A 51,452-nucleotide genomic window follows, 5' to 3' on the forward strand; every position below is an offset into this window, starting at 1 on the left:
GTTCTCAAGGAACGGACGCTTCCTTCGTACTCACCCTCTCGGGCTTTCCTCCGGGCGCTTCCCTTCGGTATTTCGTGTTCCCGACTCTATCAGACTCTTCCGTGTCCGATTCCCCGTCGGGGCGGGGTTTGTCTTTCCGGCTGTTGGGCCGTTCCGACGTCCCGAACTCTAGCGGATTTCCCCGGCCGATTCATAATCGAGTCTTCCGGTCCGACCGGAAATAGAATTCGGCATGCCGAATTCACCCCGGGCGGGAGATCGTGCTGAGTTGGGTGCCGCAGAATCTGCGGCGGACGGTTGCTGCAGAACCGTTCCGGCTCCGTGGCAACTCGAAGGACCTTACGGCTCTGCCGGTCCCGCGTCAACTTGGGCGTCAACCCGGCGCCGTCCAGGGGCGGTAGCGTTCCTCCGTGACCTTGATCCTCGAACCCGACACCGCCGTCGCGCACGCCTGGTGGTGGCGTACCGGAGACGGCCCCATAGATCCGGCCGACCTGGCCCTGCTCAGCAAGGACGAGCGCGACCGCGCCGCGCGGTTCGTGCACGTGGGCGCGAAGGTGGGTTACGTCGCCGGACGTGCCGCGAGCCGGCGGATCCTCTCGGAGCTCCTCGATGTGCCGCCCGCAGAGATAGGCCTCGGCCGCAGGCCATGCCCGGGGTGCGGTGATCCGCTGCACGGGCCGCCCGCCGTGCTGCACCCTCAGTCCCCTCTGTGGATCAGCATTTCGCACACCGACGGCTGCGGCATGCTCGCCGTGGCCCGCGTCCCGGTGGGGGTGGACGTGGAAGTCGTACGTGAATTCCCGATCGAGGAGCTCGCGCCGTCCACGCTGACCGCGTCCGAGCGCCACGTCGTGCTCGGCACCCCCGAAGGGGATGCCCGCACTCAGGCCTTCCTGCGCTGCTGGACGCGTAAGGAAGCCGTGCTCAAGGCGGTCGGCGTCGGGATCACCACCGACCTGACCTCCGTCGAGACCCGGCCGGAGAGCTCCGGCCCGGCCGTCGTGGCCGCCGGGGTGCCCGGCACTCCCGAGTCCTGGGCCGTGACCGACCTCGCCGTGCCCAGCACCTGGGCCGCGGCCATCTCCGTACCCGAGGAAGGACACGGCGGCCACCTCGAAGTCCGCCTCCACGAGCACGCCTGAGCGTCGCCACCGCCGGGCCCCGCCGCCTCAGGAGGACCTCCTGACGCAGGGGTTCTGGTGCTGAACTGTCCTGTTTCATCCGGCGAGTTCATCCGACCAGCACGCCATCACTTGATAGGCGTTGAGGCATGGAAAACGACCCGTTGCCCGGCGCCTTCCATGGCTGACCTTCCCGTACCGGCATCCGCATCAGGCCGGCCGTCCCGCACGTCAACTGCCCTGCCCCACGAGGAGAGCACCATGACCCTGCAGACACTGCCGACCAGCGACAAGGCCACCACGGAAGCCGCCATCGCGGACCTCAGAAGCTCCATCGACGTGCTCGACGCCGAGATCCTCGCCCTCCTGGAGCGCCGCCGCGAACTGTCCGAGGCCGTTCAGGAGGTCCGGATCGCGGCGGGCGGGCGGCGTACCGAGTTCAGCCGCGAGAACGTGATCATCAAGCGGTACGCCGACCGGTTCGGGCGACCGGGCGGCGCCATCGCGATGAAGCTCCTCGAAATCTGCCGGGGCACCATCAAAGTGAGCCGGTAGAGGAACCAGCAGAGGAAGGCGAAGGGGCCGGGACGGACTCGGTGTCCGTCCCGGCCCCTTCCGGGTTTCTGCCCTACTTCTCGGTCAGCCGCAGCGAGATGCTGTTGATGCAGTACCGCTGGTCCGTCGGGGTCGGGTAGCCCTCGCCCTCGAAGACGTGGCCCAGGTGGGAGCCGCAGCGGGCGCAGCGGACCTCGGTGCGGACCATTCCGTGCGTGCGGTCCTCGATCAGTTCGACCGCGTCGGTGTCCTTCGGGTCGAAGAAGCTCGGCCAGCCGCAGTGCGACTCGAACTTCTCGCCGGAGGTGAAGAGCTCGGCCCCGCAGGCGCGGCAGGAGTACACGCCCTCCGTCTTGGTGTCGGTGTACTCACCGACGAAGGCGGGCTCCGTGCCGGCCTGGCGCAGCACCTGGTACTCGGCGGGCGTCAGCTCCGCGCGCCACTGCTGGTCCGGCTTCTCGACGTCGTACGACATGGGGTGCTCCTCGGTCGGATCAGTTCGACAGGCGGGCCAGGATGGCCGGGCCGAGGTCCGTCACGTCGCCCGCGCCCATGGTGAGAACGAGATCGCCGGGGGCTGCCATTCCCGCGACGACGTCGGGGACGGCCGACTTGTCGTGGACGGCGGTGACCGTGGCGCCGGCCGCCTTGGCCGCGTCGATGATCAGCGCGCTGGTGACGCCGGGGACCGGGTCCTCGCGGGCCGGGTAGATGTCGAGGACGACGGAGAGGTCGGCCAGCGCCAGGGCCTCGCCCATCTCCTTGCCGAGCTCCTGGGTGCGCGAGAACAGGTGGGGCTGGAAGACGACCAGGAGGCGGGAGTCGGCTGCCGCGCCCCGCATTGCCTCCAGGTCCGCGGTCATCTCGGTGGGGTGGTGCGCGTACGAGTCGATGACCTGGACGCCCTTGGCCTCGCCCTTGAGCTGGAGGCGGCGCTTGACGCCGGTGTACTTGCCGAGCGCGGAGGCCAGGTTGTGCGCCGGGATGCCGAGCGCGACGCCGGCGGCGAGCGCGGCGACCGCGTTGTGCGCGTAGTGGCGGCCGGGGACCGAGACGGTGAAGGTCAGGAACTTGCCGTTCAGGAGGACGGTCACCTCGGAGGTGAGGCCGCGCGGGGTGACCTTGTGGACGCGTACGTCCGCCGTCTCCGACTCGCCGTACGTGACGACCTTCAGCGAGGACAGGTCGCGGACGCGCTGGGTGAGCTCCACCGCGCCGGGCTGGTCGGCGGCGATCACCAGGGTGCCGCCGGGCCTGACCTTGCCGACGAAGGTCTCGAAGGAGTCGTAGATCTCGTCCATCGAGGCGTAGTTGGCGTGGTGGTCGAGCTCGACGTTGAGGACGATGGCGACCTCGGGGTCGTACTTCTGGAAGCTGCGGTCGCTCTCGTCGGCCTCGGCCACGAAGATGTCGCCCTCGCCGTGCCGAGCGTTGGTGCCGGGCCCTTCGAGGTCGCCGCCGATGGCGTACGAGGGGTCCAGGCCCAGCTCGGTCAGGGCGACGGCCAGCATCGAGGTGGTGGTCGTCTTGCCGTGGGTGCCGGCCACGGCGATGGCGCGCAGGCCGCCCATGAGCGAGGCGAGCGCGTCGGAGCGGTGCACGACGGGCACGGACAGCTCGGCGGCGCGGGCCAGCTCGGGGTTGTCGGCGCGGATGGCGCTGGAGACGACCACGCAGGTGGCGTCGTCAGCGAGGTGCTTGGCCGCGTGGCCGATGTGCACGGTGGCGCCGAGCGCCCGGAGCGCCTCTGCAGTGGCGGACTCCTTCGCGTCGCTGCCCGCGACCTCGGCGCCGCGCTGGGCCAGGATCTTCGCGATGCCCGACATGCCGGCACCGCCGATGCCGATGAAGTGCGGCCGTTCCATGGCGGTGGGAATGGCGGATGCCATGCGGTTCTCTCCCGGGGTGCGACGTACAGAAGGAGCCCCCACCCTAATTCCTGCGGGGGCTCCGGCCGCGACACGGCTCCGGACGGGGCGTGCGGGGCTACTCGCTGTGGGCGAAGAGCTTCAGGACGGGGACGCCGACCTTGTGGCGGGCCCTCGATGCCCAGTCCCGATGGAAGAACTCCTCCACGTAGTGCGGGGCGGTCAGGACGATCACCTCGTCGGCGTTCACCTCGTCGACCACGCCCTTCAGCTTGTCCAGGGGGTGGTCGTCGACGATGTGGCCCACGGCCGTACTGCCGGCGTCCCGCAGCGACTGCACCGAGTGCTGGAGCGCCAGTTCGGCGGGGCCCTGCGCGGCCGGGCCCTCCGGTTCCTCACCTTCGTGAACGGCTTCGTCGAGTTCGCCGAGCGCCACGTCGTCGATCGCGCGCAGCAGCCGGTCCTGGTCGCCCCTGGGCTGCATGAGCACGACGAAGGAAGTCGGCTCGTCCCCGTGCAGAGTGGTGACGAATTCCACGTCGACGGAGGTCAGGGGCTTCTCGATCATCAATACGCTCGTGAACACGACAGGCGCCCTTCTGTTCTCTCCATGGCCGCCGCCACCACGAAGTGGCGGGTACGGCCCCTGCGGAAACCATCCTTCCCCGTGCCCGCACGGGGTCTGCGTGAGTAAGTGTGCCCAGCGTGAGCTAACCGGAACGGCAAATTCCGCCGATTGTCAGATCCGACGGTAACGCGTGTAGAGGAACCCGGCGTCCTCCAGGACGGACGTCGGCGCGAACCGCTGGGGAACCTTCACCGCGGGTCCGCCGGCGATGCGCTGCGCGTCGCCCGCGGTCAGTGTCGGGGACACCGTCAGGCACAGCTCGTCGAGCACCCCGGCGGCCACGAACTGGCCGAGCAGCCGCGGCCCGCCCTCGGTGAGGAGCCGCAGCAGGCCCCGGTCGGCAAGGGCCCGCACCGCCCATTCGGGCTCGACGCCGGGGCCGTCGCCCGCGACCACCACCTCGGCGCCCGCCCGCTCGGCCGTCCGGACCCGGTCGGGGTCGGCGGCCGCCCCGGTCAGGATCAGGGTCGGGACAAGGGGCGAGGTGAAGAGGGGGAGGGAGAAGTCGAGGTCGAGGCTGGCGGTGACGACGGCGATCACGGGGGCGGGGCCCTGCCCGGCCGCCTTGCGGCGCTCGGCGAACCCGGCCCGCGCCCGGGCCGGCCGGTACCCCTCCAGGCGTACCGTTTCCGCACCCACCACCACCGCGTCCGCGAGGGCCCGCAGGGTGCCGAAGATCCGCATGTCGGTGTCCGAGGACAGCGGCTGGGAGCGGCCTTCGTGCTGGCCCGCGCCGTCCAGCGAGGACACCATGTTGGCCCGCAGCCAGGGGCCGTCCGTACGGGGATAGGCGTAGGCGTCGGCCAGCCGGTCGAGCGACCACTCTGCGCTTTCTGCCTGCTCGGCGCCCTCGGCGCCCGGTGTCTGGTCGGTCACAGGGAACAGTTGTCGCATGCCGTGCAGTCTGGCACGGCCCTTACAGTTAGGAACTGTGTCGACCAGCCCCATAACCGAAGCGGCCCCGGTGTCGCTCTGCGCCCGCGCGCCGCATGTCCCCGCCGATCGTCTGGTCGCCGAGATGGTGCCGCCGCCGCGGTTCGACTCGGTCCGCTTCGAGACGTACGTACCGGACCCGAACCAGCCGAGCCAGAGCGAGGCGGTCACCGTCCTCTCCTCCTTCGCCGCGGGGCTCGGCGGAGCGCATGCCGTCGGTGCCAGGCGCCGGTGGTTCGCGAAGAAGCCGGCCGTCGCGACGGGGCCGCGCGGGGTGTACCTCGACGGCGGTTACGGCGTCGGCAAGACCCATCTGCTCGCCTCGCTGTGGCACGCCACTCCGGCCGAGCCCGCGCTCAAGGCGTTCGGCACCTTCGTCGAGCTGACGAACCTGGTGGGCGCCCTCGGCTTCCAGCAGACCGTGCAGACGCTGAGCGGCCACCGGCTGCTCTGCATCGACGAGTTCGAGCTCGACGACCCGGGCGACACCGTGCTCGTGTCCTCGCTGCTCCGCAAGCTCGTCGAAAACGGCGTGGCGCTCGCCGCGACCTCCAACACGCTGCCCGGCAAGCTCGGCGAGGGGCGGTTCGCGGCGGTCGACTTCCTGCGCGAGATCCAGGGCCTCTCGGCGCACTTCCGCCCGCTCAGGATCGACGGCGAGGACTACCGTCACCGGGGGCTGCCCGAGGCTCCGGCCCCGTACTCCGACGAGCAGGTCACCAAGGCGGCGTACGCCACCGAGGGCGCGGCGCTCGACGACTTCCCGCAGTTGCTCGACCACCTCTCGCGCGTCCACCCCAGCCGGTACGGCGCGCTGACGGACGGGGTGCGCGCGGTCTGCCTGACCGATGTGCGCCCGGTGCCCGACCAGTCGACCGCGCTGCGGCTCGTGGTGCTCGCCGACCGGTTGTACGACCGCGAGGTGCCGGTGCTCGCCTCGGGCGTGCCCTTCGACCGGCTGTTCAGTGACGAGATGCTGAACGGCGGCTACCGCAAGAAGTACTTCCGGGCGATCTCCCGCCTGACCGCGCTCGCCCGCGACGCGAAGGGCCTTGTGGCGCAGTAGGTTTGGGGCCGAGGGGGCCGAAGCTGCATCCGTCCGTGGCTCCCTCGGCCACAGAAGGGAATCACCATGGCCACCACGCGCACGGCGCACACGGTCTGGGAAGGCGAGCTCATCAAGGGCTCCGGCACCGTCACGTTCGACTCCTCGGGCATCGCGTCCCAGGCCGTCTCCTGGCCGTCCCGCGCCGAGCAGGCCAACGGCAAGACCAGCCCGGAGGAGCTCATCGCGGGCGCCCACTCCAGCTGCTTCTCGATGGCGCTTTCGCACGGTCTGACGGGCGCGGGCACCCCGCCCACCCGCCTGGAGACCAAGGCCGACGTCACCTTCCAGCCCGGCGAGGGCATCACCGGCATCCACCTGACCGTGCGCGGCGAGGTCCCCGGCCTCGACGCGGACGCCTTCCAGGCGGCCGCCGAGGACGCCAAGAAGAACTGCCCGGTGAGCCAGGCCCTTTCGGGGACCACCATCACGCTCACCGCCGAGCTGGCCTGAGGCTGCCGCCGGCGGTCATGCCGGACGCCGTTCCCTCGCCTCTCGCGGTCGAGGGAACGGACCGGGCCCGAGGGGGCGACTTCATCGGGCCTGGGGGAGGGACGAGCTCAAGGAAACCGCCCGGACGGGTGAACGTCTCGTCGGGGTTCAGGACGTGCCGCTCATCAGGCCCGAGATGTCGACCGTCTCGGCGGCGGGCGGGGTGGCGGTCGGCACCGGCCGGTCGAAGCCGTCGAACCGCACGGTCGCGTCGGGCGCCGCGCTGCCCTTGGCGACGGTGATCCGCACCGGGTAGGACTTGCCGGTCGCCGCGACGTCGAGCGTGTAGGTGCGGCCCTGCTCGGTGGCCGTGACGGGGATGACCGCGATGCCGTCGACCGTGGTCGGCCTGCCCTTGGTGAGGCCGGTGGCCGGCATCTTGGCGGAGGTGTCGAGGTACTTCTGGAAGGTGTCGAGGTCGCACACGCCGGTCGTGTCCCGAAGGACCGGGTCGTTGGTGGTGCCCTTGAGGTACCGGTTGCCGACGAGCGAGGCCAGCGCGCTGCCGCCGCCCGGGACCTCGTTCTTCCAGAACGCGGCGTCCGGCTTCATCCAGACGTCCGCGCCCCGCTTCACTATCTCGACCGAGCCCTGCGGGCCGAGGCTCACCGAACCGCGGCAGTTCCCGGACCGGTCGAGCGTGAGGTCGAACGAGGTCGGGGAGCCGGGCGTGGCCAGGTCGCCCGTGGCCATGACGTGCAGGGATTTCGCGCCGAGCAGGGCTTCGTGGGAGCGCTGGGAGATCTGCTGGGCGGTGAGCGAGCCGGTGTCGTCCGCGTGGGCGACGGCCGCGCCCGCGAGGGAGAGGAGAGCGGCCGAGCAGAGAGCGGCCGAGCAGAGTGCCGCCGAGCAGGTGGCCGTACGGAATCCGGACACGTCGCCTCCCTGGGGCCTTGAACCGCGCCTTGCCCCCGGAGGGGCCGGTTCGGGCGTGTGATCCGTATGCAACGAGCGTAGTCCGCCGGGGCGGATCGGTCGCGTTGCGAGGCTGGGGGCCGGGATTCCCGGCGGTGCCCGGACTCCCGCTGTGCGGCATTGGCCGGAATCTCCGGGGCGGCGGGAGCGGCGCAAACAAATACGCCGATACGATCGGATACGTTCCGTTTATGACCATTACTGCACGAAAACTGCTCGCGATTGCCCTGCTCGGTGCCTCGCTCGCAGGCTGCGGCTCCGATCCCGCCACGGCCCCGCGCAAGGACAAGTCCGCTCCCTCCGCCCCGGCGCCCGCGGCCGCCCCCGGGACCGTGAGCGCTCCCACCATGGCGCCCGGCCCCGGCGGGATCACCCCGGTCTTCGACCGTGCGCCCAAGAACCCCCGGGGCGAGAAGGTCGTCGCGCTGACCTTCGACGCCGACATGACGGCCGACCAGGGGCCGCGCGCGGCGGGCGGCGAGCACTTCGACAACCCCGCGCTGATCGCCGATCTGAAGCGCATGAAGGTGCCGGCCACGGTGTTCATGACCGGGCGGTGGGCCAAGGAGTACCCGGCCGAGGCCCGCGCCATCGGGACCGACCCCAACTTCGAGATCGGCAACCACTCCTACAGCCACTACGCGTTCAAGGCCGACTGCTACGGGCTTCCCGTCGTCCCGAAGGACCGCACGCGAGCCGACGTGGAGAAGGCGACGGCCCAGTTCAAGAAGGCCGGGGTGCAGAACGCCGTGCCGTACTTCCGCTTCCCCGGCGGCTGCTACGACGACGAGGTGCTGCGCACGCTCGCCCCGCTGAAGATGACCGCCGTCCAGTGGGACGTGGTGAGCGGGGACGCCTTCGCCAAGGACGCGAACGCGGTGGCCGAACAGGTCCTGGCCGGGGTCCAGCCGGGCTCGCTGGTGGTCATGCACTGCACGCGCAGCGCGGCGCCGGTCACCGACGCGGCCCTCCAGCGCATCGTGCCGGAGCTGCGCAAGCGCGGCTACCGCTTCGTGAAGGTCTCCGACCTGATCCGAAGCGCCGCACAGCACTGAGAACCTCGCGGCACCGAGCCGCCGGTCAGCCGGAGCAGGCCATGCGCTGGGCCTCCTGCCACTCGCAGACCGGGCACAGCGTGCTGCCCTTGGTCGACTCCGGGTACTCGGTCGGCCTGCGGCACAGCACGCACTCGGCGAAGGGGCCACCGTCCACCGGAGCGGGTGCGGCGGCCTTCACGGGCGCGCCTTCGCAGTACGTCGTGTCGTCGCGCGTCTCGTCCATGCCGTCGAGCCTAATCGGGTACGGGGGCGGGCTCAGCGGCGTCGCGAGCTGAGCGCGCAGACCCCGGCCGCTGCCGCCCCAGCGAGCACGATCGCGGCGGCCAGCGGCAGCACCGCCAGGTGTACGGCTCCGGTCCGCGAGCCGCTGACCAGGCCGAACACCGCGTACCGCGCGGGTGAGGGCGCGAGCACCAGGGCGAGCAGCGCGGCCAGTGCGGTGAGCGAGAGGGACCAGCCCCTGCCGTGCAACAACGGACGGCTGCCCAGGGCGCCGACCACCGCGCCGGTCAGCACGCAGACCGCGGCGGCCAGCAGTCCCGCCGCCGTCGCGGCACCCAGCGGCACCGCGACCTTGTGGTCCCCGCTCGCGGGATCGCTCACGGCGGCAACGTACGCCGTGCCGACCAGACCGAGCAGGGTCGCCGAGCCCGTCGCCGCCAGCAGGGACGCGAGGTGCACCCGGGCCGGGCCGGCCGCCGCGGCGGCGCAGGTGCGGGCCGCCTCCGGCTCCTGGGTGACGCAGATCCGCACGAGCCAGGCCGCGACCGGCAGCAGCCCGGCGGCCGCGTACCCCATGGAGTCGAGCACCGGCTCTCCTGCCTGCACCCCGATGCCCATGAAGGCGGCGTACACCAGGACCGGACCCAGCCAGCGCTGGGAACGCAGGAGCAGCGCGCTCTGGTAGCGGACGAGCGGGATCACTGGCTGCGCACTCCTTGGATGTGCCAGGGCGGACGGGCCGCGAGCAGGGCGCGCAGCAGGTCGTCGGAGTGGGCGGCGGCCACCCGCAGGGTGCGGGATCCGTCGGGGGCCACCAACTCCTCGGGAGCACCGGGCAGTTGGGCCGGGAGCGGGGCGGTTCCGACCACGTCGATGAGGAGCGTCGGGCCCACATGGTTGCGACCCACATGGCCTCCACTCACATGGCTCCGGCCCACGCTGTTCAGCGGCACGGGTGTGAGGGCCGCGCCCGTCACCGCGTACCGCGCGTCCTCCTCGCCGGACAGCCGCTTCGGGTCGTGGTCGACGAAGACGACCGTCGCGCCCGCCGCCACGCGTTCGTGCACCGCGCCGTCGAGTTCGGCGCGGGCCTCGGTGTCGAGGCCGGTCCATGCCTCGTCCAGGACGAGCAGTTCGGGGTCGGCGAGCAGGGCTTGGGCCACGGCGACCTTCTGGCTGGTGCCCTTGGAGAGTTCGGCGAGCGGGGTGCCCGCGTGCGCGGCCGCGCCGAACCGCTCAAGCCACCGCGCCGCCCGCTCCCCCGCCGTCCGGCGCGGCAGGCCGTGGATGCGACCGAGGTGCGTCAGATAGCCGACGGCCGTGAACGGCAGGGCCGCCGGGAAGCGTTCGGGTACGTACGCGGTGCGCGGGCGGCCGGTGACGCGGCCCTCGGTCGGCGCGTCGATGCCGGCGAGGAGCCTCAACAGGGTTGATTTTCCCGTGCCGTTGACGCCTTCGACCCGGACCAGGGCGCCTGCGGGCAGGTCCAGGTCGATGCCGCGCAGGACCCAGGGGCCGCCGATGGAGTACCGGCGGCCCACACCTCGCAGTGCGCGTGCGGTGCTCAGTGCTGCTGCGCCTTCTGCGGCGTCGCCTCGCTCGGCCGGACGATGACGTAACCCTCGCCCTGGAGCATCAGCTGGACGGCCTCGCCGGAGCCGCCGCGCAGCATCGAGCCGATGGACTGCGAACGGTGCAGGGAGGTCTGGAGGTTCGCGCTCCAGCCGACCACCGCGTCGGTGTCGACGTACACCGGCAGCTGCGGGGAGACCGGGATGACCAGCGGGTTGCCCTCGCAGACCAGGCCGAGGCGGCCGTAGCCGCTGAAGACGCTGTTGAAGAGGCCGCCGCCGGCGATGCCGGAGCCCTTGACCGTCTTGATCTCGTAACTGAGCGAGGAGTCGAAGCACAGCACGTTGCGACCGTTGATCGTGAGGGCGTCGCCCTGCTCGATGTCGACGATGAAGCAGTTCTGCGCCTCGTGCGCGAACCAGGCCTCGCCCTGGCCGCTGACCGCCATCAGGGGCAGGCCCTCGCCGGTCACCGCGCGCTTGAGCATGCCGCCGATGCCCTGGCCGCGGCGCTCGAACTGGAGGGTGCCGCGGTAAGCGATCATCGCGCCCTGGCGCGCGAGCATCTCGCCATTGACGGCGTACTTGATCGACTTGGCGTTCTCCAGCGTCATTCCGGCGGCGGTCGCCGGCTGGGCCATGTTCTCTTTGGCAAAAAGGTCGCTCTTCATGCGCGCATCCTGTCCCGGAACGATTCATTCCGCCAAGAATCACCGGTTCGGCGGCTGGCAGACTGGTGGAGTGAGCACTCAGGACACCCCTTCCGCCAGCCCCTTCCACGACGAATCCCCGCGCGACGAGGCGCCGCAGTTCGTGCTGCCGCTCGTCGTGCGCATCGAGAAGGCCGATCCCCCGGCGCGTACCGACGCCCTTGAGACGGCGGCCCGCGCGGTGCTCGTGATGCTCTCCGACGAGCGGTCCCTGGGCGAGGGCGACGACGAGGGCGAGTGGGCGCGGGTCATGCGCGACTGGCAGGACGCCCGGATCCGCAAGGTGGTGCGGCGGGCCCGCGGCGCGGAGTGGCGCAAGGCCTCGGCGCTGGACGGCATCACGGTGACCGGGAAGGCGGCGGAGGTGCGCGTCTTCCCGCCGGTCCCGCTGGACGGCTGGCCCAAGGAGCTGGCCAAGCTCCAGGTGTCGGGGACGGACCTGGACGACCCGGCGGATCCCGGCGCCCCCGACCCGCTCGCGCCGGTCCTCTGGCTCAACCCGGACCTCGGCATGTCCGCCGGCAAGGCCATGGCGCAGGCCGGGCACGGCGCCCAACTCGCCTGGTGGGAGCTGTCGGACGCGGACCGCAAGGCCTGGCGCGAGGCGGGCTTCGCCCTCTCGGTGCGCACCGCGAACCCGGCCGCGTGGCGCGAACTGACCCTCAGCGGGCTCCCGGTGGTCCGCGACGCGGGGTTCACGGAGATCGCCCCCGGCTCGTGCACGGTCGTCGCGGACCACCCGGCCCTGCGAGCGGGCTGAGGCACGCCTCCGGCGGGGCCCCGCTCGCTGCATTCCCCCTTCCACTCCCCTGAACGCAACACCCGCCCCATACGTACCTCCCGGTACCGCCGAGTAGCGCTCGCGCTCTCAACTGGCCGTCCCGGGAGGCATCTTGTCGCGTGGAATAGTTCGTTCCGGTCGTTTTGCCCTGCGTCGCGTCAATGGCACGGGGCTGCTCATCGCGGTGCTCGTGGCCACGCTCGGCGCGCTCGCCTTTCCCGTCTGGTCGTACGCCGACCGGGCCGGGACCCCGCAGGCCAACCTCAACTCCTCGTCCACGCCGACCCCTTGGGGCCCACTGTCCGCGACCGACCGGGAGTTCGTCACCAAGGTGCGGCTCGCCGGGCTCTGGGAGGGGCCGGCCGGGCAGCAGGCGCAGCAGCGGGCGCCGAGCGCGGCGATCAAGGCGGCTGGGGACCATCTCGTCATGGGGCACGCGGCCCTCGACCAGCACGACCGCGACGTCGCGGCCAAGCTCGGCATCGAGCTGCCGAGCCAGCCCAACGCCCAGCAGCAGGGGTGGCTGCGCCAGCTGACGGCGGACACCGGCATCGCCTACGAGCGGGACTTCGCGAACCTCCTGCGCGCCGCCCACGGCAAGGTGTTCGCACTGGTCGCCCAGGTCCGCGCGACCACCCGCAACTCGCTCGTACGGGACCTGGCGACGGACGCCAACAACACGGTGCTCGACCACATGACGATGCTGGAGGCCACCGGCCTGGTCGACTTCGACGCGCTGGCCACCCCGAGCTGAGCACAGGGACCGGCAACCTCAAATCAAGCTCTGAACGTGCCCCGCGCGGGATTCACCGACGGGGCGCCGGGCCATGACCTGTCCATGAAGCATGTGGGCATCGGCATCGGCTGGCGGCCTGAGATCGCTCGGGCGGTGGAGGGTTTCGACGGCATCGACTGGGTCGAGGCGGTCGCGGAGAACTTCTGCCCCGGCCACCTCCCCGACTCGCTGGTACGGCTGCGCGAGCGCGGCGTCACCGTCGTGCCGCACGGGGTCTCGCTCGGCCTCGGCGGCGCCGAGCCGCCGGACGCGGGCCGCCTCGCGGATCTGGCGGCCCGGGCCGAGGCGCTCGGCGCCCCGCTCGTCACCGAGCACATCGCGTTCGTCCGGGCGGGCGGCGCGCTGACCGCCTCGCCGCACCTGGAGGCGGGCCACCTCCTGCCGGTGCCGCGCACCCGGGACGCCCTGCGCGTCCTGTGCGAGAACGTCCGCATCGCGCAGGACGCACTGCCCGTGCCGCTCGCCCTGGAGAACATCGCGGCCCTGATCGACTGGCCCGACGAGGAGTTGACGGAGGGTCAGTTCCTGGCGGAGCTCGTCGAGCGCACGGGCGTCGGACTGCTCATCGACGTGGCCAACCTCCACACGAACCGGGTGAACCGCGGCGAGGACCCCGCGAAGGTCCTCGCCGAGCTGCCCCTGGAGGCGATCGCGTACGTCCATGTCGCGGGCGGCGTCGAGCGCGACGGGGTGTGGCACGACACCCACGCCCACCCCGTGTCCCGGCCGGTCCTCGACATCCTCGCCGAACTGGCCTCGCAGGTGGCCTTGCCGGGCGTGCTCCTGGAGCGGGACGAGGCGTTTCCGCCGGCGACGGAGCTGGCCGGTGAGCTCGACGCGATCCGGGCCGCCCTGCGGGCTCCGGAACCGCCAAGCGTGCCCTCCGCCCCCATGGAGCCCAGGACCCACAGCGCTCCCGCGGACATCGGCCGCTCGCGCGAGCGGCTCGCTCTCGTCCAGACGGCCCTGCTCTCCTCGCTCACCGCGGGCACGCCCGCGCCCGCCGGGTTCGACGGGCCGCGCCTTGGCGTGCAGGCCCGGGCGCTCGCGGCCAAGCGGGCCGATGTGGTGACCAAGGTGGCGCCCGAGCTGCCGCGGATCCTCGGGGACGGATACCGGGAGGCGTTCGCGGCGTACGCCAAGTCCCGTCCCATGCGGGGTGGTTACCGCCAGGACGCCCTCGACTTCGCCCGTTTCCTGCTCGACGCGGGGCGGCCCGCCGACGCGAACGCCCGCCGCGCGCTCGCGCGCTGGTGGAAGGAGCGGGCCGGCGCCAGGCCACCGGGCCGGGCGGCGCGGCTGCTCCGCACGCTCACCCGAGCGGCCTGAGCCGGGGCGCCTCGGGCGGCACCGCCGCACCCTCGGGCAACACCGCGCAACCGGTCAACGTACCTCGTACGTACGGGAGTTGAGCGGAACTCCCGTACCACGTGACGACCCCCACACCATCCGGCCACCTATTTCACGAAACCACCTCCGGGATCAGCGGAACCCGCACTACCGTGCGGCACCGCACCAGGAGGCATCCATGCGTCGCTTGTTGTCCGGTACCGGGCTCGTCGTCATCGCGCTTGCCGCGACCCTGCTCGCGCTGCTCTTCCCCGTCTGGTCGTACGCCGACCGCTCCGGCACGCCGCTCGCCGATCTCAACGCCGGTACGGTGGCGACCCGCTGGGGCCCGCTGTCCGCCGCCGACCGGGACTTCGTGGTCCGGGTGCGGCTGGCCGGGCTCTGGGAGGGGCCGGCCGGCCAGCAGGCCATCGAGCGGGACCCCAGCGCCGCGGTCAAGGCGGCCGGGCAGCATCTCGTCGACGGGCACGCCTTCCTCGACGCCCGGGTCCGCGAGGTCGCCGCCGACCTAGGCATGGAGCTGCCGGACCAGCCCAACGCCCAGCAGCAGGGCTGGCTGCGCCAGTTGACGGCGGACACCGGCATCACGTACGAGCGGGACTTCGCGAACCTCCTGCGCGCCGCCCACGGCAAGGTGTTCGCGCTGGTCGCGCAGATCCGGGCCAACACCCGCAACTCGCTGGTGCGCGGGCTCGCCGACGACGCGAACACGACCGTCCTGGACCACATCAAGATGCTGGAGGCGACCGGGTTCGTCGACTTCGACGCGCTCGCGCGGGGCGCCGCGACCGCGAGCCCCACCGGGCCGCCGCCACCCACGCCCGGGGCCACCTTGACGAGCCCGGTCCCCCTCACGCCCCCGCCCTCCGACAGCGCTTCGCCGTCGTTCCCGCTGCCGCCGGCCGCCTCGCGCCCGAAGGACGAGGCGTCACCGGAGCCCGCCTCCCACACTCCGTAACGAAGCGATAACCCGACGTCCAAATTGTGGACAGGCTGTGGCGGCGAAGCGTCAACTTCACATACAACTCGGCCATGTTCTGGGTCCTCTTCCTTCTGCCGGCAATCGTCGCGGCCGGGTTGTCCTGTGGCCGCCTGTGTCTCGCGGCCGTCGCCGCGGCCCGCCCCCAACCGAGGCCGGACGGGGAGCGGGGCCTGTCCTGTTACGAGGCCGCGTTCCTGGCGGGCGGCCCCTACCGGGTCGCCGACCTCACCCTCGTCTCCATGCACCGCGCCCGCCGACTGCTGCTCGCGCACACCGGCTGGGCCACCGTCGTCGACCCCGAGGGCCGCGACGAACTGGAGCGGTCCGTCCTCACCGCGATCGGGTCGGGCGGCCAGGAGCGGATAGCGGTGATACGGGCGGGCGCGGCCGCGGCCGACGCGGTGCGCTCGCTCGCCGACCGGCTCGCCGGGGCCGGCCTCGCCGTCCCGGACGCCGTGCGGTCCGGGGTCAGCTCCTCGGTGCGGGCGGTGCGCAGCGCCACCCTGCTGATCTCCGTGCTCGCCGTCAGTGCGCTGCTCATGCCGGGCGAAGGCGACACCGGGCGGGGCGAGATCGCCGCCTGGTTCGCACTCCCCCTCGTCCTCACGCTCGGCTGCCTCGCCATCGCCCGGGTGGAGATCCATCCGTACACCCGCTGGGCCTCACCCGACGGCCAGCGGCTGCTCGGCGGGCTCGACCCGGCGGGCGATCCGCTCACCGCGGTCGCGGTGCGCGGCCTGCGGGCGGTGGACGATCCCCAACTGCGCAGCGCCCTGACGAGCGGCCGCTTCGCGCATCGGGGTCAATGACCGCACCCCGCACGGCCCCGCTGCTTTACTTCACCCCGTGTGAAGTAGTCCCTTTTGATCTGTATGTACTTCTTTAGTACCGCAGCATGAAAGGGATGCACCGGCGATGAGAGCTGTAGCGCTGTACGGAACCCTGGGTTCCCTCGTCCTTTCCGCCCTCGTCGCCGCGCCCGCGGGCAGCGCCGACCCGCTGACCGCCGAGGCCCGGGGCGTGGCCGTGGCCGCCCAGCGCGCGGCCGCGGCCCCGATGCACTTCGGCCGCTGCCCGCAGGCCGAGTCGCTGCCCGCCTCGGTCCAGTGCGGCACCGTCGAGGTCCCGCTCGACTACGCCCAGCCGACGGGGCGTCAGATCGCCCTCACCGTCAGCCGGGTCAGGGCCAAGGGCGCCGGGCGGCAGGGCGCCCTGGTGTTCAACCCGGGCGGGCCCGGCGCCTCCAGCATGTACTTCCCGATGGTCGCCCAACTCGCCGGCTGGAAACGCATCGCCGGGGCGTACGACCTGGTCGGCTACGCCCCGCGCGGGGTGGCCCGCTCGGCGCCGCTGTCCTGCCAGGACCCGGCCGACTTCGCCAAGGCCCCGACCGAGTCGCCCTCGTACCCCTCGGAGTCGTACAAGAAGGAGCGGATCGCACAGGCCCAGGCGTACGCACAGGGCTGTGCGCGCAACGCCGGGGACGCGCTGCGCTTCTACACCAGCATCAACAACGCGCGTGACCTGGACGTGCTGCGGGCCGCGCTCGGCGAGAAGAAGCTGACCTTCATGGGCGCCTCGTACGGCACCTACTTCGGGGCGGTGTACGCGACGCTGTTCCCCTCGCACATCCGCCGGATGGTCTTCGACTCGGTGGTCGACCCGGATCCCCAGCAGATCTGGTACCGCAACAACCTCGACCAGTCGCTGGCCTTCGAGAGCCGCTGGAAGGACTTCCGCACCTGGGTCGCCAAGCACGACGCGGTCTACCACCTGGGCGGCACAGCCGCCGAAGTGCTGGAGAGCTACGAGAAGGTGCGGGCCGCGCTGACTCGCGAACCGGCCGGCGGCAAGGTGGGGCCCGCGCAGTTGCAGGCGGCGATCCTCAAGGCCGGGTACTACGACGACTACTGGTCGAGCCGGGCGACCGCCCTGTCGGAGTACCTCAAGGGCAATCCGAAGCCGCTGATCGAACAGGCCGCGCCCAAGCCGGAGTCGGCGCACGACGACGAGAACGGCAACGCCGTGTACACGGCAGTGGAGTGCAACGACGCCGCGTGGCCGACGGACTTCGCCACGTGGGACCGCGACAACAGCAAGCTCGCCACGCTCGCGCCGTTCGAGACGTGGGACAACGCGTGGATGAACCTGCCGTGCGCCTACTGGCCCGCCCCGCAGCAGAAGGCGGTGGACGTACGGGCCGAGGAAGGGGCGCTGCCGCCGACGCTGATCCTGGCGGCCGAGCGGGACGCGGCGACGCCGTACCACGGGGCGCTGGAACTCCAGCAGCGGCTGCCGGGCTCCGTACTCGTCACGGAGAAGGACGCCGGCACGCACGGCATCGCGGGCGGCGCCAACGGGTGCGTGAACGGCTATGTGGAGGACTATCTGCTGAACGGTCGGACGCCGGTGCGGCGCGCATCGTGCGCGCCGCACCCGGAGCCGAACCCGGTGTCGCTGGACGAGCGGACAGCCGGCAGGCCGGGGCATGTGTTGCCCGCTCTCTGATCTTCCGGGTCAGGGGTGACCGGGGTCCGCTCGCGTGGCGCGGCCCCCGGTCACCTGGTCTTGCTAGGCCAGTGAGGCCACGAGGTCGGCCACGCTCTTGCGGCGCCCGGTGTAGAACGGCACCTCTTCGCGGACGTGCATGCGGGCCTCGGAGGCGCGCAGGTGACGCATCAGGTCGACGATGCGGTGCAGCTCGTCGGCCTCGAAGGCGAGCAGCCACTCGTAGTCGCCGAGCGAGAACGAGGCGACCGTGTTGGCCCGCACGTCCGGGAAGCCGCGGGCCATCTTGCCGTGGTCGGCGAGCATGCGGCGGCGGTCCTCGTCGGGCAGCAGGTACCAGTCGTAGCTGCGCACGAACGGGTACACCGACACGTAGTCGCGGGCGTGCTCGTCGGCGAGGAACGCCGGGATGTGCGCCTTGTTGAACTCGGCGGGCCGGTGCAGCGCCATGTTCGACCACACCGGTTCGAGCGCGCGGCCCAGCTTGGTGCGGCGGAACAGGTTGTACGCGCTCTGGAGCTCGTCGGAGGTCTCCGCGTGCCACCAGATCATGACGTCGGCGTCCGCGCGCAGACCCGACAGGTCGTAGGTGCCGCGGACGGTGATGTCCTTGGCGGCGAGCTGGTCGAACAGCTCCTGGACCTCGTCGGCGTAACCCGACCGGTCCTCAGGGAGTACGTCGCGCAGCTTGAAGACAGACCACAGGGTGTAGCGGATGACCTCGTTGAGGTCCTTCGCCTTCTTCCCCGCGTTGGGAATCTTTTCCGGAGCAGCACTCATGTGGCTATTGTCCCGCGTCACTCTGGGTGTTCCGCGCCAGGGTCGACGTGGCGATGATCTCGTCCGCGGCGCGCCGGGCGCTCGCGACGCACGCGGGGATGCCGACACCGTCGTACGCGGCGCCGCAGACGCGCAGTCCGGGCAGCTTGGCGACCTCGGCCCGGATGCGGGCGACCTTGGCCAGATGGCCCACCGGGTACTGCGGAAGCCCGCCGATCCAGCGGGTCACCTCGGTCGCGACGGGCCGGGCGGACAGGCCGACGGCCTCGCCGAGGTCGCCGAGCGAGACGTCCACGAGATCGGGGTCGTCCCAGTCCAGGTGCTGCTCCTCGCCGTAGCGCCCGATCGAGGTACGCAGCACGAACAGGTCCGAGCCGCGCTCCTTCACCCACTGCCACTTGTACGAGGAGAAGGTGGAGGCCTTGATGGTGCGGCCGTCCACCGGCGGCACCAGGAACCCGGAGCGCTCCTCCAACCCGGCCAGATCGGCGCGCCGGAACGCGAGCGTGACCAGGACCATCGAGGCGTACTCGACCTCGGAGAGCTCGGCGGCCGCGACCGGCGACTCGGCGGCGAGCAGCGCGGAGGCGGACCAGGCGGGGGTGGAAAGGATCACGCCGTCGGCCTCGACGAGTTCCGTGTCGGTACGGATCTGCCAGCCGTCGGCGGAACGGGTGAGGCCGAGCACGGGGGTCTCGGTGCGGATCTCGCCGCCCTGGGCGCGCACCGCGTCGGCGACCGCGCCGGGCAGGGTGCCGAGGCCGCCGTCGAGGCCCGCGAAGACCGGGCCGCTCTGCTGCTTGGCCGCGGCCTTCGCCTGGATGTCCTGGACGCCGTCGAGCAGCGAGCCGTGGGTGCGGGCCGCCTCGAAGAGCTGGGGGACGGCGGCCCGCATGGAGATCTTGTACGCGTCGCCCGCGTACACGCCGCCGAGCAGCGGCTCCACCAGGCGGTCGACGACCTCGCGGCCGACCCGCTTGGCGACGAACTCTCCGACGCCGATGTCCTCGCCGACCTCGGTCGGGGCGAGTTCGCGGTCCTGCTCGACGCGGGCCAGGCCCTCGGCGGACAGGATGTCGTGGAGGGTGCCGGGCCGCGCGGGGACGCCCATCACATGGCCCTTGGGCATCGGCCGCAGCGCGCCCCGGGTCCAGATGGAGGCCGCCGCGGTGGCGGGCGCCTGCAACCGGTCACCGAGGCCGACCGCGCGGGCGAGCTCGACGCCTTCGGGGCGCCGGGCCAGCATCGACTCGGCGCCTAGGTCGACGGGCGCGCCCGCGATCTCCCCGGCGAGCAGCTTGCCGCCGAGTACCGCGCTGCCTTCGAGCACGGTCACCCGGGCGCCGGCCCCGAGCAGCCGGTGGGCGGCGGCGAGTCCGGAGATTCCGCCTCCGACGACGACGATGTGCGGGGCGCGGGTGACGGCGTTGTCCATGCCTCCACTGTCTCAGACCCCGGCCGGCGCCCTGAAACGAGTCCCGGTCCCTTGATCAACTCCCGTTCGGTACAGGCGAGTTGACCGGCTTGCCGGACCAACACCCGAGAGGCCACCGGCCGGGCGGGGAATTCCCCGCTCTCCCGGTACGTATCTTCACCAGGAGAAGGCGCGATCCGAGCGGACCTCACGAGCGGAGGCAACACCCATGGCGGCGGAGCGACTGGTGGTCATCGGCGGTGACGCGGCGGGCATGTCCGCCGCCTCGCAGGCCCGCAGGCTGAAGGGCCCCGAGGAGTTGGAGATCGTCGCCTTCGAGCGCTCGGGCTTCACCTCGTACTCCGCGTGCGGGATCCCGTACTGGGTGGGCGGCGACGTGCCGAGTCACGACGACCTGGTCGCCCGCACGCCCGAGGAGCACCGGGCCCGCGGGATCGATCTGCGGATGCGTACGGAGGTGACGGAGCTCGATGTGGCGGGCCGCCGGGTGCGGGCGCGCGACCTCGCGTCCGGTGCCGAGGAGTGGACCTCGTACGACAAGCTCGTCATCGCGACGGGGGCGCGGCCGGCGCGGCCGGCGCTGCCGGGGATCGACGCCCCGGGGGTGCACGGGGTGCACACCATCGACGACGGGCGGGCCCTCCTTGAGAGCCTGGAGGCGGTCGGGGAGCGGCGCGCGGTGGTGGTGGGCGGCGGCTACATCGGCATCGAGATGGCGGAGGCGATGCTGGCCCGCGGCTTCGATGTGACGCTGCTGACCCGCGGCCCCGAGCCCATGCACTCGCTCGACCCGGACATGGGCCGTCGCGTCATCGAGGCGATGGAGCGCTCCGGGATCCGGGTGGTCACGGGCGCGGAGGTCACCAAGGTCCTGACGGCCGGGTCGGGGCGGGTGCGCGCGGTGGCGACGGAGTCCGCCGAGTACCCGGCGGACGTGGTGGTGCTCGGCCTGGGCGTCACGCCCCGCACCGAGCTGGCCCGCGCGGCCGGGCTGCCGCTCGGCGTCGCGGGCGCGCTGCGCACGGACACCTCGATGCGGGTGCGCGGGCACGAGGACATCTGGGCGGGCGGCGACTGCGTCGAGGTGCTCGACCTGGTGTCGGGTCGGCACCGTCACATCGCGCTCGGCACGCACGCCAACAAGCAGGGCCAGGTCATCGGCTCCAACGTGGGCGGCGGGTACGGCACGTTCCCGGGCGTGGTCGGCACGGCCGTCACCAAGGTCTGCGAGACGGAGATCGCCCGCACCGGTCTCCTGGAGAAGGAGGCGCGGGAGGAGGGCCTCCAGTACGTCACGGCGACCATCGAGTCGACCAACACCGCCGGGTACTACCCGGGCGCGGCCCTGATGACGGTGAAGATGCTGGCCGAGCGGCGCACGGGGCGGCTGCTCGGCGTGCAGATCGTGGGCGGTGCGGGCGCGGCCAAGCGGATCGACATCGCGGCGGTCGCCCTGACCGCCCGTATGACGGTGGATCAGATGACGGCCCTGGACCTCGGGTACGCCCCGCCGTTCTCGTCGGTGTGGGACCCGGTCCTGGTGGCGGCACGCAAGGCGGTGTCGGCCGTGCGCGCCGCCGGGTAGCCGCTACTTGGCGGTCTGCTCGTGGACGTACGCGACCAGGCGGGTCAGCGCGTCCGGGTCCATCGACGGGAGCACGCCGTGGCCCAGGTTGAAGACGTGGCCCTCCAGGCCGGCGGCGGCGTCCAGGACCTCGCGGGTCTTCGCCTCGACGGCCGCGGTCGGGGCGAACAGGACGGCCGGGTCGAGGTTGCCCTGGAGCGCCTTGCCGGGGCCGACCCGGCGGGCCGCCTCGTCGAGCGGGACGCGCCAGTCGACGCCGACGACGTCCGCGCCGGCCTCGCCCATGAGGCCGAGCAGTTCGCCCGTGCCGACGCCGAAGTGGATGCGGGGGACGCCGTAGGAGGCGACCGCGTCGAAGACCTTCGCCGAGGCGGGCAGGATCGAGCGCCGGTAGTCGGCGGGGGCGAGCGCGCCCACCCAGGAGTCGAAGAGCTGGACCGCGGAGGCGCCCGCCTCGATCTGCACCTTGAGGAAGGCGGCGGTGATCTCGGCGAGGCGGTCGAGCAGGTCGGCCCACAGCTCCGGGTCGCCGTACATCATGGCCTTGGTGTTCTCGTGGTTGCGGGACGGGCCGCCCTCCACGAGGTAGCTGGCCAGCGTGAACGGGGCGCCCGCGAAGCCGATGAGCGGAGTGGCGCCGAGCTCGCCGGTCAGCATGCCGATCGCCTCGGTGACGTAGTGGACGTCCTCGGGGGTCAGGTCGCGCAGCCGCGCGAGGTCGGCCCGGGTCCGGATCGGATCGGCGACGACGGGGCCGACGCCCGGCTTGATGTCCAGGTCGATGCCGATGGCCTTGAGCGGGACCACGATGTCGCTGAAGTAGATGGCCGCGTCGACCTTGTGCCGCCGCACGGGCTGGAGCGTGATCTCGGTGACCAGGTCGGGCCGCATGCACGACTCCAGCATGGGGATGCCCTCGCGCACCTTCAGGTACTCCGGCAGCGACCGCCCCGCCTGGCGCATGAACCAGACCGGCGTGTGCGGGACGGCTTCCCGCCTGCACGCCTTGAGGAACGCGGAGTCGTGCGTCTTGCTGTTCGGCTGGCCCACAGGGCGGTCGTTGGCGCTCACGCCCAGAATCTTCGCATGTGGCCGCAAGCCGCTGCCCCGGGCCGGGTGTCCCTACCGGCGCCGGGCGCCCGTTCCGCCTAGTCTTCCCCGCATGGCTGCCGCTCAGGGACGAACTTCGGATGGCGCTGACGGCAGGGAAGCCGCGGACGGGACCACCGTTCCGATCCCCTTCCGTCAGGCCGTCGACGCACTGCGCACGGCGCGACTGCGCCCCGAGATCGAGGTGGACGAGACCCGTCCGCCACAGCGTCTCGCGCCGCACGCCTACGCCTTGGAAGCGGCGGTCGTCGAGGGCGAGGACGACCTGGCCGACGGTCGGCTCGTCCTGCTGCACGACCCCGCCGGGCACGACGCCTGGCAGGGCACCTTCCGCCTGGTCACCCTCGTACGGGCCGAGCTGGAGCCGGAGATGGCGGCCGACCCGCTGCTGCCCGAGGTCTGCTGGTCGTGGCTGACCGGCGCCCTGGACGCGCGCGGCCTCTCGTACGGGGAGGCGAGCGGCACGGTCACGCGGGCCGGCTCGCACTACTTCGGCGGGCTGGCGGAACGGCTTCCGGCGACCCAGATCGAGATCCGGGCGTCGTGGACGCCGCGCGAGGGCCTGGGCGGGGTGCCGGACACGGCGGGCCACCTCGCGGCCTGGTGCGATCTGCTGTGCCAGATCGCGGGCCTGCCGCCGGTGTCGGGTCCGACCGAGGCGGGCAGCGGCGTCGTCACCCTGCCGCAGCGCCGCGACCCCCGCTGACGCACCCTCCTGACGGCCTGCGCCCCGCCCCCGGCGGGGCGCAGGCCGTTTCCGCGGGCCCCCGCTCGGGTCCGGGCGCCCCGCCGATTACTCGACGATCGAGCACGCGTCCGAATTGCCCTAAATGTTTCTCACCAAATCGTGATCATTCTCTAAAGGCCGAGGGGTTTGGTGCCGAAGAGGTTTGTGACCCTAACTGCACGGTTCGCCCCGGCTTCATCCCCGAGCCGGCTTCGTCCCGCACCTTTCCAGGAGGCCTGGTGTCCGTTCTTCTTGAGCAGCCCGCAAGCCTGGTCGCCTACCGCCCGAACAAGCCGACGGCCATGGTCGTCGTTGCCGACCCCCGAGTCCGCTCCACCGTCACCCGGCACCTGTGGGCGCTCGGAGTACGTGACGTCATCGAGGCGTCGTCCATCGCGGAGGCCCGTCCCCGCGTCGGCAACCCGCGCGACATCTGCGTTGCCGACGTCCACCTGCCCGACGGTTCCGGGCTGACCCTGCTGTCCGAGACCCGAGCCGCCGGCTGGCCCAACGGCCTGGCCCTGTCCGCGGCCGACGACATCGGCGCCGTACGCAACGCCCTCGCCGGCGGCGTGAAGGGCTACGTCGTCACCGGTACCCGCACCAACGTCGGACACCCCGGCCGTCCCGGCGCCGCCCCCATCGGCGCCGCGGCCGCCCGTATGCACCGTCGCCCCCCGGGTGCCCCGAGTCACCCGGGCGGCTACCGCGAGCTCTCCGGCCGCGAGGTCGAGGTGCTCCGGCTGGTTGCGGAGGGCCAGTCGAACAAGGCGATCGGCGTCTCCATGGGGCTGTCCGCCCTGACCGTCAAGTCCCACCTCGCCCGGATCGCACGCAAGCTCGGCACGGGTGACCGCGCCGGCATGGTGGCCGTAGCGCTGCGTACCGGAATCATCCACTGACTGGTTTACGACCCTCGCGCGCCCGTCGACGGAACGTTCCGTCGACGGGCGACGTGCATACACAGATACCCTTGACAGGTGACCGACGCCCATAAGACCGCAGCAGAGACAGCACTGCGAACCACCGGGGGCGCTCCCCCGGACGACGTCGACAAGGCGCCGATTCCCTTGCTGGAGCCCCGAGAGGGCATTCCGCCTGTCGTTGCCACCGATGAAGCACTGGCCGAAGTGGTCGCCGCCTTCGCGGCCGGCACCGGCCCTGTCGCCGTGGACGCCGAGCGCGCGTCCGGCTACCGCTACGGGCAGCGCGCCTACCTCGTGCAGATGCGCCGGGAGGGGGCGGGCACCGCGCTCATCGACCCCGTCGGCTGTCCTGATCTCTCCGCTCTCGGGGAGGTACTTTCGGACACCGAGTGGATCCTGCACGCCGCGACCCAGGACCTGCCGTGCCTGCGCGAAATAGGCATGGTCCCCTCCCGGATCTTCGACACCGAGCTCGCCGGGCGGCTCGCGGGCTTCCCGCGCGTGGGCCTCGGCGCGATGGTCGAGAGCGTGCTCGGGTACGCCCTGGAGAAGGGCCACTCGGCGGTCGACTGGTCGACCCGGCCGCTCCCCGAGCCCTGGCTGCGCTACGCCGCCCTCGACGTGGAACTCCTGGTCGATCTGCGCGACGCGCTGGAGAAGGAGCTCGACCGGCAGGGCAAGCTGGAGTGGGCCCGCGAGGAGTTCGACGCGATCGCCTCCGCCCCGCCCGCGCCGCCCCGCAAGGACCCCTGGCGCCGCACCTCCGGCATGCACAAGGTGCGCAGGCGCCGGCAGATGGCCGCCGTGCGCGAGCTGTGGACCGCCCGCGACAAGGTGGCGCAGCGCCGTGACGTCTCGCCGGGCAAGGTGCTGAGCGACTCCGCGATCATCGAGGCCTCGCTCGCGCTGCCCGCGCACGTGAACGCGCTGACCGCGCTGCCCGGCTTCGGGCACCGGATGGGCCGGCGGCAGCTGGAGCAGTGGCAGGCGGCAATCGACCGGGCGAAGGCGCTGTCGGAGGCGGAACTCCCGCAGCCCGGCCAGCCGTTGCAGGGCCCGCCGCCGCCGCGTTCCTGGGCGGACAAGGACCCGGCCGCGGCGGCCCGGCTCTCGGCGGCCCGCGCGGCCGTCTCCGAGCTCGCCGAGCGGCTGAACATGCCGCAGGAGAACCTGATCACCCCGGACACCGTGCGCCGGGTCTGCTGGGAGCCACCGGGCGACCGCTCCGGGGCCGCCGTCGCCGAGGCGCTCGCGTCGTACGGCGCCAGGCGCTGGCAGATCGAGCAGGTCACGCCGCTGCTCTCGGCGGCGCTCACGGACACACCGGCCAAGTCCTGACCGGCTGAACGGGTCGGGCCCGCGGCACCTCCATGTCGCCGCGGGCTCAGAATTCCCCAAGACCGGACCGTATCCAACAGCCTCGAACAGCTTTAGGCTGTGCGCCGCATCAGATTCTTTCAGTGCACCGCACCACGGAAGGAATGACATGCGCACGCCATTACGCGCGGCGGCTCTCGCGGTCACCACCGTGCTCGCCCTGGGCGCCGCCGGCCTCACCGCCACCGCGCCCGCCGCACAGGCCCGCCCGAAGGCGCCGCCCGCCGCCCACACCGTCGGCCACGACGACCACGCCCTCACCATCGACGGCAAGCCGCTCTCCATCTGGTCCGGCGAGTTCCACTACTGGCGGCTGCCCAGCCCCGACGCCTGGCGCGACGTCCTGCAGAAGATGAAGGCGGGCGGCTTCAACGCGGCCTCCATCTACTTCGACTGGGACTTCCACTCACCCAAACCCGGGGTGTACGACTTCACGGGCGTCCGCGACGTCGACAAGCTGCTCGACATCGCGCGGGAGGTGGGGATCTACGTCATCGCCCGCCCCGGCCCGTACATCAACGCCGAGACGGACGGCGGCGGCTTCCCCGGCTGGCTGGTCACCCAGAAGGGCAAGGCCCGCACCACGGCTCCCGACTATCTGGCGGCCGCCGACGAATGGCTCTCGAAGATCGACCCGATCCTGGCCCGCCACCAGCTGACCAACGGCACCGGCACGGTGATCGCCTACCAGGTCGAGAACGAGTACTACCAGGACACCCCCGACGGCCACGCCTACATCAAGCACCTCGTCGACAAGGCGCACGCGGATGGCATCACGGTGCCGCTGACGGGCAACCACAACGGCGTGTTCGCCAAGGAACTCGACATCGACGGACACGACTCCTACCCGCAGGGCTTCAACTGTTCCAGCCCCGACACCTGGCACGGGCTGCCCGATCTGTCCGGTGCGAAGAGGAGCGACGAACCACTGTTTCTGGCCGAATTCCAGGGCGGCTCCTTCGACCCGTGGGGCGGCCCCGGCTTCGACAAGTGCCGCCGGCTCACCGACGGCGACTTCGAGAAGGCCGCGTACGAGAACAACATCGCCTCGGGCGCCACGATGCAGAACTTCTACATGGCCTACGGCGGCACCTCCTGGGGCTGGCTGCCCTCACCGGGCGCGGTCTACAGCTCCTACGACTACGGCGCGCCGATCCGCGAGGACCGCCAGCTCAGCGAGAAGTACCTGGTCGACAAGCGGCTCGGGTATCTGGTGCAGTCGGTGGCGCCGCTGACGAAGACTGAGGGCGTGACGGCGAGCGCGCCCGACAACGCCGCGGTGCTGCGCCGCGACCGGCGCAACCCCGACGACGGCACCACGATCACGGTCGTGCGGCACAAGGACGTCAACAACAAGGCGAAGGACACCACGCACCTCGCACTCGGCGGGTACGCGTCGGTGCCGCAGGAGCCCGGCACGGCCCTGACGGTCGACGGCCGCGACTCGAAGCTCCTTGTCTCGGACTACGCCATGGATCACCAGCGGTTGAGGTACTCGACGTCCGAGCTCATGACGCACGGCACGTTCGGCGCGCGGGACGTGGCGCTGCTCTACGGCCGGCACGGGCAGGACGGCGAGAGCGTGCTGCGGTACGCGGCGCGGCCCGGCGTGCGGGTGCTGAGCGGGCAGGTGAAGCAGACCTGGGACGCGACGAGCGGCGATCTGCGCCTGAACTACACCCACGACGGCCTGACGCAGGTCCTCATCACTCCACTCGACGGCTCGACTCCCTTGCTCCTCCTACTGGCTGACGATGCGACAGCCGACACCTACTGGCGGCTCGACACCCCGCAGGGGCCGGTCCTGGCCAGCGGTCCGGAGCTGCTGAGGACCGCCTCGTACGACAGGGGCGTGCTGAAGCTCACCGGGGACACCGACAAGGCGGCCTCGCTGCACGTCCTGACCGGCGCGCCCGCGACGTCCGTCAGCTGGAACGGGCGGCCCGCGCCGGGCGCGCTCGACACGACGGGCAGCGCGCTTGCCGGACCCAAGCCGGTCTCCCTTGCCCCGCTGGGGAGTTGGCGGGTCCAGCGCGAGACGCCGGAGGCGGCGCCCGGGTTCGACGACGCGGCGTGGCGGGCCGCCGACAAGCCGGTGCTCTCGGCGGACGACTACGGCTTCCATGCCGGGTCGATCTGGTACCGGGGCCACTTCACGGCGGCCGGATCGGAGTCCGGGATCCAGGTCAACGCCAGTACGGGCAAGGGCGGTTCGTACCTGGTGTGGCTGAACGGCACGTATCTGGGCAGCTCCGCCGACGCGACCCAGCTGTTCGCGGTACCGGGCGGGGTCCTGAAGGCGGGCAAGGACAACGTCCTCGCGGTGCTCGCGGCCGACATGGCGCACGAACAGGACTGGTCGGCCGACGACAGCCACAAGCAGCCGCGCGGCCTGACCTCGGTGCGGCTCGTGGGCTCGGCGAAGCAGATCGGCTGGCGGCTGCAGGGCGCGCTCGGCGGCGAGGACCTCGTCGACCCGGTGCGCGGCGGGCTCAACACCGGTGGCCTGTACGGCGAACGCCAGGGCATGCACCTGCCCGGCTACCCGGACGGCGGCTGGCCCGCCACGTCCCTGCCGGACACGCGGGCGGGCGCGGCCGGGGTCTCCTGGTACCGCACCGGCTTCGACCTCGATCTGCCGCAGGGCCAGGACGTACCGCTCGGCCTGACGATCTCGGACGACAAGGCGAAGCACTACCGGGCGCTCGTCTACGTCAACGGCTGGATGACCGGCCTGTACGTCAACGACCTCGGGCCGCAGAAGTCGTTCCCGGTGCAGCCCGGGATGCTGCGCACCCACGGCCACAACACGGTCGCCATCGCGGTGATCGGCGAGGACGCGGCCGGCGACGGGCTCGGAAAGGTGACCCTGGACGCGTACGGGAACCACACGACGCCGCTGCGGTACGGGGACGTCGCCTCGCCGGGCTGGTCGGCGACGGCCAACCGCGATCCTTCGGCGGGCGCGGATGTACGGATCGCGGCGCCGGACGCGATCGCGCGGGGCGCAGTGGGCGAGGTGACGGCGTCCTTCGCGCCGCGCCGGACCACGGCCGGGGACGCCTCTCTCACGATGCGGCTGCCCGACGGATGGACGGCTTCCACGCCCCTCAGCCAGCCGCTGGGGGACGTGCCGGCCGGGCGCACGGTGACGCGCACCTGGCAGGTGACGGCGGCGGGCGGTTCGGGGCCCTGGACTTCGGTGCTCTCGGCGGCGGTCCGGTACCGGGGCGGCACGGCGTCCGCCGCGGTGGGCGTGGCCTCGCCGCCCCCTTCGCCGGGGGCTGGGGCGCACGACGTAGCCGATCTCGACTTCACCGCGACGAACGGGTGGGGGCCGGTGGAGCGCAACACCTCCAACGGGGAGGACGCGGCCGGTGACGGACGCCCGATGTCCATCGCGGGCGTGCCGTACGCGAAGGGCCTCGGGGTGCACGCGGCCGGCGACGTGACGGTGTTCCTCGGCGGGGCGTGCTCGCGGTTCACGGCGTCCGTGGGGGTGGACGACGAGACGGGTGGCGGCGGCTCGGTGGCCTTCTCCGTCCTGGCGGACGGGCGTCCCGTGGCCGCGACGGCGGTGCTGCGGGGGCGGCAGGCGGCGACGCCGCTGGCCGCGGACGTGTCCGGGGCGCAGGTGATCGACCTGGTCGTGACCGACGGCGGCGACGGGAACGGGCTGGACCATGGGGACTGGGCGGGTGCAACCCTGACCTGCGGCTAGCCGGGCGTGGTGCGCTGTGGCTCCGCCCCAGACCCCGTTGGGCCCCACCCCGCCCCTTCCCTAAACCCGCCGGGGGTGGGGGTGCGTTGAAGCTGGTCCCCTGGGGCTCCGCCCCAGACCCCGTTCGCGCCTTAAGGGCGCTCGTCCTCAAACGCCGGACAGGCTGAAAATGCCTGTACCCGGCGCTGTCAGGGGCGCGGGGCTGTGACATGTGCGGCTCCGCCGCGTGGGCGCGACCTGCCACCCACGGTCCGCAGCCGCGCCACTCACCCCCGGAGGGTCTCGGGAAGGGGTGGGGTGGGGGCCCAAGGGGTCTGGGGCGGAGCCCCAGCACGGTCGCCCGGAGTGTGACGTTCGACGCTCCCGCCCCCGGGGCTGGGCAGTTTGGTTACTCGTAAGTAGCATGGGCGGGGTGAGCGCGCGCTCAGTCGCGTGCGCAGCAGTGCAGTGCCACCCCGCACCCTGGAGGAGAGCCATCGTGCCTCGTACCGTCAGGGACGTCGTCTTCGTCGACGGCGTCCGCACCCCGTTCGGCAAGGCGGGCCCGAAGGGCATCTACCACGAGACCCGGGCCGACGATCTGGTCGTCAAGGCGATCCGCGAGCTGCTGCGCCGCAACCCGGCCCTCGACCCCGCGAAGATCGACGAGGTCGCCATCGCGGCCACCACGCAGATCGGTGACCAGGGTCTGACCCTGGGCCGCACCGCCGGCATCCTCGCGGGCCTCCCGCAGTCCGTCCCCGGCTACTCCATCGACCGCATGTGCGCGGGCGCCCTGACCGCCGTGACCTCGGTCGCCGGCTCGATCGCCTTCGGCGCGTACGACGCCGTGATCGCCGGTGGCGTCGAGCACATGGGCCGCCACCCCATGGGTGAGGGCGTCGACCCGAACCCGCGCTTCGTCAGCGAGAAGCTGGTCGACGAGTCCGCCCTCTTCATGGGCATGACCGCCGAGAACCTGCACGACCGCTACCCCCAGATCACCAAGCTGCGCGCCGACGAGTACGCGGTGCGCTCGCAGGAGAAGGCCGCCAAGGCGTACGCCGACGGCAAGATCCAGCAGGACCTGGTCCCGATCTCCGTGCGCAACACCAACTCCGAGGTCGGCGAGACCGGCTGGGGTCTCGTCACCGCCGACGAGCCGATGCGTCCGGGCACCACCCTGGAGAGCCTCGCGGGCCTCAAGACGCCGTTCCGTGTGCACGGCAACGTCACCGCGGGCAACGCGGCCGGCCTCAACGACGGCGCCACCGCGTCGATCATCGCGTCCGAGGAGTTCGCGCGGGAGAACAACCTCCCCGTGAAGATGCGCCTCGTCTCCTACGCCTTCGCCGGCGTCGAGCCGGAGGTCATGGGCTACGGCCCGATCCCGGCGACCGAGAAGGCGCTGGCCAAGGCGGGCCTGTCGATCGAGGACATCAACCTCTTCGAGATCAACGAGGCGTTCGCCGTCCAGGTCCTCGCGTTCCTGGACCACTACGGCATCGCCGACGACGACGCGCGCGTCAATCAGTACGGCGGCGCCATCGCCTACGGCCACCCGCTCGCCTCCTCCGGCGTACGCCTGATGACGCAGCTGGCCCGGCAGTTCGAGGAGCAGCCGGAGGTCCGCTACGGCCTCACCACCATGTGCGTCGGCTTCGGCATGGGCGCCACGGTCATCTGGGAGAACCCGCACCACAAGGACGCCGGAGGCAGCAAGTGAGCACCACCACCGCTGAGCTTCTCAAGGGCGCGGCCGAGCTGTTCCCCGACGAGGTCGTGACGTCCGCGCACGTGCGTCACCTTGAACTGCCTTACGGGGCTGGCAAGTTCGCCCTCATCACGCTCGACAACGGCTTCGACCACACCAAGCCGACCACCTTCGGCCCCGGCTCGCTGGCGAACCTGAACGCCGCCATCGACCAGGTCGAGAAGGAGGCCGCCGAGGGCGCCATCGTCGGCGCCGGTGTCACCGGCAAGCCGTTCATCTTCGCGGTCGGCGCCGACCTCAAGGGCGTCGAGATCCTCAAGCGCCACGAGGACGCTCTGGCCATCGGCAAGAGCGGCCACGAGGTCTTCAAGCGCCTCGCCGCGCTGGCCGTGCCGACCTTCGCGTACTACAACGGTGCCGCGATGGGCGGCGGCGTCGAGGTCGGTCTGCACTGCACCTACCGCACCGTCTCCAAGGCGCTGCCCGCGTTCTCGCTGCCCGAGGTCTTCCTCGGCCTCGTCCCGGGCTGGGGCGGCTGCACGCTGCTCCCCAACCTGATCGGCGCCGACAAGGCCGTCTCGGTCATCATCGAGAACTCGCTGAACCAGAACCGCCAGCTCAAGGGCAAGCAGGTCTTCGAACTCGGCATCGCCGACGCCCTCTTCGAGGGTGCCGACTTCCTGGAGCAGTCCCTCGTCTGGACCGCGAACGTCCTGAAGGGCGACGTCACCGTCGAGCGCCCCGAGGTCGACCGCGGCGACGCCTGGGACCAGGCCGTCGCCAAGGGCCGCTTCATCGCCGACTCGAAGGTGCACGGCGCCGCCCCGGCCGCCTACCGCGCCCTCGACATCATCGCGGCGTCCAAGGACGGCGACCTCCAGGCCGGCTTCGACGCCGAGGACACCGCGCTCGCCGACCTGATCATGGGTGGCGAACTGCGGTCCGGCATCTACGCGTTCAACCTGGTCCAGAAGCGCGCCAAGCGCCCCGCCGGCGCCCCGGACAAGAACCTGGCCCGCCCGGTGACGAAGGTGGGTGTCGTCGGCGCCGGTCTCATGGCCTCGCAGCTCGCCCTCCTCTTCCTGCGCCGCCTTGAGGTGCCGGTCGTCCTGACCGACATCGACCAGGAGCGCGTCGACAAGGGTGTGGGCTACGTCCACGCCGAGATCGACAAGCTGCTCTCGAAGTCCCGGATCAACCAGGACAAGGCCAACCGTCTCAAGGGCCTGGTCTCCGGTGTCCTCGACAAGGCCGAGGGCTTCTCGGACGCCGACTTCATCATCGAGGCCGTCTTCGAGGAGATCGGCGTCAAGCAGCAGGTGTTCGCGGAGGTCGAGGCGGTCGCCCCGGCGCACGCGATCCTCGCCACCAACACCTCCTCGCTGTCGGTCACCGAGATGGCGTCGAAGCTGAAGCACCCCGAGCGGGTCGTCGGCTTCCACTTCTTCAACCCGGTCGCGATCCTGCCGCTCCTGGAGATCGTCCGCGGCGAGCAGACCGATGACGTCTCGCTGGCCACGGCCTTCGGCGTCGCGCGCAAGCTGAAGAAGACCGCGGTCCTGGTGAAGGACGCCCCGGCGTTCGTCGTGAACCGCATCCTGACCCGCTTCATGGGCGAGATCCAGAACGTCATCGACGAGGGCACCCCGGTCGCCGTCGCCGAGAAGGCCGTCGAGCCGCTCGGTCTCCCGATGTCGCCGCTGGTGCTCCTGGAGCTGGTCGGCCCGGCCATCGGCCTGCACGTGTCCGAGACCCTCAACCGCGCCTTCCCGGACCGCTTCACGGTCTCCGAGAACCTGGCCGCGGTCGTCAAGGCCGGCAAGCGCGGCTTCTACGTCTACGACTCCGGCAAGCCGGAGCTGGACCCGGAGGTCGCCGCTCTCCTCAAGCAGGGCGATGTCGCCCTGACGGAGGAGCAGACCCGGGACCGCGTCCTGGACGCGGTGGCGCAGGAGATCGGTCTGATGCTGGACGAGGGCGTCGTCGCCGAGGCCCAGGACATCGACCTCTGCCTGATCACGGGCGCCGGCTGGCCCTTCCACCTGGGCGGCATCACGCCGTACCTGGACCGCGAAGGCGTCTCGGAGCGCGTGAACGGCAAGAAGTTCCTGGCGCAGGGCGTCGCGAGCGTCCCCGCGTAACACCGCCCCACAGCAGAGGCCCCGCACTTCGGTGCGGGGCCTTTGTCGCGCTCAACTCCCGGTCCGGACAAGGTTATTGACGGTACGTCATGGATGTACGGGTCTCTCCACGCGCCAAGGCCCGGGACCGATCATGCGGTCCCGGGCCTCCCCGTGCGGTGCCGTGTGCGTCAGACCTGCTGCCAGGCCTCCAGGGCCAGGCCCGGCTCGTCCGTGCGCTGGCGGGTGATGCGCAGGCCGCCCTCCGGGGTGAACACGCCGAGGACGATCCGGCCGTCGGCGTCCAGCGTCAACGCCGGGGCACCCGCGCAGACTTCGCCGGTCGGGGTCCAGGTGACGCCGGCGTCCTCCTGCTCGGTCGGATAGGCCGCTATCGCGGGACGGCCGTCGCGGTCCCGCTGGGCGAGCACCGTGCAGTCGACGCCGTCGATCTCCTTGCGCAACAGCGCGACCGGGCCCGAACCCCGGCCGCCGAGCGACTCGGTGGGGCCGTCGCCGCGCCAGGCGCGCAGCTCGCCGGACTTGGCGTCGCGCAGGAAGAAGGTGACCCGGCCGCCCTCGCCGGTGACCAGGCCGGCGATGGTGCCGGTCTCCGGGTCGCCCGCCAGCTTCTCGATCTCCTCGAAGGAGGCGTCCGCGGCGGCCCGTTCGAAGCGCATGATGCCGGTGTTGGACGGGGCGTGGATGACCATGCGGCCGGCCTCGCCCGCCACGACCGATATCGACCGGTCGGCGCCGTTGCCGTTGAGGTCGGCCCAGCCCGCCCACTTGCCGGACGGCTCCTGGCCGCGCGCGGAGACCCCGCCGAAGGCGTTGCGCACCACGATCTGGGCGTTGCCCGCCGAGTCCACGCCCACCGAGGGGTGGCCCATCTTCAGGCCCTTCTCCCAGTCGCGGCGGGGGTAGGGGGAGCCGACCACGGCCCAGTTCTTGACCGGGCGGCCCGTCTGGTACTGGATGGCGTGGACGAGCTCGACCCAGGTGCCGCCGTCCTCCATGGGGGTGTGCCGCAGCGCCGTCAGGTGCACATAGCCGTCGGCGCCCTGCCCGACCGAGAGGTGCGACTGGAGGCCCTTGCCCGGTGCGACCAGCTCGGGGCCCGTCCAGGCGCCGCCCGGCGACGACTCCGTCCAGCGGGCCACGCCGCCCGCGGCGGGCGCGTACGCGGAGAGCCGACCGTCCTTGCCGAGGCGGAGCCAGCCGGTGACGGTGGGGCGGCCGTCCTCGGTCGCCACGACCGGGGTGGCGCGGGTCGGTGCGGTGACGATGCCGCCGGACCTGGCGGGCTCCCCGCCCGATGTCTGTCGAGACCTCAGTGCCATGGTCCACGACCACCTTTCCCCACCGGATCCGCGCGACGCGTCCGGGTCCAGCAAACCAGCGACTTTCTGCCGACCATAACACTGGTATGGGCCCCCGTTTTCCCCCGGGATTTCCGTCCCGACGTGGGGCTTTTCGTCACTCGGCACAAGGGCGGCGGGCAGGGTTCCGCTCGTGGTCGTTCACCCGGTCGGGTGAGTTCAGTCGGCGCGTACGCAGAGGACGGCCCCGTCGACGACGGCGCTCCGCTCGTACTGGGAGGCGAGGAAGCGGCGCAGGGTGGGGAGGCGGTCCGGGGCGAAGGGCTTGCCCCGGGAGTCGCCCACGACGAGGGCCGCGGGCCGGTCGGCGAGCTCGGTGCGGAACACCGGCCAGGCGCCGTCGACCCCGTACTTCTCCCCCACCTGCGGGCCGCCCCGGCCGCCGCTGTAGTTGGTGAGCAGCCCCGCGGTCAGGTAGCGGCGAGGGCGGCGGCTCGGCCAGCATGCGCGTCACTCTATGCGGCCCCGTACGCCTGCTCACGAGGGGCATACGGGGCCGCGGCGGAATCGGGCTCCGTTTACTGGGAGTTGTGTGCGGCGCGGGCTATTGGGAGTCGCGTCCGGCACGGGCCTCGACCCGGCTGTGACTGCGGCCGTAGCCGAAGTAGATGACGACGCCGATCACCATCCACACACCGAACCGGATCCAGGTCTCGGCGGGCAGGTTGAGCATCAGCCACAGCGAGGCGGCCACCGCGCCCGCGGGCACCCAGGGCACCAGCGGAGTGCGGAAGGCGCGGGGCAGGTCGGGGCGGGTGTGGCGCAGGATGACGACGCCGATCGCGACGACGACGAAAGCGAACAGGGTGCCGATGTTGACCAGTTCGGCGAGCTCGCTGAGGCTGGTGAAGCCCGCGACGATCGCGATGATCACGCCGAGCAGGATGGTCGGCCGGTGCGGGGTGCGGAAGCGCGGGTGGACGTGGCAGAAGAACCGGGGGAGCAGCCCGTCCCGGCTCATCGCGAAGAACACCCGGGTCTGGCCGAGGAGCAGGATCATGCACACCGTGGTCAGACCCACGGCGGCGCCGAAGCTGATGACGCCGGCGAACCAGGGGTGGCCGGTGGCCTTGAAGGCGTCGGCGAGCGGCGCGTCCACCGAGAGGTCGGTGTAGTGCTGCATGCCGGTGACGACGATGGAGACGGCCACGTAGAGGATCGTGCAGATGAGCAGGGAGCCGAGGATCCCGCGCGGCATGTCCCGCTGCGGGTTCCTGGTCTCCTCGGCGGCGGTCGCCACGACGTCGAAGCCGATGAAGGCGAAGAAGACGACCGAGGCGGCGGTGAAGATGCCCATCACGCCGAAGTTGGTGGGGGCGTAGCCGGACATCAGCTCGATGAGCGGGGCCTTGAGGTTGCCGCCCGCGGTCTGCGGCTGCGCGGTGGGGATGAACGGCGAGTAGTTGCCGGATTTGATGAAGAACGCGCCCGCGACGATCACGATGAGGACGACGGTCACCTTGACGGCGACGACGACCGAGGTGACCCGGGCCGACAGCTTCATGCCGAGGACGAGGATGCCGGTGAGCACCAGGACGAGGGCGGCCGCCAGGATGTCGAAGCCGAAGCCGTGGGCGCCGTCGCGGCCGCTGAGCGACTCGGGCAGGTGCCAGCCCGCGTTGTCGAGCAGCGAGCGGACGTAGCCGGACCAGCCGACCGCCACCACCGCCGTCCCCAGGGCGAATTCGAGCACCAGGTCCCAGCCGATGATCCACGCGGGCAGCTCGCCGAGCGAGGCGTAGGAGAAGGTGTACGCGGATCCGGCCACCGGCACCGTCGAGGCGAACTCGGCGTAGCACAGGGCGGCCAGGGCGCAGACGACGCCCGCCACCACGAAGGCGAGGGAGACCGCGGGCCCGGCGTTCTCCTTGGCGACCTTGCCCGTGAGGACGAAGATGCCCGTGCCGATGATGACTCCGACCCCGAAAACGGTGAGGTCGAGAGCGGAGAGGGACTTTTTGAGTGCGTGTTCTGGCTCCTCCGTGTCCTGCATTGACTGCTCGATCGATTTGGTCCGGAACAGACCGGTACTGGCCACCCGTGCACCTCCGCTAGCTCAACGTCCTCGCCATGATCGGGAGGAGTGGCGGTACGGGTACCGGGCTGAGCGCTTTATTCACGCGAACGGGCCGGACCGATCACCCGTACAGGGAGATCGGTCCGGCCCGTTGACCGAACGGTCACATCATCAGTCGCGGGCGGGCTCCACGGCGGCCCGGCTCTCCTCGAACCGGCCGTCCAGCTTCGAGACGAGACCGGTGACCTGACGTGCGATGTCCGGCGCGGTCAGGCCGATCTCCGCCATGACCTCGCCGCGCGAGGCGTGGTCGAGGAAGCGCGGCGGAATGCCGAAGTCGCGCAGCGGGACATCGACGCCCGCGTCGCGCAGCGCCTGGCTGATCGCCGAACCGACGCCGCCCACGCGGCTGTTGTCCTCGACAGTGACGACGACGCGGTGCTGCTCGGCGAGCGGCGCCATGGCCTCGTCGACCGGCTTGACCCAGCGCGGGTCGACCACGGTCGTCGAGATGCCCTGGGCGTCGAGCAGGTCGGCGATCTCCAGGCACATCGGCGCGAGCGCGCCGACGGAGACCAGGAGCACGTCCGGGCGCACGGTCTCCGAGGAGGGCCGGCGCAGCACGTCCATGCCGCCGATGCGGCCGACGGCCTTGACGGCGGGGCCGACCGCGCCCTTGGAGAAGCGCACGACGGTCGGGGCGTCCTCGACCTCGACGGCCTCGCGCAGCTGGGCCCGTACCTGGTCGGCGTCGCGCGGGGCCGCGATCCTGAGGCCGGGCACGACCTGGAGGATCGACATGTCCCACATGCCGTTGTGCGAGGCGCCGTCGGTGCCGGTGACACCGGCCCGGTCGAGCACGAAGGTCACGCCGCACTTGTGCAGGGCGACGTCCATGAGGACCTGGTCGAAGGCCCGGTTGAGGAACGTGGCGTACACCGCGAAGACCGGGTGCACACCGCCGGTGGCCAGGCCCGCGGCCGAGACCGCGGCGTGCTGCTCGGCGATGCCGACGTCGTAGACCCGCTCGGGGAAGGCCTTGGCGAACTTGTCGAGGCCGACCGGCTGGAGCATGGCCGCGGTGATCGCGACGATGTCCTCGCGCTCCTTGCCGAGCTTGACCATCTCCTCGCCGAACACGGAGGTCCAGTCGAGGCCGGAGGTCGACACGGGCAGGCCGGTGTCCGGGTGGATCTTGCCGACGGCGTGGAAGCGGTCGGCTTCGTCCGCGAGCGCCGGCTGGTAGCCGCGGCCCTTCTCCGTGAGGCAGTGCACGATGACCGGGCCGCCGAAGCGCTTGGCGCGCTGCAGGGCCGACTCCAGGGCGTCGATGTCGTGGCCGTCGATGGGGCCGACGTACTTGAGGCCGAGGTCCTCGAACATGCCCTGCGGGGCGATGAAGTCCTTGAGGCCCTTCTTCGCGCCGTGCAGGGTCTCGTACAGCGGCTTGCCGACGACCGGGGTGCGCTCCAGGAGGTCCTTGCCCTTGGCCAGGAAGCGCTCGTAGCCGTCGGTGGTGCGCAGGGTGGCCAGATGGTTGGCGAGGCCGCCGATGGTCGGCGCGTACGAGCGCTCGTTGTCGTTCACCACGATCACCAGGGGGCGGTCCTTGGCGGCGGCGATGTTGTTCAGCGCCTCCCAGGCCATGCCGCCGGTGAGGGCGCCGTCGCCGATGACGGCCACCACGTGGTCGTCCTTCTTGAGCACCTCGTTCGCCTTGGCGAGGCCGTCGGCCCAGCCGAGGACCGTGGAGGCGTGGCTGTTCTCGATGAAGTCGTGCTCCGACTCGGCGCGCGCCGGGTAGCCGGAGAGGCCGCCCTTCATCTTCAGCTTCGAGAAGTCCTGCCGCCCCGTGAGCAGCTTGTGGACGTAACTCTGGTGTCCGGTGTCCCAGAGGACCTTGTCCCTGGGGGATTCGAAAACGCGGTGCAGTGCGATGGTCAGTTCCACCACACCGAGGTTCGGACCGAGGTGTCCGCCGGTCTTGGAGACCGCGTCCACCAGGAAGGTCCGGATCTCCGCCGCCAGCTGGTCGAGCTGCTCCGGGCTGAGCCGGTCAAGATCGCGCGGTCCCCTGATACGGGTAAGCAGCGGCACCCGTGCCTCCTTGCATCCGTGCTGGTCGAGCATGCCGATCCGTTGAGTCTAATGTTCCGCCCGCGACCGTAGTCGCGGGGCGGTGCGTTCCGCGTCACCCGGGTGGCTGACGGCCGCTGCCGCGCGCAGACGTGCCCGGCACCTCAGGGGTACCGGGCACGTCGGCAAGCGGGCAGGTCAGGCGCGGCCCGCGGACTTCTGGGTCTTGCGGGTGACGGCGTCGATGATCACGGTGATCAGGAGCACACCGCCGGTGATCATCTGCTGGATCGCCGCGGCGACGCCTTCGAGGGCGAGGCCGTACTGGATCGACGTGATCACCAGCACGCCGAGGAGCGCGTTCCAGGTGCGGCCGCGGCCGCCGAAGAGGCTGGTGCCGCCGATGACGGCCGCCGCGATGGCGTTCATCAGGAGGTCGCCGCTGCCGGCGCCCTGGTTGGCCGCGCTGATCTTGGAGGCGATGAAGAGACCGCCGACCGCGGCGAAGGTGCCGGAGATCGCGTAGACCGAGGTGCGGACCATCACGATGTTGATGCCCGCCCGGCGCGAGGCCTCGACGCTGCCGCCGAGCGCGAAGATCTTGCGGCCGTACGAGGTGCGGCGGAGCACGAAGTCCGTGAGGATCAGCACCGCGAGGAAGATCACCACGGCCAGCGGCAGGCCCTTGCTCTGGTTGAACATGTACGCGGCCGCGAACGCCACCACGGCGAGCAGCGCCGTACGCAGCACGATCTCGCCGAGCGGGCGGGACGGGATGCCCGCGGCCTCCCGGCGGCGGCTGTCGGAGAAGGCCGACAGGAAGAACGCGGCGACGGCGACCGCAGCCGCGCCGTAGGCCACCGCGATGTCGCTGAAGAAGTAGTTGGACAGGTTGTAGAAGACGCCCGAGTCGTTGGTGTTGATCGTGCCGTTCTCGCCGAGGATCTTCAGCATGAAGCCGTTCCAGAACAGCAGACCGGCCAGCGTGACGGCGAAGGCGGGAACACCGATCTTCGCGAAGATGTAGCCGTGGATGGTGCCCGCGACCGCACCCGTGAGGATCGCCAGGACCAGGGCCAGCCACTCGGACATGCCGTGGGTGATGTTGAGCACCGCGAAAGAGGCGCCCGCCACACCGCTGACCGAGCCCACCGACAGGTCGATCTCGCCGAGCAGCAGCACGAAGACGATGCCCACCGCGATCATGCCCGTGCCGACCATGGCGACGGAGATGTCCGAGAGGTTGCCGGCGGAGAGGAACCTTGAGTTCAGGCTCTGGAAGACGATGCAGATGATGACCAGGCCGACGATGACGGGCAGCGCGCCCAGGTCACCGGCCCGCACCTTGCGCTTGAACTCGCCGAGGTAGCCGGCGAAGCCCTGCTCGCGCACGAGGAGGCGGGGGTCGACGGCGGTGGACGCCGCGTCCGCCGCGGGCGGCGCGTCCACGGGAGCCGCGTGCGGCTTGCCGAGGTCGGTCGGGGAGGTCTTGTCGGTGTTCACTTCTGAGCCTCCGCGTTGCGCGCCGCACGGCGGGTCACGGCGTTGTCCGTGGCCCCGGTGATGGCGGAGATGATCTCTTCCTGCGAGGTGCTCTTCACGTCGAAGACACCGTTGTTCCGGCCGAGCCGGAGCACCGCGACCTTGTCGGCGACGGCCTTCACATCGGCCATGTTGTGGCTGATGAGGACGACCGCGTGGCCTCGCTCGCGCAGCCGCTCCACCAGGTCCAGGACCTGGGCGGTCTGCTCGACGCCGAGCGCCGCGGTCGGCTCGTCGAGGATGACGAGCTTGGGCTCGCCGAGCATCGAGCGGGCGATGGCCACGGTCTGGCGCTGGCCGCCGGAGAGCGAGGCGATCGGGATGCGCACGCTCGGGATGCGGATCGACAGCGTGGTGAGCAGCTCGCGCGATCGGCGCTCCATCTCGACCTCGTCGAGGACGCCGCGCTTCTTCAGCTCACGTCCGAGGTAGAGGTTGCCGACGACGTCGATGTTGTCGCACAGCGCGAGGTCCTGGTAGACGGTCGCGATGCCGAGGGTCTGGGCGTCGTGCGGCTTGGCGATCTGGACGGCCTTGCCCTCCCACTCGATGACGCCGTCATCGATGGGGTGCACGCCGGCGATCGTCTTGACCAGCGTGGACTTTCCGGCGCCGTTGTCGCCCACCAGGGCGACCACTTCACCGGCGTGGACCTCAAGCTCTACGTCGGTGAGCGCCTGAACGGCACCGAACCGCTTGGAGACCCCGCGCAACGCCAACACGGGCGTAGCGGACACGTGAACCATCTCCTTCGCCGCCTGACCGGCGGGGATGCCGCGCCCGAAGGGGTGGGGGCGCGGAGGTCGAGCAGAAGAGAACAGAGAGAACCGAAGGGAACTCGAAGAAGGGGAAACGTTCCGTCCGGCGCCCGCGCCGCAACGGGGCTGAAAAGGCGGGCGCGGGGGCGCCGGAGGAGCTTTCGGAGTACTCAAGTCCCTTGTACGGAAAGGGACTTGGCGGGGGGACCTACTTGAGGCCGAGCGCGTCGCAGGCGGCCTTGTAGTTGGCCGTGCAGATGTCGGCGATCGTGTAGATCTTGTCCTTGATGACGGTGTCCTTGATGTTGTCCTTGGTCAGCGAGACGACCGGGACGATCGTGGACGGGACGGCCTTGGTGGTCGGCGAGTCGACCTTCTTGGCGTCCAGCGAGCCGAGGTCCTGGCCCTTGGCGAGCTTGACCGCCATCTCGGCGGCGATGGCGTCCTCCTGCGGGTAGGACTTGTAGACGCTCATGTACTGCTCGCCCGTGATGATCCGCTGCACACCCGCGAGCTCGGCGTCCTGGCCGGTGACCGGCGGGAGCTTGGCGAGGCCGGCCGCCTTGAGGGCGGTGATGATGCCGCCCGCCATGCCGTCGTTGGCGGAGTAGACGCCGATGACCTTGTCCTTGCCGAGGGCGGAGAGCGCGGCCTCCATGTTGGAGTTGGCGTTCTCGGGCTTCCACTCCTTGGTGTCGTACTCCTTCCCGATGTTCACCTTGCCGTCGAGCTCGGCGTGGGCGCCCTTCTTGAAGAGCGCGGCGTTCGGGTCGGTTACGGCGCCGTTCATCATGACGATGTCGCCGGACTTGGCCTTGTCGCCCAGGGCCTGGAGGAGGGCCTTGCCCTGCACGTGGCCGACTTCCTCGTTGTCGAAGGACACGTAGGAGTCGATCGGCCCCTGGGCGAGGCGGTCGAAGGCGACGACCGGGATGCCGGCGTCCTTGGCCTTCTTGACCGAGCCCGCGATGGCCTTGGCGTCGACCGCGTCCACGATGAGCGCGTCCACCTTGTTGGTGATCATCGTGTCGGCCTGCTGGTTCTGGGTCGTCGCGTCCTGCTTGGCGTTCGCGTAGACGATCTGGCCCTTGCCGTTGGTCAGCTCCTTGACCTTGGCCTCGATCAGCGGCTTGTCGAACTTCTCGTAGCGCGCGGTCTGGTTCTCGGGGAGCAGCAGGCCGATCTTGAGGTCGTCGCCCTTCTTGGCGCTGCCGGACGACTTGGTGCCGCCGGACTCCTTCGCACTGCCACAGGCGGCGAGCGAGACGGCCATCGCGGTGGCGGCAACGGCTACAGCGGCACGACGCATGTTCGTGTTCACTTCAGAAACCTCCCTGACGAGGCCGCGACGTTGCGGCCGAGGTGGCTGGAAGTCAACTCGGCGTTAAGCCCACCGTCAAGGAGTAAATCCTTAACGAGATGACAACGGTGCCATCCGTTATCTAAGTGAAGGCAGGCGCCGAGGCGGGGAGAGCACTGTCCAACAGGGTCGAATCCCCCATTTCACTCAGTACGAGAGCGAGCGCGCCGAGCACTTCCGCACGGCCGCCGAGCGCCCCCGGAAGAACCGACAACTGCCGTGCGGCGCTGGGGATCGCGTACCGCGACACGGAGTCCCTGATGGGCCCGAGCACGAGCTCTCCGGCCTCCGCGAGGTCACCGCCGAGGACCACCCGGCTGGGGTTCAGGAGGTTGCAGAGGTTGGCGACGCCGCTGCCGATGTGGCGTCCGACGTCGGCGATGACACGGCGGCAGCCCGGGTCGCCCTCGCGGGCCAACTGGACCACGCGCTCCATCGTCAGGTCCGCTCCGTGGCTGGATTGGAGCAGGGGGAGCACATAGCGGGCCGCGGTGAAGGTCTCCAGGCATCCGCGGTTGCCGCAGCGGCACACCGGGCCCGACTCGTCCAGGGTGATGTGCCCGATCTCGCCCGCGGTGCCTCCGGGCCCCCGGTAGATCTGCCCGTCTATCACCAGGCCGGCGCCGACACCGCTCGCGACCTTGATGTACGCCAGGTCGCGCACCCCGCGCCCGCTGCCCCAGACCAGCTCGCCGAGCGCGCCCAGGTTGGCGTCGTTGTCGACGTACACCGGGACGCCCAGGCGTCCGGAGAGCTCCTCGCTGGGGTTGATGCCGGTCCAGCCCGGCAGGATCGAGGTGGAGCCGAGCGTGCCGGACTCCACGTCGATGGGGCCCGGCACGCCCAGACCCACCCCGATGACCTTGTCCTGGCCGATGCCGGTGGCCGCGATCAGCCGCTTGACCAGCTCTTCCGCCCGGCCGAAGCCCTGCGCGGAGGAGGCGTCGACATCCAGCGGCTCGGACTCCTCGGCGAGCACCTGCTGGGCCAGGTTGCCGACCGCCACCCTCAGGTGCGTATGGCCGAAATCGACGCCGATGACGATGCCGGCCGAGCCGCTGAGCGAGACGCTGCGGGCCCGGCGGCCGCCCGCCGAGGTGGGGGTGACCTCGACGGTCCCGCCGTCCTTCAGCTCGCGGACGATGTTGGAGACGGTGGCCGCGGACAGGCCGGTCGTCCTGGCGATCTCGGCCTGGGTGAGCGAGCCCGCCATGCGCACGGCCCGTACGACCCGCTCCAGGTTGGCCCGGTGCAGTGACGTCTGCGACCCCGGAGTCTCCATCGACTCATCCACTCCCGCCGTAGGCGGGCGGCACGACGGCCGCCCCCGCACGGAGCCGCAGCAATGAGGCCCCGTCTTTTCTCCAACATGTGAACTCTAAGCTCAGCCTTACGGGTGGTCTCCCGTCAAGACCTGAGCAGATGCGGAGCGGATCGGGGAAACGCGCGACCGCCCGTGGGCACGGGGCCCACGGGCGGTCGGGAGAATCGGGTGGAGCTACGGTCCGGCTACTTGAGCGCTCCCGCCGTCAGGCCCGCCTGGACCTGCTTCTGGAAGACGACGTAGACGGCGAGCACGGGGAGCATCGCGATCGAGAGCCCCGCGAAGAGCGCCCCCCAGTCGCCCTGGTAGCCCTGCTGCACGGCGAGGTCCGCGAGGCCCTGGGTGAGCACCCAGTTCTTGGTGTCGCCCTGGTTGAGCACCAGGGGCAGCAGGTACTGGTTCCACTGGCCGAGCACGTTGAAGATGCCGATGCTGATGATGCCGGGCTTGGCCATCGGCAGCATGATCTGGAAGAACGTGCGGGTGTGCGAGGCCCCGTCGATCAACGCGGCCTCGGCGACCGTGGTCGGCAGCGTGCGGAAGAACGCCGTCATGAAGAACACCGTGAACGGCAGCGAGTACGCGATGTAGATCAGGACGAGCCCGGGCAGCGTGTTCAGGATGCCCAGGTTCTTCGTGACGAAGAAGAGCGGTACGAGCACCATCACCACGGGGAAGGCCATGCCGCCGACGAACAGGAAGTAGATGAACCTGTTGCCGGGGAACTCGAACCGGGCGAGCACATAGGCCGCCATGGAGCCGAGCAGCATCGTGCCGAAGGTCGAAAGGCCCACCACGAACGCGGTGTTGAGGAAGTACTGCCCGATGTTCGCCTTGCTCCAGGCCCGCGACCAGTTGTCGAAGTGGAGCTCGGTGGGCAGCGACCAGGGGTGGGTGAGGATGTCGCCGGAGGTCTTGAACGAGCTCCACAGCGCCCACAGCAGGGGCACGCCCACCATGAGCGCCCAGACCAGGAGGAACACGTGCGAGAAGGCGTTGAGCACGCCCCCCTCGCTGCTGCGCCACTTCCAGCGGGCGGCGCTGGCGGCGGGTGCGGACGACTGCTCGCCGTCCACCTTCATCGTTTCGGTCGTCATCGCGCCACCCCTAGAATTCGATGCGCTCGCGGCGCGACAGACGCATGCTGAGAATGGCGAACACCAGGGTCACGATGAGCATCGCGACACCCATGGCCGCGGCCATTCCGTACTGGCTGTTGTCCCGGAACGCCGTCTTGTAGAGGAGCAGCGGGACCACGTCGGTGGATTCGTCGGGGCCGCCGACGTTCACGGACATCAGCTGTACGTAGATGAAGGCGTCCATGGCGATGATGCCCATGTAGACCCAGGCGGTGGCCACCGTGTCCCGCAGCAGCGGCAGGGTGATCCGGAAGAACGTCTTGACCCGGGATGCGCCGTCCAGGAGGGCCGCCTCGTAGATCTCGCCCGGAATGGATGCCATTCCGGCGGAGAACAGGACGACGTAGAAGCCGACGTTCGCCCAGACCATCACGACCATGATGCAGATCAGCGCGATATTGGAATCGCCGAGCCACGACTGCTGGAGCGAACTCAGACCGATGTCCGCCAAAAGCGAGTTGAGCATCCCGTTCTGGGGGTCGGGGTTGTAGATCTGCTGCCACAGGATCGCGATGATCGTGATCGAGAGGACCTGCGGGAAGAAGAAGATCACCTTGTAGAGGCCGGAGCCCCGCACGCCGGCGACCCCCGCGGAACCTTTGCGGCGGCCGCCGACATTCAGCATGAAGGCGAAGAAGAGACCGAAAGCCAGCGTGACGACCGGCACGCACAGGAGCAGAAGGACGTTGTGCCACAACGCCTTCCAGAAGAGGTCGTTGTGGATCAGCTTCTGATAGTTGTCCAACCCGATGAAGTTCTTCTCGGGGGTCAGTCCGCTCCAGCTCGTCATCGAAATCTGGAAGTCCTGGAGGAACGGCGAGATCACGAGGACCCCGTACAGCGCCAGGGGAATTGCCAGGAATCCGATGATGAACCGGTACTTGCCGTGTCGCATGTCGCCGGTCGCTCTCGTCTCAGCCAGTAGTGGTAAGCGGCCTCGTCAGAGGTGCTTGAACTTCGGGACGGAGGAGTCCTTCTTCGTGTCGTCCGACGCCTTCTGGGCCTTGTCGATCCACTCGGCCGCCTTGATCTTGCCCGAGAGCAGGTCCAGGGTCAGGTTGCCGATGGTCTCGTTGTTGAGCTTCTTGTACCAGTCCTGCAGGCGGGAGTTGAGCACGTTCGGCCCGGCCGCCTTCAGGGCGGCGTTCGCCGAGGTGAGACCCGGAGTGAGGGTCAGTCCGTCGGCGGCGCCCTGGACGCAGGTCAGCGACTTGATGGCGTTGGTGAAGTTCGTGGTCTGCTTCTTGCTGAGCATGATGCGAAGCAGTTCCATGCCACCGACCGGGTTCTTGCCGTCCTTGGCGACGATGAAGGGCTCGCCGGCCGCCGCGTACAGGGCGCCGAAGGGCAGCTTGTCGCTGGGGCCCGAGCCGATGAGGGAGCCGACCGCGAGGTCGAAGTCCTTCGGCATGGTGGGCGCCGCCTCGTTCTCCACCCAGGAGCCGTCGGCCACCATCGCGGCGCGGCCCTGCGTCCAGGCGGTCTGCATCTGGATGTGGGTCATGCCCTCGGAGCCCTGGAGGAAGTAGCCCTGGCCGGCCAGCTCCTCGTAGTACGTGATGACCTCCTTGACCGCGTCGGTCCTGAAGGCGCCGTCGTCGAGGTTGTCGATCGCGTTGAGGGCTTCCTTGCCGCCGATCTTGCCGATCTGGTGCAGCAGGTCGAAGTGCACGTAGTACGGGTACTTGCCCGGGTACGTGAAGGGGGCGATGCCCGCGGCCTTGATCTTCTTGCAGAGCGCCAGCATGTCCGAGAAGGTCTGCGGGTACGTCCAGCCCTTCTCCTTGAACAGCTTGTTGGAGTAGAAGGTGCCGTAGACGGTGAACGCGTAGTTGAACGCGTACACCTCCTTGGTCCCGAACTGGCCCTGCTCGACGGTGCCGGCGATCAGGACGTCGCGGACCTTCTTCGACGGGTCGTCGATGGTCGGCGCGTCCAGGAGCGGGGTGAGGTCCTGGAGCTTGCCGGTCTTGGCGAGGGCGGCGGTGTCGAGGCTGTCGGCGCCGGAGTTGTCCATGAAGTCCGGCGGGGTGCTGCTCGCGAAACGCGGCTGGAGCTTGGGGCCGATCGCCTGCGTTCCGGTGTGCTTGATGGTGATGCCGTACTTGGCGTTGTAGTCGGCCTCGGCGGACTTGATGTAGTCGTCGCCGAATCCGCCCTTGAAGACGAACGCCTCAAGGGCGGTGCCCTTGTTGACGCCGAGCGGATTGTCCGCCGACTTGGTGCCCTGGGAGCTCGGCTTCTTGGTGCTGTCACCGCTGTCGGAACTGGCACACGCGCTCAGCAGTGACGTCGCCGGCACCGCCAGCAGGCCGATTGCCATGGCCCGCTTGAGTGCGTCACGGCGGTTGATCTCGGATCCCATGCTCAAGTCCTCGCCTTCTCCAGGACTCATGCGGTGCAGCGGAATCCGCCGACGCCCGCGAACAGTTGAAGCGTGAGTGATGCCGTACATCCATCGCGGAGGCTGCCCGGTCCCGGGCCGACCGGCCCGCACGCGGTTCCCCCGCCCGCGTTCAGCGGGTTGCCCGGACGCCGACAGGTATAGTCCACTTCCCGTCAACTGAGCAAGATCGAAAGCATGGTTGGCCGACAGTCTTTCCCGAGTTGAGACCTCGCGGATATATCCATTGGTACGTACCAATGTGGAGGAGGCTGCTGCTTTTGACGCGCATTACACACCTTGACGGCTGCATTGCCCCGGATGATTCAGGCCATCCATTCCTTCCCAACGCCCTTGACACCAACCTGCACTTGCCGCGCTACTGGATCCTGCGTTTCTACTCTGACAACGTTGTCCACCTCGCACTTGCCGACTGAGACCGGCTTGCGCCGAAGGAAAGGGCTCGCATGCTGCCCAGATCCCGGTACCGACGAGGACCGGCGGCCGCCCTCGTGGCGGCCTCGTTCCTGCTCGTAGTGACGGCGCAGTCCGCCGTCGGAGCGCCGTCCGCGACCGCCCAACCGCCGCATGGCGGCGGCCGGTTCAGCACCTCGTTCGAAACGGGCCAACCCCAGCCGGACTGGACCAATACCGTCGATACGGACCGCGCGGGGAACAAGCGGGCCTCGGGCGTCGACGGCGGCTTCACCAGCGGGATACCGGGCAATGTGACCGACAGGGTCACCGACGTCCGGGCCAGCGCCGAGAACACCGACGGCGGCGAGGTGAAGGAGAACCTCGTCGACGGACAGCCCAGCACGAAATGGCTCGCCTTCCAGCCGACGGCTTGGCTCGAATTCGATCTGTCCGAACCGGTGAAGACGGTCACCTACGCGTTGACGTCCGCCAACGACGCCCCCGAGCGGGACCCCAAGGACTGGACCCTGAAGGGCTCGGCGGACGGCAAGGACTGGAAGACCCTGGACAGCCGCACCGGCGAGAGCTTCAAGGACCGCTTCCAGACCAAGACGTACGACTTCGCGAACACCACGGCGTACGCCCACTACCGCCTGGAGATCACCGCCAACGGCGGCGCCCCCATCACCCAGCTCGGCGACATCCAGTTCTCCAACGGCGACACCAGCACCCCCACCCCGCCGGACATGCTGACCGCGCCGGACCGGGGCCCCGGCGGCTCCCCCACCGCCAAGGCGAACGCGGGCTTCACCGGGAAGCGGGCGCTGCGCTACGCCGGCACCCACAAGGCGGACGGGCGGGCCTACTCGTACAACAAGGTCTTCGACGTCAACCTCCCCGTCGGGCGGGACACCGAGCTCGACTACAAGATCTTCCCGTCGATGGCGGAGACCGACCTCAGCTACCCGGCCACGAACGTGTCCGTGGACCTGGCCTTCACCGACGGCACCTATCTGAGTGACCTGAAGGCCCTGGACTCGCACGGCGGACTTCTCAGCCCGCAGGGCCAGGGCGCCGCCAAGACGCTCTACGTCAACCAGTGGAACCAGGTCTCCTCGGTGATCGGCACCGTCGCCGCCGGCCGGACGGTGGACCGGATCCTGGTGGCGTACGACTCCCCCAAGGGGCCGGCCAAGTTCCAGGGCTGGATCGACGACCTCTCGATCGCGCCGAAGCAGCCCGAGAAGCCGCTCGGGCACCTCTCGGACTACGCGCTGACCACCCGCGGCACCAATTCGAGCGGCTCGTTCTCGCGCGGCAACAACTTCCCCGCGACCGCGGTCCCGAACGGCTTCAACTTCTGGACCCCGGTCACCAACGCCGGCTCGCAGGACTGGCTGTACGACTACGCGCGGCGCAACAACGCCGACAACCTGCCCACCCTCCAGGCCTTCAGCGCCAGCCACGAGCCGAGCCCCTGGATGGGCGACCGGCAGACGTTCCAGGTGATGCCGTCGGCGGCGGCCGGCACCCCCGATGCCTCCCGGACCGCCCGCGCGCTGCCCTTCAAGCACGACAACGAGACCGCGAAGCCGTACTACTACGGCGTCACCTTCGAGAACGGCCTCAAGACCGAGATCACCCCGACCGACCACGCGGCGATGATGCGGTTCACCTATCCCGGTGACGACGCGAGCCTGATCCTGGACAACGTCACCAACCAGGGCGGGCTCAGGCTCGACCCGGCGACGCAATCCTTCACCGGCTATTCGGACGTGAAGAGCGGCCTGTCCACGGGCGCCGGCCGGCTCTTCGTGTACGGCGTCTTCGACACGCCCGTGACCGCGAGCGGCAAACTGCCCGGCGGCGGGGGCGCCGACGTCACCGGCTACGCGCGCTTCAAACCCGGCAAGAACCGCACGGTGACCCTGCGCCTGGCGACCTCACTCATCAGTGTGGACCAGGCGAAGGCCAACCTGGCCGCCGAGATTCCCGCGAAGGCCGGCTTCGACAAGATCAAGGACCGGGCGCGGCAAGCCTGGGACGACATCCTGGGCCGCATCGAGGTCGAGGGCGCCTCGCACGACCAGCTGACCACCCTGTACTCCTCGCTCTACCGCCTTTACCTCTACCCCAACTCCGGCTTCGAGAAGGTCGGTTCGAAGAACCAGTACGCCAGCCCCTTCTCGCCGAAGACCGGCGAGGACACCCCCACGCACACCGGCTCGAAGGTCGTCGACGGCACGGTGTACGTCAACAACGGATTCTGGGACACCTACCGGACGACGTGGCCCGCGTACTCCCTCTTCACCCCGAAGAAGGCCGGCGAGATGGTCGACGGCTTCGTGCAGCAGTACAAGGACGGCGGCTGGATCTCCCGCTGGTCCTCGCCCGGCTACGCGGACCTGATGACCGGCACCAGTTCGGACGTGGCCTTCGCGGACGCCTATGTGAAGGGCGTGAAGTTCGACGCCGAGGCGGCGTACGAGGCGGCCCTGAAGAACGCCACGGTCGCCCCGCCCTCCTCGGGGGTGGGCCGCAAGGGCATGGACACCTCCCCCTTCCTCGGCTACGCCCCGACCTCCACGCCCGAGGGCCTGTCCTGGTCGATGGAGGGCTATGTGAACGACTACGGCCTCGCGAAGATGGGCCAGGCGCTGTACGAGAAGACGAAGAAGCCCCGCTACAAGGAGGAGTCGGCGTACTTCATGGGCCGCGCCCAGAACTACGTGAAGCTCTTCGACGCCAAGGCGGGCTTCTTCCAGGGCAAGGACGCCAGCGGGCAGTGGCGGGTGGACAGCGCCAAGTTCGATCCGCGCGTGTGGGGCTACGACTACACCGAGACCAACGGCTGGGGCTACGCCTTCACCGCCCCGCAGGACTCCCGTGGCCTCGCCAACCTGTACGGCGGCCAGGCGGGCCTCGCCAAGAAGCTGGACGCCTACTTCTCGACGCCGGAGACCGCGTCGCCCGAGTTCGCGGGTTCGTACGGCAGCGTCATCCACGAGATGACCGAAGCCCGTGACGTGCGGATGGGCCAGTACGGCCACTCCAACCAGGTCGCCCACCACGTCACGTACATGTACGACGCGGCGGGCCAGCCCTACAAGGCGCAGGAGAAGATCCGTGAGGTCATGCGGCGCCTGTACAACGGCAGCGAGATCGGGCAGGGCTACCACGGCGACGAGGACAACGGCGAGCAGTCGGCCTGGTACGTGTTCTCGGCGCTCGGCTTCTACCCGCTGGTGATGGGCAGCGGCGAGTACGCGATCGGCTCACCCCTGTTCACCAAGGCGACCGTCCATCTGGAGAACGGCCGCGACCTGGTCGTGAAGGCGCCGAAGAACAGCGAGCGGAACGTGTACGTGCAGTCCCTGAAGGTCGACGGGAAGCCGTGGAACTCGACGGCGCTCCCCCACGACCTGCTCGCGCGCGGCGGCACGCTCGACTTCACCATGGGCGCGCGCCCGTCGTCGTGGGGCACCGGCAAGAACGCGGCGCCGGTCTCCATCACCAAGGACGACAAAGTGCCCGCCCCCGCGAGCGACGCGATCACCGGCTCCGGCCCGCTGTTCGACAATTCCTCCGCGACATCGGCGGAGTTCGGGCCGACGGACCTGCCAGTGAGCAAGGCCACGAAGGCCACGCAGTACACGCTCACCTCGGCTACAGCCGGAAAGGCGCCGTCCGCTTGGGTCCTGGAAGGCTCACAAGACGGGCTGAAGTGGTCCGAGTTGGACAGGCGATCCGGCGAATCCTTCACCTGGGACCGGCAGATTCGGGTGTTCTCCATCCATTCACCCGGTTCCTACACCCATTATCGACTCGTCCCGACAAAGACGGCTTCGCTGGCCGAAGTGGAGCTACTCGCCCCGTCCGCAAACTAGTGACCTGAGTCGTTGATGCGTCGGCAGTAGTTGGCGAGGCTGTTGAGAATCTGGTCGGCGGTCTTGTGCCACACATAGGGGCGGGGGTTGGTGTT

41 protein-coding genes and 1 pseudogene are annotated in these 51,452 nt (G+C 70.5%); 19 read left to right on the top strand and 23 right to left on the bottom strand.

The window, feature by feature from the left end:
* The first annotated feature begins 410 nt into the window (after window positions 1-410).
* Together ADK54_RS32705 and ADK54_RS32710 are read left to right on the top strand one after the other, a co-directional pair.
* Window positions 411-1,145 carry a 4'-phosphopantetheinyl transferase family protein gene (locus ADK54_RS32705; RefSeq protein WP_234392291.1) on the top strand — a complete coding sequence of 245 codons (735 nt, stop codon included), beginning with the start codon at window positions 411-413 and terminating at the stop codon, window positions 1,143-1,145.
* Between the two features lie 159 nt (window positions 1,146-1,304).
* Window positions 1,305-1,679 (top strand): chorismate mutase, encoded by a 375-nt coding sequence (locus tag ADK54_RS32710; protein WP_078966802.1) that lies wholly within the window; start codon window positions 1,305-1,307, stop codon window positions 1,677-1,679.
* A gap of 73 nt (window positions 1,680-1,752) precedes the next feature.
* Here ADK54_RS32710 and msrB read toward each other — a convergent pair whose 3' ends face one another.
* From msrB to ADK54_RS32730, 4 genes are all read right to left on the bottom strand, one after another.
* Window positions 1,753-2,154, bottom strand: a complete 402-nt coding sequence (msrB, locus tag ADK54_RS32715; protein WP_053729414.1) for a peptide-methionine (R)-S-oxide reductase MsrB — start codon at window positions 2,152-2,154, stop codon at window positions 1,753-1,755.
* 19 nt (window positions 2,155-2,173) lie between these two features.
* Entirely contained in the window at window positions 2,174-3,568 is a 1,395-nt protein-coding gene (gene murC / locus ADK54_RS32720; RefSeq protein ID WP_053729415.1) for a UDP-N-acetylmuramate--L-alanine ligase, read from the bottom strand.
* 97 nt (window positions 3,569-3,665) lie between these two features.
* A complete protein-coding gene (locus ADK54_RS32725) occupies window positions 3,666-4,133 on the bottom strand; it encodes an indole-3-glycerol phosphate synthase (protein ID WP_078966803.1) in 468 nt (155 codons plus the stop codon).
* 153 nt (window positions 4,134-4,286) lie between these two features.
* Window positions 4,287-5,069 carry a pyrimidine reductase family protein gene (locus tag ADK54_RS32730; protein WP_199827078.1) on the bottom strand — a complete coding sequence of 261 codons (783 nt, stop codon included), beginning with the start codon at window positions 5,067-5,069 and terminating at the stop codon, window positions 4,287-4,289.
* On the opposite strand from ADK54_RS32730, the gene zapE reads away from it, so the two are divergent.
* Entirely contained in the window at window positions 5,068-6,174 is a 1,107-nt protein-coding gene (zapE, locus tag ADK54_RS32735) for a cell division protein ZapE (RefSeq protein WP_053729418.1), read from the top strand. The genes ADK54_RS32730 and zapE overlap by 2 nt on opposite strands.
* A gap of 66 nt (window positions 6,175-6,240) precedes the next feature.
* The gene (locus tag ADK54_RS32740; RefSeq protein ID WP_053729419.1) at window positions 6,241-6,666 is read left to right on the top strand and encodes an OsmC family protein; all 426 of its coding nucleotides are present in this window, start codon (window positions 6,241-6,243) and stop codon (window positions 6,664-6,666) included.
* A gap of 147 nt (window positions 6,667-6,813) precedes the next feature.
* Here the strand turns inward: ADK54_RS32740 and ADK54_RS32745 are convergent, their stop codons facing one another.
* The gene (locus ADK54_RS32745; RefSeq protein ID WP_053729420.1) at window positions 6,814-7,581 is read right to left on the bottom strand and encodes a hypothetical protein; all 768 of its coding nucleotides are present in this window, start codon (window positions 7,579-7,581) and stop codon (window positions 6,814-6,816) included.
* Between the two features lie 230 nt (window positions 7,582-7,811).
* Between ADK54_RS32745 and ADK54_RS32750 the strand changes: the two genes are divergently transcribed.
* On the top strand, window positions 7,812-8,675 hold the full coding sequence (locus ADK54_RS32750) for a polysaccharide deacetylase family protein (protein WP_078966804.1): 864 nt from the start codon (window positions 7,812-7,814) through the stop codon (window positions 8,673-8,675).
* A 25-nt stretch (window positions 8,676-8,700) separates the two neighbouring features.
* On the opposite strand, the gene ADK54_RS32755 is transcribed toward ADK54_RS32750, so the two are convergent.
* Genes ADK54_RS32755 through ADK54_RS32770 form a run of 4 tightly spaced genes read right to left on the bottom strand, consistent with a single transcriptional unit; the run spans window position 8,701 to window position 11,142 of the window.
* Window positions 8,701-8,901 carry a hypothetical protein gene (locus ADK54_RS32755; RefSeq protein ID WP_053729422.1) on the bottom strand — a complete coding sequence of 67 codons (201 nt, stop codon included), beginning with the start codon at window positions 8,899-8,901 and terminating at the stop codon, window positions 8,701-8,703.
* Between the two features lie 32 nt (window positions 8,902-8,933).
* Window positions 8,934-9,602 (bottom strand): hypothetical protein, encoded by a 669-nt coding sequence (locus tag ADK54_RS46925; RefSeq protein WP_053729423.1) that lies wholly within the window; start codon window positions 9,600-9,602, stop codon window positions 8,934-8,936.
* A complete protein-coding gene (locus ADK54_RS46930; RefSeq protein WP_234392292.1) occupies window positions 9,599-10,450 on the bottom strand; it encodes an ATP-binding cassette domain-containing protein in 852 nt (283 codons plus the stop codon). Before ADK54_RS46930 ends, ADK54_RS46925 begins: the two co-directional genes overlap by 4 nt.
* Before the next feature lie 14 nt (window positions 10,451-10,464).
* Window positions 10,465-11,142, bottom strand: coding sequence for an AIM24 family protein (locus ADK54_RS32770; RefSeq protein WP_053729424.1), 678 nt, complete (start codon window positions 11,140-11,142; stop codon window positions 10,465-10,467).
* Between the two features lie 70 nt (window positions 11,143-11,212).
* Between ADK54_RS32770 and ADK54_RS32775 the strand changes: the two genes are divergently transcribed.
* The 6 genes and pseudogenes from ADK54_RS32775 (at window position 11,213) to ADK54_RS32800 (ending at window position 17,598) form a co-directional block, all read left to right on the top strand.
* Complete coding sequence (locus tag ADK54_RS32775; protein WP_053729425.1) at window positions 11,213-11,941, top strand: peptidyl-tRNA hydrolase; 729 nt, start codon at window positions 11,213-11,215, stop codon at window positions 11,939-11,941.
* Window positions 11,942-12,110: 169 nt separating this feature from the next.
* Window positions 12,111-12,704: pseudogene (locus tag ADK54_RS32780) on the top strand (DUF4142 domain-containing protein); the annotation flags it as partial.
* A 96-nt stretch (window positions 12,705-12,800) separates the two neighbouring features.
* On the top strand, window positions 12,801-14,087 hold the full coding sequence (locus tag ADK54_RS32785) for a DUF692 domain-containing protein (protein WP_053729426.1): 1,287 nt from the start codon (window positions 12,801-12,803) through the stop codon (window positions 14,085-14,087).
* A gap of 199 nt (window positions 14,088-14,286) precedes the next feature.
* Window positions 14,287-15,066 (top strand): DUF4142 domain-containing protein, encoded by a 780-nt coding sequence (locus ADK54_RS32790; RefSeq protein ID WP_053729427.1) that lies wholly within the window; start codon window positions 14,287-14,289, stop codon window positions 15,064-15,066.
* A 74-nt stretch (window positions 15,067-15,140) separates the two neighbouring features.
* The gene (locus ADK54_RS32795) at window positions 15,141-15,899 is read left to right on the top strand and encodes a TIGR04222 domain-containing membrane protein (RefSeq protein WP_053729450.1); all 759 of its coding nucleotides are present in this window, start codon (window positions 15,141-15,143) and stop codon (window positions 15,897-15,899) included.
* Between the two features lie 106 nt (window positions 15,900-16,005).
* Window positions 16,006-17,598, top strand: a complete 1,593-nt coding sequence (locus tag ADK54_RS32800; RefSeq protein WP_053729428.1) for an alpha/beta hydrolase — start codon at window positions 16,006-16,008, stop codon at window positions 17,596-17,598.
* A gap of 63 nt (window positions 17,599-17,661) precedes the next feature.
* Here the strand turns inward: ADK54_RS32800 and hemQ are convergent, their stop codons facing one another.
* Both hemQ and hemG read right to left on the bottom strand, forming a co-directional pair.
* Complete coding sequence (hemQ, locus tag ADK54_RS32805) at window positions 17,662-18,378, bottom strand: hydrogen peroxide-dependent heme synthase (RefSeq protein WP_053729429.1); 717 nt, start codon at window positions 18,376-18,378, stop codon at window positions 17,662-17,664.
* A 4-nt stretch (window positions 18,379-18,382) separates the two neighbouring features.
* Window positions 18,383-19,813, bottom strand: coding sequence for a protoporphyrinogen oxidase (gene hemG / locus ADK54_RS32810; protein ID WP_053729430.1), 1,431 nt, complete (start codon window positions 19,811-19,813; stop codon window positions 18,383-18,385).
* A gap of 208 nt (window positions 19,814-20,021) precedes the next feature.
* Here hemG and ADK54_RS32815 point away from each other — a divergent pair, with 208 nt between their 5' ends.
* Window positions 20,022-21,398, top strand: coding sequence for an FAD-dependent oxidoreductase (locus ADK54_RS32815; RefSeq protein WP_053729431.1), 1,377 nt, complete (start codon window positions 20,022-20,024; stop codon window positions 21,396-21,398).
* 3 nt (window positions 21,399-21,401) lie between these two features.
* Here the strand turns inward: ADK54_RS32815 and hemE are convergent, their stop codons facing one another.
* Window positions 21,402-22,469 carry a uroporphyrinogen decarboxylase gene (hemE, locus tag ADK54_RS32820; RefSeq protein ID WP_053729432.1) on the bottom strand — a complete coding sequence of 356 codons (1,068 nt, stop codon included), beginning with the start codon at window positions 22,467-22,469 and terminating at the stop codon, window positions 21,402-21,404.
* Window positions 22,470-22,560: 91 nt separating this feature from the next.
* Here hemE and ADK54_RS32825 point away from each other — a divergent pair, with 91 nt between their 5' ends.
* The 6 genes from ADK54_RS32825 (at window position 22,561) to ADK54_RS32850 (ending at window position 33,093) form a co-directional block, all read left to right on the top strand.
* On the top strand, window positions 22,561-23,214 hold the full coding sequence (locus ADK54_RS32825; protein WP_053729433.1) for a DUF3000 domain-containing protein: 654 nt from the start codon (window positions 22,561-22,563) through the stop codon (window positions 23,212-23,214).
* 260 nt (window positions 23,215-23,474) lie between these two features.
* On the top strand, window positions 23,475-24,137 hold the full coding sequence (locus tag ADK54_RS32830) for a helix-turn-helix transcriptional regulator (protein ID WP_053729434.1): 663 nt from the start codon (window positions 23,475-23,477) through the stop codon (window positions 24,135-24,137).
* Between the two features lie 78 nt (window positions 24,138-24,215).
* Complete coding sequence (locus tag ADK54_RS32835; protein ID WP_053729435.1) at window positions 24,216-25,499, top strand: HRDC domain-containing protein; 1,284 nt, start codon at window positions 24,216-24,218, stop codon at window positions 25,497-25,499.
* 148 nt (window positions 25,500-25,647) lie between these two features.
* Window positions 25,648-29,259, top strand: coding sequence for a beta-galactosidase (locus ADK54_RS32840; RefSeq protein WP_053729436.1), 3,612 nt, complete (start codon window positions 25,648-25,650; stop codon window positions 29,257-29,259).
* 478 nt (window positions 29,260-29,737) lie between these two features.
* A complete protein-coding gene (locus ADK54_RS32845; protein ID WP_053729437.1) occupies window positions 29,738-30,964 on the top strand; it encodes a thiolase family protein in 1,227 nt (408 codons plus the stop codon).
* Window positions 30,961-33,093, top strand: a complete 2,133-nt coding sequence (locus ADK54_RS32850; protein WP_053729438.1) for a 3-hydroxyacyl-CoA dehydrogenase NAD-binding domain-containing protein — start codon at window positions 30,961-30,963, stop codon at window positions 33,091-33,093. Before ADK54_RS32845 ends, ADK54_RS32850 begins: the two co-directional genes overlap by 4 nt.
* A 170-nt stretch (window positions 33,094-33,263) precedes the next feature.
* On the opposite strand, the gene ADK54_RS32855 is transcribed toward ADK54_RS32850, so the two are convergent.
* The 11 genes from ADK54_RS32855 to ngcE form a co-directional block, all read right to left on the bottom strand.
* Window positions 33,264-34,415 (bottom strand): hypothetical protein, encoded by a 1,152-nt coding sequence (locus ADK54_RS32855; protein WP_053729439.1) that lies wholly within the window; start codon window positions 34,413-34,415, stop codon window positions 33,264-33,266.
* Between the two features lie 198 nt (window positions 34,416-34,613).
* Window positions 34,614-34,817, bottom strand: coding sequence for a hypothetical protein (locus ADK54_RS32860; protein ID WP_053729440.1), 204 nt, complete (start codon window positions 34,815-34,817; stop codon window positions 34,614-34,616).
* 181 nt (window positions 34,818-34,998) lie between these two features.
* Window positions 34,999-36,447 carry an amino acid permease gene (locus tag ADK54_RS32865; RefSeq protein ID WP_053729451.1) on the bottom strand — a complete coding sequence of 483 codons (1,449 nt, stop codon included), beginning with the start codon at window positions 36,445-36,447 and terminating at the stop codon, window positions 34,999-35,001.
* Between the two features lie 195 nt (window positions 36,448-36,642).
* Window positions 36,643-38,568, bottom strand: coding sequence for a 1-deoxy-D-xylulose-5-phosphate synthase (dxs, locus tag ADK54_RS32870; protein ID WP_053729452.1), 1,926 nt, complete (start codon window positions 38,566-38,568; stop codon window positions 36,643-36,645).
* A gap of 177 nt (window positions 38,569-38,745) precedes the next feature.
* Entirely contained in the window at window positions 38,746-40,050 is a 1,305-nt protein-coding gene (locus tag ADK54_RS32875) for a sugar ABC transporter permease (RefSeq protein ID WP_053729441.1), read from the bottom strand.
* A complete protein-coding gene (locus ADK54_RS32880; RefSeq protein WP_053729442.1) occupies window positions 40,047-40,835 on the bottom strand; it encodes an ATP-binding cassette domain-containing protein in 789 nt (262 codons plus the stop codon). Before ADK54_RS32880 ends, ADK54_RS32875 begins: the two co-directional genes overlap by 4 nt.
* 220 nt (window positions 40,836-41,055) lie before the next feature.
* Window positions 41,056-42,156 carry a sugar ABC transporter substrate-binding protein gene (locus tag ADK54_RS32885; RefSeq protein ID WP_199827080.1) on the bottom strand — a complete coding sequence of 367 codons (1,101 nt, stop codon included), beginning with the start codon at window positions 42,154-42,156 and terminating at the stop codon, window positions 41,056-41,058.
* Window positions 42,157-42,289: 133 nt separating this feature from the next.
* Entirely contained in the window at window positions 42,290-43,489 is a 1,200-nt protein-coding gene (locus tag ADK54_RS32890; RefSeq protein ID WP_053729443.1) for an ROK family transcriptional regulator, read from the bottom strand.
* A gap of 227 nt (window positions 43,490-43,716) precedes the next feature.
* Window positions 43,717-44,613 carry a carbohydrate ABC transporter permease gene (locus tag ADK54_RS32895; protein ID WP_234392293.1) on the bottom strand — a complete coding sequence of 299 codons (897 nt, stop codon included), beginning with the start codon at window positions 44,611-44,613 and terminating at the stop codon, window positions 43,717-43,719.
* 25 nt (window positions 44,614-44,638) lie between these two features.
* Window positions 44,639-45,565 carry a carbohydrate ABC transporter permease gene (locus tag ADK54_RS32900; RefSeq protein ID WP_053729445.1) on the bottom strand — a complete coding sequence of 309 codons (927 nt, stop codon included), beginning with the start codon at window positions 45,563-45,565 and terminating at the stop codon, window positions 44,639-44,641.
* Between the two features lie 45 nt (window positions 45,566-45,610).
* Window positions 45,611-47,035, bottom strand: a complete 1,425-nt coding sequence (gene ngcE / locus ADK54_RS32905) for an N-acetylglucosamine/diacetylchitobiose ABC transporter substrate-binding protein (RefSeq protein WP_053729446.1) — start codon at window positions 47,033-47,035, stop codon at window positions 45,611-45,613.
* A gap of 485 nt (window positions 47,036-47,520) precedes the next feature.
* On the opposite strand from ngcE, the gene ADK54_RS32910 reads away from it, so the two are divergent.
* On the top strand, window positions 47,521-51,357 hold the full coding sequence (locus tag ADK54_RS32910; protein WP_053729447.1) for a GH92 family glycosyl hydrolase: 3,837 nt from the start codon (window positions 47,521-47,523) through the stop codon (window positions 51,355-51,357).
* Window positions 51,358-51,452: the final 95 nt, after the last annotated feature.

The sequence above is a fragment of the Streptomyces sp. WM6378 genome (assembly GCF_001279695.1).
Classification (GTDB): domain Bacteria; phylum Actinomycetota; class Actinomycetes; order Streptomycetales; family Streptomycetaceae; genus Streptomyces.

What these genes read in the sequence shown, in the direction of transcription:
- ADK54_RS32855 (WP_053729439.1), bottom strand. Translation starts at nt 34,415, where the DNA reads ATGGCACTGAGGTCTCGACAGACATCGGGCGGGGAGCCCGCCAGGTCC.
- ADK54_RS32900 (WP_053729445.1), bottom strand. Translation starts at nt 45,565, where the DNA reads ATGCGACACGGCAAGTACCGGTTCATCATCGGATTCCTGGCAATTCCC.
- ADK54_RS32730 (WP_199827078.1), bottom strand. Translation starts at nt 5,069, where the DNA reads ATGCGACAACTGTTCCCTGTGACCGACCAGACACCGGGCGCCGAGGGC.
- ADK54_RS32710 (WP_078966802.1), top strand. Translation starts at nt 1,305, where the DNA reads ATGGCTGACCTTCCCGTACCGGCATCCGCATCAGGCCGGCCGTCCCGC.
- ADK54_RS32910 (WP_053729447.1), top strand. Translation starts at nt 47,521, where the DNA reads ATGCTGCCCAGATCCCGGTACCGACGAGGACCGGCGGCCGCCCTCGTG.
- ADK54_RS32755 (WP_053729422.1), bottom strand. Translation starts at nt 8,901, where the DNA reads ATGGACGAGACGCGCGACGACACGACGTACTGCGAAGGCGCGCCCGTG.
- hemQ (WP_053729429.1), bottom strand. Translation starts at nt 18,378, where the DNA reads ATGAGTGCTGCTCCGGAAAAGATTCCCAACGCGGGGAAGAAGGCGAAG.
- ADK54_RS32890 (WP_053729443.1), bottom strand. Translation starts at nt 43,489, where the DNA reads ATGGAGACTCCGGGGTCGCAGACGTCACTGCACCGGGCCAACCTGGAG.
- hemG (WP_053729430.1), bottom strand. Translation starts at nt 19,813, where the DNA reads ATGGACAACGCCGTCACCCGCGCCCCGCACATCGTCGTCGTCGGAGGC.
- ADK54_RS32790 (WP_053729427.1), top strand. Translation starts at nt 14,287, where the DNA reads ATGCGTCGCTTGTTGTCCGGTACCGGGCTCGTCGTCATCGCGCTTGCC.
- ADK54_RS32840 (WP_053729436.1), top strand. Translation starts at nt 25,648, where the DNA reads ATGCGCACGCCATTACGCGCGGCGGCTCTCGCGGTCACCACCGTGCTC.
- ADK54_RS32880 (WP_053729442.1), bottom strand. Translation starts at nt 40,835, where the DNA reads ATGGTTCACGTGTCCGCTACGCCCGTGTTGGCGTTGCGCGGGGTCTCC.
- ADK54_RS32815 (WP_053729431.1), top strand. Translation starts at nt 20,022, where the DNA reads ATGGCGGCGGAGCGACTGGTGGTCATCGGCGGTGACGCGGCGGGCATG.
- ADK54_RS32800 (WP_053729428.1), top strand. Translation starts at nt 16,006, where the DNA reads ATGAGAGCTGTAGCGCTGTACGGAACCCTGGGTTCCCTCGTCCTTTCC.
- ADK54_RS32750 (WP_078966804.1), top strand. Translation starts at nt 7,812, where the DNA reads ATGACCATTACTGCACGAAAACTGCTCGCGATTGCCCTGCTCGGTGCC.
- ADK54_RS32795 (WP_053729450.1), top strand. Translation starts at nt 15,141, where the DNA reads ATGTTCTGGGTCCTCTTCCTTCTGCCGGCAATCGTCGCGGCCGGGTTG.
- ADK54_RS32740 (WP_053729419.1), top strand. Translation starts at nt 6,241, where the DNA reads ATGGCCACCACGCGCACGGCGCACACGGTCTGGGAAGGCGAGCTCATC.
- msrB (WP_053729414.1), bottom strand. Translation starts at nt 2,154, where the DNA reads ATGTCGTACGACGTCGAGAAGCCGGACCAGCAGTGGCGCGCGGAGCTG.
- zapE (WP_053729418.1), top strand. Translation starts at nt 5,068, where the DNA reads ATGCCGTGCAGTCTGGCACGGCCCTTACAGTTAGGAACTGTGTCGACC.
- ngcE (WP_053729446.1), bottom strand. Translation starts at nt 47,035, where the DNA reads ATGGGATCCGAGATCAACCGCCGTGACGCACTCAAGCGGGCCATGGCA.
- ADK54_RS32885 (WP_199827080.1), bottom strand. Translation starts at nt 42,156, where the DNA reads ATGCGTCGTGCCGCTGTAGCCGTTGCCGCCACCGCGATGGCCGTCTCG.
- ADK54_RS32785 (WP_053729426.1), top strand. Translation starts at nt 12,801, where the DNA reads ATGAAGCATGTGGGCATCGGCATCGGCTGGCGGCCTGAGATCGCTCGG.
- ADK54_RS32825 (WP_053729433.1), top strand. Translation starts at nt 22,561, where the DNA reads ATGGCTGCCGCTCAGGGACGAACTTCGGATGGCGCTGACGGCAGGGAA.
- ADK54_RS32865 (WP_053729451.1), bottom strand. Translation starts at nt 36,447, where the DNA reads ATGCAGGACACGGAGGAGCCAGAACACGCACTCAAAAAGTCCCTCTCC.
- ADK54_RS32770 (WP_053729424.1), bottom strand. Translation starts at nt 11,142, where the DNA reads ATGAAGAGCGACCTTTTTGCCAAAGAGAACATGGCCCAGCCGGCGACC.
- ADK54_RS32895 (WP_234392293.1), bottom strand. Translation starts at nt 44,613, where the DNA reads ATGAAGGTGGACGGCGAGCAGTCGTCCGCACCCGCCGCCAGCGCCGCC.
- murC (WP_053729415.1), bottom strand. Translation starts at nt 3,568, where the DNA reads ATGGCATCCGCCATTCCCACCGCCATGGAACGGCCGCACTTCATCGGC.